Origin of the sequence: Mesorhizobium sp. Cs1321R2N1, from assembly GCF_037179725.1 — a bacterium.
GTDB classification, from domain to species: Bacteria; Pseudomonadota; Alphaproteobacteria; order Rhizobiales; family Rhizobiaceae; genus Mesorhizobium; species Mesorhizobium salmacidum.
In genome coordinates, this window is sequence record NZ_JAPYKP010000002.1 from 57,672 (window position 1) to 115,342 (window position 57,671).

The window sequence follows — 57,671 nt, forward strand, 5'->3', positions numbered from 1 at the left end:
AGTGAGTTCGTTCGGACGAGAGAAAGCTACCCGCTGGGGCCTGGGATGACTTGCGCCGCCTTGCCGTGAGTGGTGTGCCTTTGCGGTATTAGTCGAAGACGATCCCCGAAAACTGCCCGACAAGTTCGAGCCGGCGGGTAAGCAGTGCGTCACGTTTGATGGTTTGGCCCATCGGATCATCCTCCTCTAGTCTCTTTTCGTTCCCCGGCGTCGGTCCGGAGGGCCGTTCAAAAGCCGAAACCAATCGGGCCAACGCGCCGGCGTTCTCTGTCGTCTCGACGTGGCTCTTGAGCAGGTCCGAGATGTCGACGCCCGTCCTTCGTTCAGTAGGGCAACCTGCGCGACTTAAATTTCGGTCAGATAACGGCTTTGCGTTTCCGGCGATTACCGGACGCGCCAGGTGATGGCGGAGTTGGTGATATAATTCCAAGCCGAGCCGACAGCGGCGGCGGCAAGCGATCGAGCACTGCTACGCGACGCTACTACTGGTTCTGACCAATTACAGCCCACCTTCACACAAACTGTCTTTCCTGCGCGCCTTGGCGGAAGAACAGGACCGGCGCCTTTCCGAAGTATGGCCAGGCGACCAGCAGCGCTAACGCGCGTGGTTCAACACACTGAATCAGGCCTATGTCAAAGCGCGGTACTCCAAGCATTACGCGATCGGTGAGGAGGCCCTTGCTTAGCTCGGCGAGCGCACCTTCGAATTGCACAAGCTCGTTGAAGAATCTGCCGCGCTCGTCTGGCGCGGCTGAAGGAAGCCGCTTGCGGCTGACGTCCCTGGCAATATTCCAACGATCGCTAAGCGGCCCGTGTGTTTATGGATCTGCCATGCACAATGGACCTGATCTCAGGGTCATTGACCTCCTGTTCAGGCCAGAACCGCGCTTCACGACGAGGAAATCCTGACTCGCGACGTCAATGCACTGGCTGGCAAATGCCGCCGGGTCGTGAGTGAAGCTCAGCTTGCTCGTCAACATGATGCTCAGCCGAGCATCGACAACCAGGACCGCTGTGCGGCCATGGGATGTTCCTTCGCCTGCACCGAACAGACCACCGCCGGCGCGCTCGCTGCGATCGCACTCGCCGCCAGCGTTTATCAGCGTGAAGACGCTTCCATTCCCCTGGTCGCTCTCATATTCGTGGCTGCGTTCGGCACGTTGGCGATCTCGTTTTGGCCCTACATGATTCCGTTCTCGATCACGATCGAACAGGCGGCTGCCCCTCATTCGAGCGTTGCTTTTATGTTCTGGGAGAGGGCTCTTCGTGTTCCCGCTCATGCTGCTCTACACGGTGATCGGCCTAACCATGTTCAGGGGCAAGTCGGCAGCCACATCCAAAACGATGCGTGGCCCTCGGTAGAAAGCCCGAAGCGTGACACAGACGATTTTATCAGCATTGTTGCCTGTTGCATTTGTCGTCGCCGGATCCGGCCTAATCATTCAGGGCAAGATTGGGCAAGGCGCCGCAACACCGACAAAGCGCGCAAGCATCACTTAGGCAATAGTGACTCTTGAGAACCCCGCCAAGACACCACGCCACTGTGTGGGGCCGGCATTGGCACGCTCTTCGATTCCCTATCTAGGCGGTCGCGCCGTGCTGACCCGATAGAAAGTCGGAGTCCAAGCCTAAGGCCGGGCGCCGAGGAGCATGCATGGATATTGAAGCATTTTTCGCCGCGAAGCTCGATAGCCTTCACAACGAGGGACGTTATCGGGTCTTTGCTGATCTGGAGCGCAGAAAGGGCGACTTTCCGCGGGCGATCCGGTATGCAAATGGCACTCGAAGCGAAGTGACGGTCTGGTGCTCGAACGACTATCTGGGCATGGGCCAGCATTCGCCGGTGATCGCCGCCATGCACGAAGCGCTCGACCGTTGCGGCGCGGGCGCGGGCGGCACGCGCAACATTTCCGGCACCAACCACTATCACGTGCTGCTCGAGCATGAGCTTGCCGATCTGCACGGCAAGCAGGCAGCGCTGTTGTTCACCTCGGGCTATGTCTCGAACTGGGCCACGCTCGGCACGCTGGGCGCTCACCTTCCGGGTGCCGTTATCTTTTCCGACCAGAAGAACCATGCCTCGATAATTGAGGGTATCCGCCATTCGAAGGTGGAGAAGCGGATCTGGAGGCATAACGACCCGAAGGACCTCGACCGGCTATTGTCGGAATATGGCCGCGAGGCACCGAAGATCGTCGCCTTCGAGAGCGTCTACTCCATGGATGGCGACATTGCGCCGATCAAGGAGATATGCGACGTCGCCGACAAGCATGGCGCCCTGACCTATCTCGACGAGGTGCACGCGGTCGGCATGTATGGGCCGCGCGGTGGCGGTTTAGCCGAACGTGAGGGGCTGATGGACCGCATTACCATCATAGAGGGGACGCTCGGCAAGGCTTTCGGCGTGGTCGGCGGCTATATCGCAGGCTCGGCCGCGCTCTGCGACTTCATCCGCAGCTTTGCTTCTGGACTCATCTTCACGACCTCGCTGCCGCCGCATGTCGCGGCGGGAGCGCTTGCGGCCGTACGTCATCTCAAGGCGAGCAATGCGGAGCGTGAGCTGCATCGCGACCGGGTCGCCAGCGTGCGCGGTCGTCTGGAGAGAATCGGGATCCCGTATCTGCCGAACCTCAGCCACATCGTGCCGGTGATGGTGGGCGACCCCGTGAAATGCAAATGGATCAGCGATACCATGCTGGATAGCTATCGCATTTACGTCCAGCCGATCAATTACCCCACGGTGCCGAGGAAAAGCGAGCGGCTTCGGATCACGCCGTCGCCCCTGCACACCGACGCCGATATTGACCATCTGGTCGGCGCACTCTCCGACCTCTGGTCGCGATGTGCATTGGCGCGGGCCGTCGCCTGACGGCTGCGACTGCAGAATTCAAGGACGTCACGGTGCAACGGCTCTAGTGTGGAGCCTCAAGCGTTTACAGGCGTGGCGAGGGAGCCGTGACTCCGTATGCCAGGACTCCTCAATGGTAGCCCCTAATGGCGCATTTTGCCATCCTGCAATCGTCCGGTTCGGTATCGGCCTTGCGACCAGGAACTGCGTTGGCCGGCGTGTCAAGAACCGAGAATCATACGTAAGCGTCAAATTCGACAAACCGAGACCTTATTGTCGTCCACTTGGGTACAATTGAGCGGCTGACGAGCAGGGAGGTAAGTTTTGGATATCTGCAAGAGTCCGAAGGTCTCCCGAAATGATCTTAGAATATCCTGTGCTCTCTCCACGCGGCCTGCTTTCCGTCGGCCTTAAGCAAACGTGGCCAGGAAGCTTCCAACTTCGACGTAAGAATTGCGAGTTCAGGATAACTCTCTCTCATGCCGCATTTCCTGGTGTGATTATGCTCCGGGTAAGCGATGATGAGTTGCTGCGCGAGCCAGAGGCGATCGTCAGGGGTTTGGTGCGAAAGGCCTGGAGACTTTTTTGGATTTTGGATGACCGCGCTATACCGCAGCAGGGTGGCAGCTACATCAATGATGGCCCTATTGGTGCTAGACGGGGCAGCAGCACCAAAGAATGCAAGCGGTGAAAGGTAACCGCCATTGTGTTGGCCGATTTGTAACGCGATGCGACTGGGCTTTGCTATATGAGGCTGGGGAGGGCTAAATCGGATGCGGTTCGAAAATAAGGATGTTCTCGTAACCGGCGGGAATTCAGGTATAGGGCGCGCTATCGTTCACCGGTTCTTGCGAGAGGGAGCCAGAGTGGCCTTCGTTGGACGCGATCCGAATAAGGGCCGGACAGTCGAGGCGGAAGCAACAGCAATGAACGGGCAAGCACGCTTCTTTCGATGCAATCTCGAAAGCGAGGACGAGGTAGCCGATTTGATCGAACAAATCGCGAATTGGGGTCGCTTGAGGATCGTCGTCAACAATGCCGGCCTTGGTCCTCGCCGAAGTGGCGCCGTGACTGCAGATCGCCCCGGCCTTCGATGGGACAAGCTGAGGGGCCCCAATCTAGATTCTGCCTACTTCGTCTCTTCCTATGCATTACCGCTACTTCGCGATTCTGGCGGTGGCGCCATCGTCAATATCTCGTCGACCGCTACTTTGCACGGCAATTGGGGTCTTTATTGTGTGGCAAAGGCTGCTGTGGAAGCGCTCACCAAGTCCCTGGCTGTCGAGGGTGCACCTCATGGCATCAGGGCGAACTGTGTAAGCCCTGGCTGGGTTTCCACCGAGACCGATGCGAAAAGGCCAGCCTCCGGTAGCGCAGGCGATTGGAAAGTTCCTCCGAGCGCTTTCAATCGGATGGGATTGCCCGCCGAAATAGCGGCCGTCGTAGCATTTCTCGCGAGCGATGACGCCTCGTTCGTCACAGGCCAAACGCTCATCGCCGACGGTGGGTTGACCATCCTGGATTATCCTTCGCTGCCACTCCTTGAGGACGGCGGTGCAACGTTGTTCTCCGGCACGCTCGAAGACTGATTGCTGGCTTGATCTATCCACCATCGAGATGTCGTGTCAGAACAAGAACGTTGTCGTCGCCGGATCCGATCCGGTGCGACCATCCGGTGAATCGATCCCTTTGAAGGTCTCCAAGTCTTCCGCGTCCAGCTCGAAATCGAAGACGTCTAGGTTGGAGGCGATGCGTTCCTTGTGAACCGACTTCGGAATGACTATCAGCCCTTCCTGCAGGTGCCATCTAATGATCGTCTGCGCCACGGATTTCCCGTGCTTGCTGGCGATGCTTTCGATGGTTGGGTCCTTCAACAGGCGACCGCTGCCAAGGGGGCTCCAGCTTTCGATACGGATATTGTGCTTGATGTGAAATTCACGCTTGTCCCGCTGCTGGAAGCGTGGGTGGAGCTCGATCTGGTTGACCGCGGGAGTGACGCCGGTCTCGCCGATGATCCGTTCCAAATGCTCCTGATTGAAATTGGAGACGCCGATTGATTTGATCCGACCGGCGTCCCTGAGTTCGATCAGCGTCTTCCATGCCTCAACATATTTGTTCTGGCTCGGTATCGGCCAGTGGATCAGGAACAGGTCGAGCTGTTCGATATCGAGCTTGCTCATCGTCTCGTCGAAAGCGCGTAACGCGTTATCGCGCTGATGAGCACCATTGCGCAGCTTAGATGTTACGAATAACTCGTTCCTCGGGACGCCAGCGCCGCGGATAGCCTGCCCGACGCCTTCCTCGTTCCCGTACCCTTCGGCAGTGTCGATCGATCTGTAGCCCGCCTCTATCCCCCAACTCACAACCTGGGCGGTAATGGACGGATCCACCTGCCATACGCCAAGGCCGAGTTGGGCAATAGCGGAGCCATCGTTGAATCTGATCTGTTCAGGCATATTCAGATCCTATCTGCTTTTGAGTTGACGTGCTGGCTCCTCGCAATCAAGCGCAGAACAAGGTGACGAGCCGAAAAGGCGGTCCAGAAACCAAGCCTGCCTGTCCTCGATGCAGCTATTTGGGTCGCTACGGTGAGTTGCGGACAAGAATTTTCACTGGGTCTTTTTCCATGTTAAATCTACGCCACCTGGGATTTAGCGCCATCCTAGGAAAGGTGTTAGCAAATAGTCTGCTCAGATGCCTGTCGTATACTTTGGTATGCGTGGCAGGCCGTCGTCGACCCTGTGGCTCGGTGAATTTCAGCTACCCGCAGTGAGAGGTGGCGAGGCGGAGGCTTCCAACTGCAGTGATCGGATATTGTCGGATTCGGCTAGGATCTCGCGCCCCTTCGCCCGAGAACCAGAGGACGGGGCCCCACCGAATTTGAAGGGTCAGGCGCCGACCAGACGTCGGGCTCATGGACCTTCCGGGATCCGGCAATCGCTGGCGCGATCTAACCGCCGCTGTTTCCACTATTGCTTTTACCCAATGCGACGAGGGCATCGACCATTTGCCTCTTGCGCTGCAGTACCTTCTTCATGTCCACCGAGACGGACCGGTGATCACGCCGAAGTCCGTGGCTTGAGCAACAATCCGGGCAACACCCGCCACTGCCTATGACAAGGGCATCGAAACGCTCCGTTCGCCATTTAGATCCTCTGTAGATGATGAGGGATACCCAGCTTGCTCTCGCATTCCGTGCGGGCGGCCTGGGCGATAGCCCTATGCTCGGATGTCAGGATGCCAGCTCTTTCGCCGCCTATTGTAAGAAACGATGGAACGGACGGCAGGCTAGCCTGAAGCGGGCTAGCCTTGATCACGGCCACGTTTGATCGGGAAGATTGACGACGATTGGAGTCGAGGTGCTCCTGACGACCACCCAGCGAAAGGCTTCGAAATCTGAGGGATTGATTTCCATGTGCGGCAAAAACGCGGGCACATGGATAAAGTCGCCCGCTTTCGCGTGCCCAGCATATTCGCCTTTTGCGCCCCAGCGGACTTCGCATACGCCCGACAAGACATAGGCGATCGTCTGCTGCTCTCCGTGATGGTGGATGCCCGTACGGGCTCCCGGCTTGACCTCGAACAACCCGCCCCACAACGTCGATTGGATGCCCCGCTGCGGTGCGACTGCTGCCAAGCGCACGGAACCTGAGGTCTGTTCCGTGCCTGGGTCGAAGTCAGGCGGGCTGACGATGCGAATTGGTGGGTATTCGGTCACCGCTACAAAAAAATTCCTACTCGGTCGAAAATAGATGCGCTCTCGCTCATGGGACTGCAACGGGATGCACCTGCAAAGCCTCAATCTGGAGATAGTCTCGATCTTCGACAGAATCTGAGCTTGTCGGGTATTGCTTCATTCGTGCCGCTATTGCCGCGAAGTGCTGCGGCGCCTTGCGTTCGCGGGGACGCGCCTTCTCTGGCCGTGCATCCATTGAGCACGGCTTTGGGGCAAGAAAGAACGAAGAACAGCAACTCTCGCCAAGCAACGCCTTACTCGCTGAATTACAGCAAGACCATCGGCAGGAGAGCACCGTGAACTAAGCGGCCGAAGTGCGAGCGCGGCCCCCAAACGTTCGTGACAAAAAAGGAGCCCAACATGTCCACCACCAAATTCACCAACGCCACCGGCGCGCCGGTCTCCGACAACACAAACATCATGACCGCCGGTCCGCGCGGCCCCGTCCTGCTGCAGGACATTTGGCTGATCGAAAAGTTGGCGCATTTCGATCGGGAAGTGATCCCGGAACGGCGCATGCATGCCAAGGGTTGGGGCGCATACGGAACCCTCACCGTAACGCACGACGTCACCCGCTACACCAAGGCCAAGATCTTCTCGGAGATCGGCAAGGTGACGCCAATGTTCGCGCGCTTCTCGACTGTCGCCGGCGAGCGCGGCGCGGCCGATGCGGAACGCGACATCCGCGGCACCGCGCTGAAGTTCTACACCGAAGAGGGCAACTGGGACATCGTGGGCAACAACACCCCCGTGTTCTTCTTCCGTGATCCGTTGCGGTTCGCGGACCTGAACCACGCCATCAAGCGCGACCCGCGTACTGGCCTGCGCAGCGCGGACAACAATTGGGATTTTTGGACACTGCTCCCCGAGGCGCTTCACCAGGTTACCGTCGTCATGTCCGATCGCGGCATCCCGAAGAGCTTCCGCAACATGCACTTGTTCGGCAGTCATACCTTCTCGATGATCAATGCCGCCAACGAACGTGTTTGGGTCAAGTTCCACTTCCGCACGCAACAGGGCATTGCCAACCTTACCGACGCCGAAGCGGCTGCACTCGTGGCGACCGACCGGGAGAGCAACGGACGCGACCTCCTTGATGCGATCGAGGGGCGCGACTTCCCGCGCTGGACACTCTTCATCCAGGTCATGACCGAGGCTCAGGCTAAGACCCACAAACATAATCCCTTCGACCTGACCAAGGTGTGGCCGAAGGCCGACTACCCGCTGATCGAGGTCGGCGTGATTGAGCTCAACCGCTATCCTGAGAATTATTTCGCCGAAGTGGAACAGGCTGGGTTCTCCCCTGCCAACATCGTTCCCGGTATCGGTTTCTCGCCCGATAAAATGCTCCAGGCTCGGCTATTCTCCTATGGCGACGCGCAACGCTACCGGCTTGGGGTCAATTTCAACCTTATACCGGTCAACGCTCCGAAGTGCCCGTTTCAAAGCTACCATCGCGACGGCAAGATGCGGACGGACGGCAATCTCGGCGGAACGGTCACTTTCAATCCAAACAGCGCCGGCCTGTGGGACAACCAGCCCGATTTCGCCGAGCCGGCGCTGCCGCTCGACGGGGAAGCGGCGCATTACGACCATCGCGTGGATGACGATCATTGGGAGCAGCCTGGCAACCTATTCCGCAAGATGACTAGGGCGCAGCGGCAAGTGCTGTTCGATAACACCGCCCGCGCGATGGGTGATGCACGGCCGCACGTCAAGCAGCGCCATGTGGAGAACTGCACGCGGGCCGATCCGGCATACGGGGCGGGCGTGGCGCGGGCGCTGCAGATGTCCTCACGGGTCGCAGCCGAATAGAGACCTGCTTCGCCGACCGTCAGAGGTTCTGCGTTTGTCGGTCGGCGAGCCTGCCAGCATTTTGCGCTCGGGCCAAACCTTATCGCTCGAGTTGGCGCCCAACCCATCTCAGGAGATCAGCGATGTCCAAACCAATTGCCCCCAAGCTCCTTGCGGAATTCATCGGCACCTTCGCCTTCGTGTTCATCGGCGCCGGCGCGGCTGCGGTGATCGGCGACGGAACCGGCCTGAACGGTATCGCCGCGATTGCCTTCGCCCATGGCCTGACCATCATGGTCTTTGCCTTTGCTTACGGCAGCATTTCGGGAGGTCACATGAACCCGGCGGTCACCGTCGGCGTGCTCGCAGCCGGCGCCATCCGCGTCGGCGACGCGCTCGCCTACATCGTGAGTCAGCTCGTCGGCGGCATTGCCGGCGCGCTGGTATTGCGGGCCGTGCTCGGCGGCACGGCTACAGGCCTCGGCATGCCGCAACTGGCGCAAGGTCTCGTGCTAGGCGCGACAACGGTCACGATCACGCCCGCAGCCGGCTTCGTGATCGAGGCTGCGCTCGCTTTCTTCCTGGTCACTGTCGTGCTCAGCACCGCTGTGGCCGGCCGTGCCGGCAACCTCGCGCCGCTGGCGATCGGAATGACTGTCACGCTCAATATCATCATGGCCGCAGCCTTGACGGGCGCCCCGTTCAATCCGGCGCGGGCTCTTGGCCCTATGGTAGCGACCGGAAATTTCGCCGATGCGTGGCTGTATACGATAGCACCAGTCATCGGTGCTGTGATCGCCGCTTTCGTGCATTTGGGACTGAGGCGGCTCGCCCACGAGGATCGAATAGGCACGCAGGCGCCAGCCGCGCCAGCTGCGCCAGCTGAATGAGTGTCGCAAAACTCCGAAGCGCCGGCTCGACGTCCACAGCAGTCGGATGACGCCCGCCGACGCCTAGGAGACGATGACATTCAGAAAAGTATTACATGAACAATACGCGATATTCTTCGGCAGGGCTGATCATCCGACAGCGGGAGCCCAAAAATCTGGAAACTCCTTTCGATCGGATCGACTCCTATCTCACTCCGACGGCGCTGTTCTACATACGCAGTCATTTTCCGAGGCCGACGCTCGACCGAGCATCATATCAACTGCGTATCGATGGTGCCGTCAGGCACCCGTTTGCCTTAAGTTACGAACAACTGCGAAACATGCCGTCCGAAACGCGGGTCGCCACCCTGGAGTGCGCTGGCAACAGCCGGGTTTTTCTCATCCCGCAGGTGCAGGGAGCACAGTGGGAGCTCGGCGCCGCCGGCAATGCGGAATGGACCGGTGTACCTTTGCGGGCGTTGCTGGAGCGCGCCGGCCTGGCAGACGATGCGTGCGAGATCGTGCTCGAAGGAGCGGACCGAGGAGCACCCAAAGAAGAGCCCCGGCCACCCGACCCGATCTCGTACGTCTGGAGCTTGCCCCGAGCCAAGGCCATTCAGCCGGAAGTCCTGATCGCGTATCAGATGAACGGACAGGATCTCCCGCTGGATCATGGATTTCCGGTCCGCGCAATCGTGCCTGGTCACTATGGAATGGCCTCCGTCAAATGGTTGACGCGCATCGAAGCCGTGCGGGATCCGTTTCACGGTTACTGGCAGACAACGGATTACGCTTACTGGGCTTTGACGAATGGAAAGCCCGTGCGGCGGGCGTTGGGAGAGATGAAGCTCAAGTCCGAAATCGCGCGACCTCGTATCTACGAAACCTTGGTCCCGAACCGGATTTACACAGTTTCCGGCGCCGCATGGGCAGGCGAGAGCGACGTGACCGAGATTCAAGTAAGCACCGATGGCGGCCTTGGCTGGGCTGAGGCAGAATTCCTGGATCCAGTGCGACGACATGCTTGGCGACGTTGGAAATTCGATTGGCTGACGCCGAAAGGGCCGGGCCAGTACACGTTGCTGGCTCGTGCCAAGGACGCGAGTGGTGCGTTCCAACCTTACGACCACGATCAGGCCTATGGCGGCTACGCAATCAATCACTGTCTTTCGATTGAGGTATTCATAGATGGTTCTGGGTAAGCGATGGGGTGCCGGGGCGGCTGAGTGGTCACACTTTCGGGCGCAAGTGCACTTCCTTAGCCGCCCAAGCCGATCATGGATCCTCCGGGGCATTCATAAAGATCGGCACGGTAGATGCAACGTATGCGTCAGATAGCCGAAACGTATTATATTTAAATTGGCCCTCTGCCTCCATATCAATTTGGCTTTCAAAATCATGAGAGCTCTAAAGATAAGGAGTTTGCTATGAGACGGTCGAAAACAATACTTATGATGGTGGCACTGGGTGCAGTGCTGGCTGCGGGCTCGGCGACGGAATCAATGGCGCGCGGAGGCGGGGGTGGCGGCGGCCATGGCGGCGGCGGCGGGGGTCATGGCGGCGGCTTCGGCGGCGGCCGTGGCATCGGGGGCGGTTTCGGCGGCCATGGCATCGGAAGCGGTTTCGGCGGCCATGGCATCGGAAGCGGTTTCGGCGGCCACGGCATAGAGAGCGGTTTCGGCGGCCATGGCATCGCCGGCAGCCTCGGTAGCCACAGCGCCGCCCATGGCTTCAGCAGCCATCATTCACTCGGAGTGACCCACCACGTTGGATCGGTGGGGCATCCCCATTATCGTCACGGATACTACGGTTCGGACTACTTCTGCGGTTACCCGTACCCGTACGGCTACGAAGATCCATACAATCCGTACGCATACGACCCATACTGCCCGTGATCCACTACACCCTTTCGACTCCGGCCTCCACAGTATGAGTGGAGGTCGGATTTGAACGATGAAAGATTTGGCTTGCTCGTGCCGCACAGTGAATCACCGCTACTGTCAAGCGCGTCACCAGAACCGGCATAGTAGCTCAACGGCCCATACCTATAACTGCAATGTATAAGCATGCTGACCGTAAGTGCTATGTTGATTCTTATATCCTGCACCTACTTAATTATAGAGTTAAATAACATAGCTAAACCGTAGGAGTATATGGTGATGAGACCGACAAAAATACTGGCGAAGATTGCTTTGGCCGCACTGCTGGCGACCGGGTCGGCGACGATCTCGATCGCGCGCGGCGGCGGTGGTGATGGTCATGCCATAGACTTCAGCGGTGGTGGCATTGCCCACCGTCACCGACACCACAAGATCTTTTTTAGCGATCCAGGATATCACTACCAGCCTTGGTGGAACTACGATACCGATGCTGCTTACTGCTCGTTCGATGCCGTGAACTCGAGCTACTATGGATCCAATGGAATGTGGCGCTCTTGCCCGTGATCCAAAGTCGCCAATTAGAGCCCTTCTGGTTCGGATTGAAGCAAAGTCGTGCCGATGAAGCGACATCCCGGCGGAAGGCGACGCCCGCCCGATGTCGTTCATCGGCAGGCCTGCTGACAAAGCGAGCATCCGAGACGAGCGGCTTCAGAACAAGCATCGACAGAGTCATGTCAGGTTCTTTGTCCTTGGAGTTCTTTGAGCGCTGATCGGCGGCTCGGGCAGCGGGCTCGGGTATGTCAATTCCCATCCGCCACCAAGCCCTTTGTACAACTGGACGAGATCGATCGAGATGTTGGTCGTGCTCTGCGCATAATTCTGTTCGGCTTGCAGCAGCGTGCGCTCCGTGTCGAGCACAGTGGTGAAGTCGGCGACGCCATCATTGTAGCGGACGCGGGCTAGCGACAAGGCTTCTCGCGAGCGCTTGACCTGCGCTGCCAGCCGGTCACGGCGTTGCTGTTCGGTCCGGTGGGCGACCAGGGCATTGACGACATCGTGCCAGGCTTGCAGAACGGTCTTGTGATAGGCGATCGCCGCCTCTACCTGTTGCGCCTTGCGAAGCTCCAATGTCGCCTTCAGCCGGCCACCCTCGAAGATCGGCATCGAAATGCTGGGTCCGACATTGGTCAGGATCGCACTGGTCGTCAGTAAACTCCCAGCCTTGAGGGCGTCGAAGCCCACCGCTCCGTTCAATTGAACCGTTGGGTAGAATTCGGCGACCGCCACTCCGATGTCGGCGGTGGCGGCGTGAAGCTGCGCCTCGGCTGCGCGAATGTCCGGACGGCGGCGCGCCAAGTCGGAGGGAATGCCGATCGGAATCCTGGCGGGCGACGGCGGTACCGGTTTCGTGGTGGCGAGTTCGCCGCGCAAGGCATCGGGCGGCATGTCGAGCAGAAAGCTCAAGGCGTTGATCTCCTGCGCTTCTTGGTGTTCCAGGCTGGGCAGCTCCGCCCGGACAGCTTCGACCTGGGCGGATGCATTGTCGACGTCGAGACTGGCCGTCAGGCCGCTCTGCTGGCGCGTTTGCGTCAACTGCAGAATATCCTGCTGGATAACAAGGTTGTCGGTGGCGATCTTGATCAAGGTCTGCGTGCCGCGCAGTTGGATATAGTCGCGTGCGGTTTCCGCCAGGCTCGAGAGGAGCGCGCCACGCCGCTGCTCCTCGGAAGACTGCACTTGCGCATCCGCCGCTTCAACCTGGCGGCGGACGTGCCCCCAAAGATCGAGTTCCCATGACGCATCGAAACCGCTGGTAAACAGGTCCGTCGGCCCTGTGGCAGAAATGGTGCTCGACCCAGCGAGACCGTCGATCAGACTGCCTTTGATACTCGGATCGCTCAGTTTTTCATTTTGGTATCTAGCGCTGCCTTTCAGATCAGGCAGTTGGGCGGAGGCCACAGTACCACGCTGAGAACGGCTTTCAGCGAGATGGACGGTCGCAGTCTTTACGTCGAGGTTGGCCTCAGCGACCCTCTTCTCCAGAGAGGTAAGGGTAGGATCGTGAAAAACCTGCCACCAAGCGGAGTCGACAGGCTGCTGAGCCGCCGCACTGAATCCCGTGGTACTCGCAGGCGCGGCTGCCGTGCGGCTGGTGTACCAGCGTTTGGGCAGGGCCGGGTCCGGCTGGACGAAATCTGGGCCAACACTGCATGCTGCCAGAGCCAACGTGCCGGAAATCGCTGCAACAGTGGGCAATTTGTAGCGCATGATCAAGCCCTGTGGCCGGCGCCAACGCCGCCGCTCGCCATCTTGCCCGACAGGAAGAGGCAGAAGGGAACGGCAAGGAAGGCGAGGCATGAGAAGAACAGAAACACATCGGAATACGCCAGGACGGCAACTTGCGATCGGAAGCTTTGGTACACACCCCCAACCGCCATTTCGTGCGCGATCCCAGCAGGCTGTCCAACCGCCTCCAACGCACGCTCGTACTGAGCGACCAGCGCGTTGTAGGGTTGATGAAAGGGCGAAGCCCATTCCGACAGATAGGACTGCCGGACCTGGCTTTGCTCTGTGACGAGCGACGTCGCGGCAGAAATGCCGATCGAACCGAATACATTGCGAAGCATTGAAAAAAGGGCTGCCCCGTCGCCGCTCAGTTCGCGCGGCAGGGTGGAATAAGTGATCGTACTGATCGGCACGAAAAGGAATGCGAGGCCGGCAGTCTGCAAGCTGCGCATGATGACAAGCGTCGAAAAATCTATGTTCGGCGCCAGGTGGCTCGAAAAGAGCAGCGCCGATCCCATGATGAGAAAGCCAGCGGCGATGACGAAGCGCGCCTGGATGATGATCAAGAGGCGCCCGACGATCGGAATAAGGAGGATGATGACAACGCCACCTGGGGAGAGAATGAGCCCCGCCCAGGTCGCGGTGTAGCCAAGGACCTGTTGCGCGAATTGCGGAATGACGACGGCGCTGGCGTAGAGAATGCATCCCGTCGCCGCGATCAGTGCGCTGCCGCCGGCGAAATTCCTGTCCCTGAACACATCGAGATTGACGATCGGCTTGCGGGCAATGAGTAGCCAGCCAATGGCGCCGGCAATGCCGAGGAAGGCGAGAAGCGCCATGACTATGATGGCCGACGAACCGAACCAATCGTCGTCGGTGCCCCGGTCCATCATGATCTGCAGGCCTCCGAGCCCAACCGTGATGAGGGAAAGGCCAACGTAGTCGAGACCCCGGCGCTTTCGGCTCTTCACCCACGGCGGGTCTTCAACCAGGATCGAATTCACAACCACTGCGAAGATGCCCACGGGTACATTGATGAAGAATATCCAGGGCCAGCTCCACTGATCGGTGATGAAGCCGCCAAGCGTCGGACCGAGGATCGGGGCGACGATTGTAGCGATCGCGGTGACGCCGAATGCAGCCGCGCGTCTGGCCGGAGGAAACGTGTCCAATATGATCGATTGTTGGTTCGGCTGCAGGCCGCCGCCAAAGAAACCCTGCAGCAGCCGGAACACTATCAGCTCGCCCAGACTCGTCGACATTCCGCACAGGAACGAGCAGACCGTGAACATGCCGATGCAGATCAGAAAGTAACGTTTGCGTCCCAATAGATCGCTCAGCCAGCCCGAAATGGTCAGCACGATTCCGTTCGCAACCAAGTAGGAGGTCAGCGCCCAGGTTGCCTCGTCATTGCTCGCAGAAAGACTGCCGGCGATGTGCGGCAATGCGACATTGACGATCGTGGTGTCGAGGATTTCCATGAAGGCGGCAAGCGTTACGCAGACCGCAATCAGCCAGGGATTGTAGCGGGGCTTCCAGTCGGCGCCGGCTTCAGTTGGAGCGCTGCTCATCGAACGGTCACCGTCGGAATCACCGATATCCCGAGCGGCAGCGGAAGTTTGGGATCGAGTCCCCGGTCGATGATGATCTTGACTGGCACGCGCTGAACGATCTTCACGAAATTGCCGGTGGCGTTCTCCGGCGGAAAGGCCGTGAACTTCGAACCGGACCCCATCTGGACACTGTCAACATGACCGTGAAGGTCGAGATCCGGATAGGCATCTATGTCGATCTTCACGCTCTGGCCAGCCCGCAGAGCGTCGAGCTGGTTCTCCTTAAAGTTGGCGGTAACCCACACGTCCGGTGAAACGATCGAGAATAACTGCTGGCCGGGCGTGACGTAGTTGCCCATTTCCACGTTGCGCCGGGTTATCCAGCCGTCCTGCGGTGCGGTGACAACCGTCCAGGACAGGTTGAGCGCCTGCTGATCGAGTTGGGCCTGAGCCTGCTCGACTTGTGCCGTTAGTTGTTTGACTTGCATATCGCTCTGGCCGATATGCTGCTCCACCGGCGAACTCAGCTGAACCTGGGCTTCGGCTTGAGTAACCTGAGCCTCGCCCTGGCGCAGCGCGTCCAACGCCGCATCGACCTGCTGCTGGGTGGTCGCAGCCTTGGGAAGGTCGTGTTGCCGGTCATAGTCGGCTTGCGCTCTATTCAGATTCGCCTTGGCCGTCACCAGTTGGGCCTGGGCCTGCTCCAGCAAAGCCGGGAAATTCTTGCGGGCGATTTCGGCAATCAGCCGTTCGCCGGCAGCTTGCGCCCTGGCGCTGTCGAGTGTGCCCTGGGCCCTGTCCCGTTCGATCGTGTAGGGGCGCGGATCGATGTGAGCCAGCGGATCGCCCTTGTGGACATACTGGTTGTCCGTCACATCCAGCGAAACGACGAGGCCGGTAACCTGCGGCGCGATGGTGACAACCCGCCCATCCGTATAGGCGTCATCCGTGCTCACGATGTTTCGGTTCACATACCAGAAATAGAACCCGCCGATGACGAGAGCCGCCAGGGCGAGCAAGCCGACGATAAAGACCGCCGGCCGTCGCCCTGCGTGCATCGCGTACGGATCCGGTGAACCGCTCCCTTGCCCCGTCTCTTCGACAGCGGGCTCGTGCTCGGCTGGGCTCGCCTCGGCGACAGGATCTCTAGGTCCTGGCGCGGCAGTCAACCTCACGGCGCTGCCCGCAACCGTCTCCCGGCTGTTTAGGAGGGGGATGTGCAGACCACTGCGGGCCACTGCCCGGGCTCCGTTGACTTCGGCTGGGCCCGGGGCGCTGGGCTTGATAGTGTCGGTCTGCGACATGCTTCATCTCTCTTATGCAAACCGTTTGTCATGCAAACCGGCCGGAGGCCGCCGTGCTCGGTCGACGAACCTGTCGGGTCCTCGCCGGCTGCGGAGACCGTTTGCTTTTCAAAACGCGTGACGGGTGGCTCTCGCTATAGCTGGCGGAGTATCCGATGACCGGCTGCCTCTCCATTTGAAGCGAGTGTAGTTAGCCGTGTCGGGTCTCTCCAATCCGACCTACGTATGAGTGGATAAAGTGTCGGTCTGAAAGGCTCATACTTTGGTATGCCCGCCGCACGCGCCCGGGCTTCCCAAGCAACGCGACCACGGCCCTGAATGGGTCGCAAGAGCCTCACAACGGTTACCTGGCAACAACGTGCGCCCACGTCGGGCCTGACCATCCGCAACATGACATCGCGGGGTCTAGCTTCTCGCGCACGTATGGGAGGTCTGACTGCGCCGTCGCCAAGCGAAAAAAATGGGCCGATGACGACGCGTCACCGGCCCAACGAACCCGCGCCACGGCGAGCGCCCCGGGGGGAGCAAGGCGCCCGCCAAGACCGACCGAGAGAGGGAGAGGGGGGTCTGGCGATCAGCTTTGACACGAGATGGTCTGCGGCAGATGAGTTTTCAAACCGATGGCCGAAATCAACATCAGCGCAGCGCCGATCAAGAGACTACTTCATCGCGCTAAATATGCTTGTCCGCTATTGCCAAGTTTATGTTGTAATTGCCTCAATTTTAGGGTGGTGGGACATCCAGAGACTTGCCAGCTGGCCAGGCGCTGATGCGACGACCGGGTGGTTTTAATTCCAGATCAGGCTGCTGAAGTGACCAAAGTCGAGTGATGGTACCGGCCACATAGATGCACCTCCTGCCGATAAATAGTGGCGGAGCTCCAGGCCATTACGGTCGTAAATTCCAGCAAGGCAAACGACGAGGCCGTCCGAATGTCTACCGTCAGTCTGATGCGTCGGCTGGTTACGACGCTGTTGCGTTCGCAACTGGGCTCGACCTAGCGGCCTGAATCGTTACCGATCTGCAGATTGCCGGTCATGACCGGTCTCCAGCTTCAGAACCTGCTTCGGGTCGCGGCTATACGACACCCGTTATCTTCATCATTCCTATCCGGAAAGACAGGCCCGGGAGTAATGGATTAATAGTATCGCATACATGGGGATAACTCTGTAAAGCGAGGGTATTATACCAAATCAACATCACTGACATTATGTTAGATTGGTAACGACATATTCGATGTCGCCTAAAAGGAGAATACAATGACCAAACGAACCGTACTTTTGGCAATTGCCATTGCGACAATGTTGACGACCGGGACTGCTGCGCTGGCAGCTCGTGGCGACAGCGCTTTGGACTGGCCCAACAAGTCCTGCATCGATGGAATCCCCAACGTCAGCCACGGGGGTCATGTTCCCTGCTAATGGGGGAGTTTCAATCGAATCCGGGCCTGAGCCCGGATTCGATTATGCGCTTCTCGACCAATCCGGGTCTGCCGTTCAAGCAGGTGCTGCGCTCGCCCGCAGGTGCATCTCAGAAAAACTTACTGCGGATTGCAAAGGCCACGGTCAGCAGCATGGGCAGGGGGCGAGCTGCGCCGGGTCGAACCGTAGACCAGAGGGCGACCTGTATTGCGCCCTCTTCACCGTCGACGATGGAGCTGGCGCAGCACGGCTGGAATCGCTTCACAGTCCTGTTTCATATGGGTGCATGACCGGACGGGGAATTGCTTCCGCTGACGCGCGAACGAAATTGGAAACTTGGGGGACCGATGTCCCTGCCGATGAACAATCGATCCACCCTCTCTCGTCCGGGCGATCCTCGTGAAGCTTCGAGGTCATGTCGCACATCAGTGATCGGGCGCGCGTGAGGACGCGCATGGGGCCCTTACCTCCCAGGCAGACTATGCCGGCGCCGGGTGTCTACTCTGTCCTGCGGCTCCCAGTGTGGCTAAGGCGCTATGTCGTGACGGTCCGACTGAATCAGAATGGGCGTGATCGCACAGGCGGGTCCTAATCGCACACGAGGAACGCCAATGGTTGATATTTATTCCCGTGAAGGCGCGATCGGCACTGCGGTGCAGAGCGACGGCCTGCCGGCTGTCGAGTCTGCCTGTCTCTTTTGCGATGCCGAGATGAGTGCGGCTGCTCGGCTGGCTCACCCGTCAATGCGATAAATAGAACTCCGGATGCCCGGCGGTTGGCTCTTACCTCACGCAAATTTATTGCCGTCCTCTCGATCGGCGCCAACTGGCTTCTATTTTGTGGCTCTGGACGAGACGATATTCATGCCAGACCAGCCAGACGACCAACAGGTCGAACAGTGTGAGCACGATCAGGCCCGCTGAGTGAGTATAGCTGAAGCGATAGAGCTGGTAGATGATGAACAGCAGAAGGGCGGCGAGCGAGGCCGGATACGCCCATAGCCTGCGCTTCAGCAAAGCGGCCACCAATTTGGACCAGACCGTGGCTGAGAAGGTAGAACGCATAAAAGTGCTGCGTACTGACCGAAAAATGGCTCGCCATCGTCATCAACTGACTTGCATGAAATCGTGCCGATTCTCGCCCAGCTCTCCCAGCGTCAGCCGATTAACCAGCGAAACGATCGTGCTGGTGGCGACAAAGGCGAGGACCAGGCCGCCGATGCATTCGATCAGCGCATGTGCGCCCTTAAGCAGCAGGCTGACCGCGAAAATCTGATGGACACGCTGCTCGTTCATGGGCTTTCCGCCGTTTGGCGTCGGTGCGTCAACGCTGGACCTGAACATGACTGGCATTTCAAGCTTCGAGCTGAAGAGCGCCCGTTTTCCTCTTCCAAGGCTGATTCGCGGAGAGCGTGGCAGGCCAGCGCTGGCCTGCTTAGGCTTCGTGCCCCGTGGTCAGCGAAAGGATGGAATAATCCAGGGATCATCATCGTATCCAAGGCGCGGCTCGGACTTACCTTCCCGGTAATGCGGTGAAGTCGGCACAGTTCCTGTCGAACGGCAGTTCAACCCAGCAACTGCGGCGCACGGTGACGTTATGGCTTTTTTCTCGTGGGCAATTGCGAAGCCGGATCCGGCAAACACAATTGCCGCGCAAACAATCGCTAATCTCATCGTAAATCTCCTGGCAACGCATCTGTTAAAGCTGGCCCGACTGCGCTTGCAGCAGCAGCGGGGGGAAGTCGGGCCCTTGCGGAGTTGCGACCTCCCGGTTTGCCAAAGATGTTATGTGGCTAGCAGTGAGGCAATTTATCTCTTCCGGTGTGACAGCTAACTCTTCCGTTTGAGCATTCCGCCTGCCCGCGGTGCATCGAAACTCGGCGGCAGTTATTGGGTGAGGCTAAGAGGGTCTGAGGGGGCGCGAAACAACTCGTCTCGATCCCAGCTGAAGGACTGCACGTCTGCGCCTGCCCGATCCTCGTCATTTCTTACCGCTTATGGCGGCGGATCGGGGTGGCGAAGGCACGTCACGGTAGCCAAGCCAAGTCGAGACCCAGCACACATGATCATCGTGCAAAGCGCAACGAGCAAGCCGGACCTGAACGGCTGGGCGCCGGAAGCTTAGATCGAGGATGTCATGCGCGCTGAGGCGAAGACCGCGGGGCCGCGACGGTCCGAGTTTCGCGCGTCGGATTATCACCCGATCCGTAGCGAGTTGATCCTGAGGAGCTACTCCTGATAGCGCAACTTGCCCAGGGGCCTTCGGCCGAACTAGACAGTGTGCGGTCCGTGCCGCCCTGGCTCCTGAAGGGCCCGGCAGCTCTTACCTCACCGCCGTGAGCCCAATCGGATCCTTGATCACCCGCTTGCCCATGGACGAGTATGGCTTGGAAGCATCCTGAAATGGTCTTTGAAGCTTTTCGAAAAAATGTGAAGACGAGACATAACCGCATGCAATGGCCACTTCAATGACTGGCATGTCTGTCATTTCTAGAAGCTGTCGTGCTCGTTGCAACCTGATGGTTGAATAGTATTGCATCGGCGTCGTCTTCATGTGCTTTGCGAATAGGCGCTCCACTTGGCGACGTGACAGCGTGAGGCATTTCGCTATGTGATCAAGCGGCAACGGCTCTGCTACGTTCTTCTCCATTAATTTAATGGCCCGAACCAGCTTCTCGACAGTACCATGGCGGAGCCCGGGGGGTACCGACTGGCAATGGGAACCAGTTCGAAATCTGTCGGCTGTCAACTGGCCACATATTCGGCTGGCCAAGTCGCCCCCGAGCCGGACATCTACCATTTCGGCGGCGAGATCGAATGCCGCGAAATCACCAGCGCACGTCGTTACCGATCCTTCATGGACGAATAGACAATCTTCGGCAACTAAGTCTGGGAATGTTTCTGCGAAGGCGGCGAGCCTCGAGGCGTGAATCGTGCAGCGCATTCCGCCACGCAGAATTCCAGCATCAGCCAACAACCAAGTTGCCGTTCCGATCGCACAAATGGGCAACTTGTAGCGATTTCTCCTTCTCAGAAGAGAGGAGATTTCTGACGATCTAAGGCTCTCGATGCGCTCGCCCCCGATCAAAACAAGGACGGATAGGCCATCATCGTCTTTGCAGGTGTTGATATCGACGTCGACGGAAATTGGAATCCCAGTCGAGCTCACTACTGGACTTCTGCTGTCGGCTCCAACAAGCTGCCAGGTGAATAGTTCCTGGCCGGCGTTTTGGTTGGCATGGTGGAAAGCCGACACAAACGATGAAAGGCTAAGAAGAGAAAATCCCGGTAAGAGAAGAATGCCTAGCACGTCAGCGCCGACATCTGGTGAAGGATCTTTTAACGAGCACCATTTAGAGTTCGAGACGGAACCCGCTAGATTCAACTCCCCCATACGGCTCGTGTGCATGCTCATTTAACTGATCTCAAAAGTCATCGTCGGGAGTGAAACCTGATGAAAGCGAGCCTGTCGAACTTGGTTAGTGTACCGGGTGAATGCCCATTGCAGTTTCAACGCTCTCCTGCACGACCTGCAGAGAGGAACATTCGCGGTCCCGGCCGGAATTCGTGTCCCCTTCAATGGTTCTTCCTGACATCTCATCAAACAAATGTACGATATAGATCGATAATAGGAAACAATTGTACCGAAGTCAACCTCGGCGTAATGGAGAAGGGAGAGCCCGCCGTCCCTGATAAATGCCCTATGTGCTCGCATTGGTCGTCCAACTGCGCGTCGTCGTTTGTGCGACGGATTCTCAGCATTGTCTTTGCCGCCGGATGCGAGTTCCCGGACGCGCGTGTTTGCGAACGGGCGGGGGCTGAATCGACGGCAACGATTTGCGTAGACGAGGCCCTCGTCGTATCTCGTCAGCGCAGACCAGGAGTACCACTCGCCGGCTGAGTGCCATACGTTGCAACCGGGTTGCCGAGGCTATCCCAGTCTGGCTGCACGCCAAGACCGGGGTCATCAGAGGCGTAAAGTTTTCCGTTGTTGGTGGCAGGAGCTGGGACTCCTGTGCTCTCGTTGTTGTAGTTGTGCAAGTCGGTCGTGTTGACGAGAAATTCCGCGGGCGTCGAGGCTGCAAAATGGGAAACCACCGCCGTCGTGATCTCGCCGCCCCAGCTGTCTTCGGCGACAATCGGAATCCTGTTGTCGATGAGGAGATCTCGCATTCGCCGCGCCTTTGACAGTCCGCCTTGCTTGGCAACCTTGAGGCACACGATTTCGGCTGCGCGGTCCGCTATTACTCGCTGGACCATATCCATACCCGTGATGCATTCGTCCAGCTTGATAGGTAGATCAACTTTTCGCCTTACCTGGAGACATTCCTCATACGTTTGACAAGGCTGCTCCATAATATAGTCGAGATCTCGGGTGGCTCGGCCGACCTGGAGGGCTTCGTCGACACGCCACCCCTGGTTGGCATCTGCGAAGGCTTTTTCGCCGGGCAGCAGGTTGGGCACGGTCGATCGGATGCGCTCGATGTCTTCGACCCAGTTTGCCCCTACTTTGATTTGAAACTGTCGATATCCGTTGTGCCTCAGGATATCCATCTCAGCGACCATTTCTGACGGGGACTTCTGAGGCGCCACCTTGTAAAGGGGCGCGCCGTCGGTATGTTTTCCGCCAAGGAGCATCCATACCGGTTGCCCGACGGCCTTTCCAAGAATATCCCAGCACGCTGCATCAAAAGGCGCTTTTGCATAGCCGTGACCACGGATGGTGTTGTCCAGGATGCGTTCGATAACCGAAACCTGTCTTGGGTCTTGACCTAACAGCGCGGGCGCGAGCAAACGAGCGGCCGCTTCCGTCCCTTCACCGTGCGCCTCCATATAATTTTCGCCACAAGGGCAAAATTCGCCGGCGCCAATAATCCCTGCGTCAGTCCCGATTACCACGACGGTGGATCGGGCGATCGAGATCGCATTGCCGCGACCCCAGCGGTAAGTGCCCCCGATATAGCTGAGATCTTTTCGATAAATTGCGACTGACGTGATTTTCATCTTGGTTCACCCGATCTGATTTGGATGGTAATTCTAATTCCTCCGCGGCCTCTGCAAGTTCAGGCTGCGGGAATAGCGAATTGCTTCGGTTTTCATATGCGCGGTGTCCACCGGAGCGCCTAGTCAATAAGGGCCACGGACTGGCCAAGTGCTTCGGGATCCGGGCTAACGCCGATGCCTGCACCTTCAGGCGGCGCGATGCGCCCGTTGCGGCGCTGGGGTGCGCTGGTGTCGAGACGAGGAGCGACGTATCCCGACAGATCGCATGTGTTTAAAAGACGGTTCGATGGCGTCGACGCCGCCAGATGCAATAGAGCACCAGTGGTAATGTCTGATCCCCAAACGTCCTCAATGCACATTTTAGGACCGAGGTGCAGGCACAAGTCGCGAAGCCGGCGAAGTGGGCTAAGGCCGCCGGACTTGGAGAGCTTCAGCGCCACTGCGTCCATGCAGCCAAGATGGTAAGCATGAAGCAGCGACGCGGTGTCGTGGGCATTCTCGTCGATTTTCATCAACAGTCCCGTCGCGGCCCGAACCGCGGCACATTCTTCCAGCGTGGCGCATGGCTGCTCCAGCATGATATCGAATGGCGCTACGGCCTTCCCCACCCGCGTCGCGTCCAGCCGGGACGCTCCACAGTTCCAGTCTCCGTAAACCAAGGGCCCTGCTCCAACAGCCTCCCGAACGAGACGTAGTCGAGCAACGTCGGTCTCCCAGTCATCGTCACTTCCAAGTTTGACCTGAAACTGCGCTATTCCTTCGCCCTTCGCCTCTCGTGCAATTCGGGCCATCTCATGCGGCTCGACGCATGTGATTGAATGATATAGCGGCATATCGGCCGCTTGGCGCCCGCCTAGGAGTGCATAGAGAGGCAGCTGGGCTACCTTACCAGTGATGTCCCACAGGGCCAGGTCAAGAGCGGATTTCGCGTAGGGGTGCCCCTGCAGCCAAGCGTCTACACGGCTCATAAGCGCCTCAGGACCGACAGGATCAGCCCCGATGACAATCGGCGCGACATATTCGAGGGCGGGGCGAACACCCTCGGAATAGGCCGGAAGGTAATACGGAATGGGACAAACCTCGCCCCAACCCGCGATACCTTGATCAGTATCGACACGCAAAACCACTGACGTGACAGTTTCGCAGCTCTTTCCGCCAGACATGTGGTACGGCGTGTGGCTCGCCAGTGGTACCTCCCACAGTGTCATTCGCGTGATCTTCATTCTTCACCTCGCTAGGGCACGCCGCTGCCAGCAGGACAGCGCGGTGGCAAGGACGAACCCGCCGCGATTGGTTGAGGGGGGAAAGTCGCGCCCATCGTGAGGCGCGACTTATGCGCAACTTGCGCTGCGATGGCTTACGGAACGCAAGAACCTTGGGTCTCTCCGGCCAACTACGCCAACAGCGTCAGACCATTAAGCCCCAAACCAAGCTCGCTCGGCCAAGCGGGAGCCACCCATCGTGCGGACAAGGTCCGGTGCAACGCCCTCAACCTTGGTGCTATATCCGTCCAGCGATGCAGGAAAGGCGAAGATACAGTTGCCGCCTTGTTCGCTGCAGATGGCTTGCATCTCATGGTACATTTCAGCCCGCTTTTGGGCATCGCCTTCGATCCGTGCGCTTTGCAGCAATTGACCGAAGCGATCGTCACACCAGCGTGACTCGTTCCAGGGTGCCTTGCATTGGAACGCGAGAGAAAACATCATTCCAGGTGTCGGTCGTACGCCCCAATAGGTCATGAAATAAGGGCGCTTCATCCATATGTTCGACCAATAACCATCATCAGGCTCGCGCTTCACCGATAGGTTGATCCCGGCCGCCTTTGCCTGTTCACGCATCAGGACGGCGGAGTCGACCGCACCGGAGAACGCCGCATCGGCTGCCGAGAGCTCGATGTCAAGCTGGGTTAGACCCGCCTGCTTCAAATGCCACTTGGCTTTGTCGGGATCATAATGGTGCTGCTTCAGTTCCTTGTTGAAGAAGGGGTCATTGCTTGCAATGGGCTGATCATTGCCCGCTTCGGCAAAGCCCGAAAAGACGCTTGCCACCAAGGCATCGCGATCCACGGCGTATTTGATCGCCTGGCGAATGTTGTTGTCTGAGTAAGGCTTGTTCGTAACGTCCATACCGGATGCGACATACGCTCCGCCTACCGTTTCCACGATTTTAAGATTAGCGTTTCTTTTGACGAGCTGGACGATCTTGGGCTCGATGCGATCAGCAGCGTCGATTGCCCCGGTCGTCAGCGCGTTAGCGCGAGCTGCGGCATCGTTGATGAAGGTAAACTCAACCGCGTCGAACCATGCCCTGTCGGCCTTCCAATAATTAGGATTTCGATGCGCCGAAAGTGATACTCCAGGCTGGAACTTATCGAGGATGTAAGGCCCAGTCCCGATGAAAGTAGTCCAGTCCTTGAAGCCTTCGGGTATAATCTGCAAATGGAAGTCAGCAAGGATGACAGGGATGTCTCGGTCACCCTGCGAATGCTCGATTATAACGGCGTGATCGCCGTCGGCTCGAATGTCCGATATTCCTTCCAATAGACCTTTGGCTGCCGATTTGGAATCGGCGGCTGTATGCCGCTTTAGGGAATAGACCACGTCGGCCGCGGTCAGTTTTTTGCCGTTGGTAAATGCGACGTCCGTGCGAAGTTTGAACGTCCATTTTTTGGCATCTTTGCTCGCGTCCCAACTTTCTGCGAGTTCTGGAATAGGGCTCTTGTCCGGTGTCAACTCGACGAGGTTGTTTCCGAATAGCCAGCCGGTTGCGTAGTGAGAGTCGGAGAGATAGGTCATGGGATCCAAGCTATCGCCCGTTCCCCCTTGCGAGTATCCGACACGGAGCGTTCCACCGCGCTTCGGTGCCGCCGCCGCGGCGCGGGCGTTGCGCACGCTCGGAATACCTGTGGTGGCCGCCATCAGGCCCGCACCTGCAATCAGCAGGCTGCGACGCGTGAGATCCCAAGATTTCGAAGAACCATCGTTCATAGGTACTCTCCCATTATGCCCCGGACGTTGCCAGGCCGCTTTCTGAGGCTCCCGAAAGCTGCCCTCCTGATGTGGCCGCCATGCCGGATTTCTTAGCTTGATCCGGCTGTGGACTTTCCTGATTGATGAGGGTACGATTGTTTTATTGGACTGTCTATACAAAAACGATTGTATCACGACATCGGTCAGAGAGGCTCCTGATGGGCACCATTTCCACGTTGATCATCAAGCGCTTAGCGCTCGGATTCTTCGTCCTTTGGATTGTGTCCCTGATCATCTTTCTGGGCGTTTCCCTCCTTCCTGGTGACGTCGCCAGCGAGATGCTGGGCCAGTCGGCGCTGCCTGAGACGGTCGCCGCATTCAGGCGTGAATTGGGGCTCGATTTGCCTCTCCACATCCGATATTTGCGGTGGTTAAGTGGCCTTCTGACTGGCGATCTTGGGCATTCGCTTGCGAATGGGCGTCCTATCTCGGAGTTGATATCCGAACGTCTGGGCAACACTCTGTTTCTCGCCGGTGTTGCTGCCTGCTTTGCTGTGCCCGTTTCGGTTTTCCTGGGGCTGCTCACGGCGCTCTACAGGGGGAGCCTGTTTGATCGCATCGCGAATGTCGTGACGTTGACCTGGATCTCGTTCCCCGAGTTCTTCGTCGCCTATATCCTGATCATGTTTCTGTCGGTTCACCTTGGCTGGTTCCCAAGCCTGTCGGCCGTTCGGGAGGGCGATAGCCTGATACACGCCGTTTACCTAGTGGTGCTCCCGGCTGTTACCCTCACGCTTGTGGTTGCCGCGCACATGCTGCGGATGACGAGAGCGGCTGTCATCAGTGTGCTGGGCAGCCCCTACATCGAAATGGCTAAGCTCAAGGGAGTTGCTCAGCGACGGATCATATTCTGGCACGCGTTGCCGAACGCGCTCGCCCCCATCATCAATGTCGTTGTCATCGATATGGCCTATCTGATCGTGGGGGTTGTCGTTGTCGAGGTGGTCTTCGTCTATCCCGGTCTCGGCCAGCTTATGATCGATTCCGTCCAGCGGCGTGACGTGCCTGTCGTTCAAGCTTGCAGCCTGATCTTCGCGGCTACGTATGTGCTTTTGAACATGATCGCTGACGTGCTGTCGATCGCCACCAATCCGAGGCTTTTGTATCGAAAATGACCGACAAGGTAACACGCCGTTTTTCGCCCGGCCTTCAACGCGCGCATTCGCATAGGCCAACCCCCCTTGCAGTCAGCGCCGCGCTTTTTAAGCAGATTGCGGACGCCTCCTGGAGCGCACGACTGGGTCTCGCGATTGTCGTATTCTATATCTTCATTGCCTTATTCGCTCCGGTGCTAGCTCCGTATGGCGAGAGCCAGGTGGTCGGCGCCCAGTTTGACTCCTGGAGCACACACAATCCGCTCGGAACCGACGGCCTTGGCCGTGATATGCTGTCGCGCCTGATCTACGGCGCTCGCAATACGGTTGGGATCGCCTTCGTTACGACGGTCCTCGCGTTCCTGCTAGGTGGCAGCGTTGGCATTTTCGCGGCCGCTGTCGGCGGATGGATTGACCAGGCGCTAGCGCGGGTGGTCGATGTCCTGATGGCCATCCCTCAACTGATCTTCGCGTTGCTTCTGCTCACTCTTTTCGGCACGTCGGTGCTTTCCTTGATCGCCATCATTGCCGTTCTTGACGCTACGCGGGTTTTTCGACTGGCAAGGGCGGCCGCGATGAACGTTGTGGTCATGGATTTCGTCGAGATCGCAAACTTACGCGGGGAGGGGTATGGTTGGATCCTCCGCCGCGAAATCCTGCCAAATATCCTGCCGCCACTCTTAGCTGAATTCGGGCTTCGCTTTTGCTTCGTCTTCCTGCTGATCAGTTCTCTGTCGTTTTTAGGGATCGGTCTGCAACCCCCAACCGCCGACTGGGGTTCGATGGTCAGGGACAACGCAATCCTTATCACCTACGGCGATGTAACGCCGCTGTTGCCGGCTGCCGCGATCGCCATTCTGACCGTAGGCGTCAATTTTCTCGTAGACTGGTTTTTGCACAAGGCGAACGGAATTCACGATGGGCAATGAGGGTGGTCTGGGAGCCGGAGGTGAAGTCCTTCTCGATATAAAGGGTCTACGCATCGAAGGGCGAGGTAACGCGGGCCGCATTGAGATCGTGAAGGGAATAGATCTCGCCCTGAAGCGTGGAGAAATACTTGGCCTTATAGGGGAGTCCGGGGCGGGGAAATCGACGATCGGCCTAGCTGCGCTCGGATACGCCCGGGGTGGGTGCAAAATCATCTCGGGACAGATAAAGTTTAACGGGAAGGATCTGGGCAGACTGACCGAGGAAGAACTAAGACGGCTACGTGGCGATCGCATCGCATATGTAGCGCAGTCGGCTGCCGCAGCCTTCAACCCCGCACATCGCATCATCGACCAGCATGTCGAAGTAGCAGCCCAGCACGGCGTTCGGGACCTTAACGCTGTTCGTGCGGAAGCCAAGGTTTTGTACTCGAAGCTCCGGCTGCCTGAGAACATTGGCGCGCGCTTTCCGCATCAGGTTTCTGGAGGGCAGCTTCAGCGAGCAATGGTGGCGATGGCATTGGCTTGCAAGCCGGACCTGATCGTTTTCGACGAGCCGACAACGGCCTTGGACGTGACGACGCAAATCGAAGTCCTTGCTGCCATCAAGGACGTGGTTCGCGATTTTCACACCGCAGCGATTTACATAACGCATGATCTTGCCGTGGTGTCGCAACTGGCCGACAGGATCATGGTGCTACGCTACGGCGAGTTGGTCGAAGAGGGCGAAACCACTCAAATTCTGACGCGCCCTACGATGGAATATACCCGACAGCTGCTTGCCAGAGGTTTTCCAAACCCGACAAGGCCAGCAGTTCTCATGAAATCCTGAACGTCAGCAACATCAGCGCCTCCTATGGCTCGGTCGAGGTTCTCGATGATGTCAGCGTGTCGGTCGGCGAGGGCACGACAGTCGCCATCGTGGGAGAGTCGGGTTCGGGGAAATCCACTCTGGCGCGGGTGGTTACAGGATTGCTGCCTTGTAGCCGCGGGACCATGTCGTTCAATGGACAGCGCCTCGACCCCACGCTTCGCCGCCGCGACAACGAAATACGCCGGCGCATCCAGCTAATCCACCAAACCCCAGACACGTCCTTAAATCCGCGTCAGCGAGTAAGCGAAATCATTGGGCGTCCGCTGAGCTTCTATGGAGGACTGGATAGCCGCGGCTGCCTCATCCGCGCAGCCGAGCTCCTTGAGCAAATCGAACTCGATGAAACCTATCTCGATCGCTTTCCCGGTGAGCTTTCTGGTGGACAAAAACAGCGCGTTTGCATCGCCAGGGCGTTAGCGGCAGAGCCGCACCTCATCATCTGCGACGAGGTGACCTCTGCGCTCGACCAATCCGTAGCCAAGGGCATCCTGAAGCTGCTGACGCGGTTACAGAAGGAGCTGCGGGTGTCCTATCTGTTTATCACTCACGACCTTGCAACCGTCGAGGCGATCGCGGACGAGGTTGTGGTTATGCGGCAAGGTCGGGTGGTCGAGCAGGGCCCCAAGGAGCAAATTTTTAGACCGCCGCATCATCCTTATGTGGAATTGTTGCTCACCTCGGTCCCTCAGATGAACCTCGGCTGGCTTGATTCCATTCGACAGGCGCGCAAGCTTCCTGTCGAGACGCCAGCTTTGGGAAACGAGGCGGTGTAGGGGCGATTTAACGACCCGCCAAATGGTTCAGTGCAGTTCGACTTGTGGCCAGCTTCCGTGCGTCACATCACATCGTGACAACGATGTTGCCGACATGCCGCTTTTCCATGAAAGCCAGTTGGGCCTTGGCGAGACCTTCCAGAGCGTATTCCGCAGCAAGAAGAGGCTTCAGCAAGCCCCGCTCGATGAGATCTACCAATCGCCTCGCCGTCCCTGGCGGCACTATTGTGGCGCCGGTCAGTTGCAGGTCCTTATAAATCAGTTTGCGCAGGTCAAAATCGACAACAGGTCCTGAGATCGCACCCGATGACGAATAGCGCCCCCCTTGACGTAGTGCAGCAATGAGGTGTGAAAACGTTCTGCCTCCAACGACGTCGAGCGCGACGTCCACATTGCCCTCGGCCGCATCCTGAATCGCTTCCGCCAACTCCGGGGTCTCGCGATCGACCACGATGTCGGCCCCAAGATCCTTCAATGCCTCCCTTTTGCTTGGCGAAGCGATCGCGATGATGCGGGCTCCACGCAGCCGACATAGCTGTATGGCTGCCGAACCCACGCCCCCGGAAGCGCCGGCAATCACGACTGTTTCACCGGGCTTCAACCCGGTACGCGAGACCAAATTCTCGGCAGTTGTATAGGCGCAAGGGAATGTCGCGATTTCAGCGTCGGACAAGTCGCAATCTATGCGCAGCGCATTCTCCGCCCGCACCGTCGTATATTCGGCAAAGCCCCCGTTGCATTCAGATCCGAAATAGACGGCACCCGACAGGTTCATCCAATCACTGGTGTCGAGAAGCCAGGGATCGACCATAACCCTTTCGCCGATGCGAGCGGTGCTTACGCCGTCACCAACGCCGACGATTTTGCCCGCCACGTCGGCGCCTTGTATGAGCGGAAAGCGAACCGCCGAACTTCCCCAAGTGCCGGTCTCGGCTTGGGCTTCGGTAAACCCGGCGCTGCCCGTCAAGGGCGTAATGCCGCCGGTGACCTGTTTGGAATACCAGGCCGTGCGAGTGTTGATGTCGGTGTTGTTGAGCCCGCATGCTCCCACCTCAATCAAGACTTCACCGGCGCTCGGCGCGGGAACCGGCCAATCCTCGCGAACTTCAAGTTTGTCCAGACCGCCGTGACCCGTCAGGATCACAGCACGCATCGATGCCTTTACGCTCACAAGCTGCTCCTCATGCCTACGCGAAGACGGACACGGGATCGCCGAGATTTTCGGCGTCCGGCGTCACCCCGAGGCCGGGTTCGGAAGGAGGGGTTGCAAAACCTTCAATATTTCTGGCCCCCTGTCCGGGAACCGGGTCGACAGCGAGGTGATGATGGCAGAGCCAACTCGCCAATCGGTTTGCTTTCGGCGTGGAGGAAGCCAGATGGATGGCAGCGGTGTCCGCCAGCGCGGACCCGCCGAGGTCCTCCAAATGCATTTGCCATCCCACGGAAACGCCAAAGTCTCTGATTTGCTTTGCTTTCGTCAAGCCGCCAACCCTATTGGGTTTCACCTTCACGCCTTCGCACGCTCCGAGCTTCCAGGCATCGAGATGGTCTTGGAACGTATGGAGGCACTCGTCCAGCATGATGGGCTGCTTCACTCTTTGGGCCACCTGCGCACATTGCGAGAGCGTCTCGCATGGTTGCTCCACCCAGCCGCGCAACGAGACGTTGTTCAGGACCTGCACCGCCACGGATGGCAGCCAAGCGCGATTGACATCGTAAGTAACGGTTTCATCGGGTCGCAAAGCCGCTTCGATCGCTTCGATCCGCGAGATGTCGACGACGGGATCACTCCCGCCGACCTTGGCGGAATGGGTTCTATAGCCTTCCGCGTAAGCCTCGCGAATGAGCGCGATCATTTCCTCATTCGACCCAGTCGAAATCGACGAATTCACGGCGACGGGGTCCGCCTTGTCAGCTCCCATCAGACGCCAAAGCGGCAAGCCACTGGCTTTGCCCAGAATGTCCCAGCACGCCATGTCCACGGCCGATTTGACATAGAGATGTCCCGGAAGCGCGACGTCCATGGTTTGATTGATGGAATTGAGCGCGCAGGGATCTTGTCCCAACAAGGAGGGGGCGAGCGTCGCGATGCCGGCCCGGATGCCTGGGCCGTGCGCGGGCAGATACGTATTTCCCCAGGGACAACCTTCGCCCCAGCCGAACAATCCTTCATCCGTCTCGATCTTGACGAAGGTGCTGTCGAGGCGCTCAAATTTGAGCCGCCCCCCGGAAAGCCAGTAGGGTTTGGTCAGCGGAAGGTCGACCTGAAACAGTGAAATGCGAACGATTTTCATAGGATCCCACGTTCCTCAAATACCTTCTTGGCAGCGCGAAAACATTCCAGTGCTTGGGGCACGCCGCAGTAGATCCCGACAGCATGGATTGCGGCTCGGATTTCTTCCTTGGAAGCGCCATTGTTCAGGGCTCCGCGACAATGGACTTCCCATTCGTGCATTTTGCCGAGGGCACCCAACATTGCTAGATTCATCAGGGACCGCGTCTTCGGATCCAGGGCATCGTCTCCCCAGCCAAATCCCCAACACCACGCAGTCATCGCCTCCTGAAAGGGCCGTGTGAAATCGTCGGCCGCGGCGAGGTTCTTCTCGACATATTCGGTCCCCAAGGTGGCCTTTCGCCTTGCGAGGCCGACATCGAACAAATCCTGTTTCAAGCGAGAACCTCCTACGAGTTCAATGCGATTGCGATGTTCTTGGTTTGAAGATAATTCCAGAGCGCCTCACGTCCCTTTTCGCGGCCGTAGCCAGACTTTCCGTACCCGCCGAACGGGGTTTCGACGCCGCCGGCATACCATTCGTTGACGAAGATCTGGCCCGCGCGCAGACGCGCAGCGGCTTTCATCGCTCGGTCGATATCCCTGGTGAAAATGCCCGCGACCAGACCGTAGTCGGTTCCGTTGGCGATGCTCAAGGCATCCTGCTCGGTTCTGAACTTCAGGATCGACAGCACCGGCCCAAAGACCTCTTCTCGCGCAATCGACATGTCTGGCGTGAGGCGGTCGAATACAGTTGGCTCGAGGAAATAGCCGGCTCGGTTGAGCTTGCGTCCGCCCGTGACAGCACGGGCACCTTGCCGCTCGGCTTCGCGGCACATAGCCTCGGCGCGATCACGCTGTCGCTCCGAGATCATCGCCCCCATATTGGCACCGAAATCCGTTCTCTCCTCGCCGGGTCCCGTCGAAATCGAGCGCGCCATATCCGCCACGCGCTCCACGACCTCATCGTGGATATCTTCGTGGACGATCAGGCGCGACATCGCCGAGCAAACCTGACCCGCGTTGAAGAAAATCCCCCAGCGCACCGAGGACACCAAACCATCCAAATCGGCATCGGGCCAGGCAATCGCGGCCGATTTTCCTCCCAGCTCCAGCACGCATGGCACGACGTTCTTGGCAGCTGCGCAAGCGATGCTCACGCCGGTTGGCACGGAGCCTGTAAAGACAATCTGATTGACATCGGAATGGGCGACAAGCGCGGCGCCTGCGTCGTGGCCAAGCCCACAGATCACATTGACCGCGCCCTTGGGCAATCCGGCATGTTCTGCGGCCTCTGCAATAAAGGCAGTTGTCAGGGGATCGAGTTCGGGCGTCTTCACCACGCACGCATTGCCGGCGGTCAAGGCGGCCGACAGCGAGCGGGCGGTCATCTCAAGCGGGTAGTTCCACGGGATGACATGCGCCGATACGCCATAAGGCTCATAGGTCGTGAAATCATAATACCGCTCGCCGAGCGGTATCGAGCGGCCCTCGATCGTCTCGGCCTGATTTCCATAATACTCAAAATATCGTGCAGCACCTTCAACTTCGAGCCGCGCCTCCCAAAGTGGCTTGCCGGATTCGCGGCAGAGCACATAGGCGATCCGCTCGATGTTGGCGAGCAGATAGTCACCCATTGCCCTGACCATTCGGCCCCGGCTTACCGGGCGCATGGCTGTGAGAGCACGGGAGTGGTGGCAGGCCCGAGCCGCTTCGACCGCCCGGTTGACGTCGCCTTGATCGGCAAGCGCTTGCTCGGCTAGCGCGACGCCCGTTGCTGGGTCGTCGACGGCGAGCCTGCCAGCGCCGCCGTCTACCCAGGCACCGTTGATGTAGTTCTGCCAATAGCTTTTGATCTCAGGCATCGACGGCATCACGCATCCATTGTTGCAGGACGCGTACCGAATGCTCGGAGTTCACGCCACATTTGGGATCAATCACCAGTGGTCCCGGATGATAGCCGCGGTTTCGCAGTCCTCGCTGGACCGCTTCGACAATATGGATGTCTTCTTCGACCGTTGTCGCGCGGTCCTGAACGGCAAGCTTTGCGACCATCTCGGAATCTGAACCGTCGACGGTATACCAGCCTCGCCAGACAACCACTTCATCGACACTCTTGACTCGCCAATGGTAGGTGTTGAGGACATTTCCCGGATAGACCTGAAATGAAAAGGTCGGCCATAGAAACCACGACGAGTATTCTCCAGCTCGCCGATTGGCATGAAGATCAATCGGGTAGCTCATTTTCTCGAGGTTCTGGCATTCGGTCGTGTGGCGTAAGCAATAGCCTTGCGGCTGGATATCGTATGTCTCAGGTTTTATAACGCCGGTCGCGAAGGTTTTGTGATTTAGCGTGCAATGATAACACTCGGAGTAATTTTCAATTGAAACTTTCCAGTTGCATTTCTCTGGAATCTCAACCCATTCAACAGGCTTGAGCTTTTCAATATGCGGCACGAACTCGCGAAGCTGTTCGCGCACTCGCGGGAACCAGTCGTCCATCGGTTTGGCGTCGGGATCGAGATTGACGAAGATGAATCCGCAAAAAAGCTCTGTTCGGACGGAACTGAGGCAAATCGCACTCCGGTCAAACCCGGGCACGGCATTGACATTTGGTGCGCCGCGCAGGTTCCCAGTAAGTTCATACGTCCAGGCGTGATAGGGACAAACCAGGAGCTTGGCGTTCCCGCTGCCTTTCACCAGCTCATGTGCGCGATGCTGGCACACATTGTAAAACGCGCGGATCTCTCCTTCTTTGTCGCGAACACAAAACAAGCTCTGGCCAGCGATCTCGAAGGTGAAAAAGTCGCCAGGTTTTTCGACAAGCGACGAATGCCCGGCGAACTGCCATGTCCTGGCAAGGAGCCCTTCCTCTTCCCTGGCGAATATCGCCGGATCGGTGTAGTAGCGCGCTTCCAAGGAACGCAGGGGAGCAGGAGGCGGCACGCTTGGCGCGTTCATTTTGTGTCTTCCTTCCAATAAATGCCGAATTCGTGGCGGCGTTGATGGAACCGCTCGATGTTGCTGATCACGTCAGGCTTTGCCTCGGCGACGACAAACGCCATTATCGTTTCGAACAACGCGGTGAGCGCCACCGTTGAGGGGAAGAACTGCGGCGTCTCGGTAGGCACCACGAAACGTCGATCGGCTCTGACAAGAATTGGCGAGGCTGGGCTATCGGAGATGCCGATCACCTCGATGCCCTGGGCACGCGCAAGCTCAACGCCTTCCACAACCTCACGCCTGTAGGGCTTGAATGTCATCGCGATCAGAAGATCACCCTTTTCCATGCGAGCCAGGTCGTCGACAGGAAGTGAGCCGTTCCTGGGAATTGCGACGATGCTGCTGCCAGCCATGCTTGCGAGATAGGCAAAATTGCTGGCGATTGCGTTGGCAAAGCCAACGCCAAGAACGTAGGTGACGCGAGCCTTGACGATCGCGTCGGCTACCTCTTTCAGTGCCGTGGCGCTCGTTTCAGAAAACAATCCCTCAATGTTTTCGATCGATGCCGACGCCATCTCAGCATAGAGGCTGGACAACTTTCCACCTTTTGACAGCGACTGCAGCCAACGTGCGCGATCAGGGAAATCTTCGCGCCCGCGGATGACCTGTTCGCGAAAGGGCTTACGGAAGTCTTCGTAGCCGTCGAAGCCCAATGCACGTGCCATTCGCACAAGCGTATTGGGCTTTACCTCTGCGCCCTGCGCCATCGTCCTGATCGAGGTGATGCTGACCAGGTTTGCATTCTCAAGAACGTGCGCAGCCGCCTTCTGCAGCTCCGGCGTGAACGTCGCAAGCCGGCTCGTCAGTTCATTTAAGACCTGGGGGGCTGAGTTCATCGATGGTACATTCATTTGCTTCCTCATTGACAGGAGTACAATCGTTCGATAGCCCTGTCAAAGGCTGTTTGTCGGAGACGAAAAAATGACTGTATCCCACGCTCGAGTGGTCATCATAGGGGGCGGCATCATGGGCTGCGGCCTCGCCTATCATCTGGCGCATGAAGGCTGGACCGATATCGTACTGCTCGAAAAATCCGAACTGACCTCCGGGTCGACGTGGCACGCGGCTGGCCAGATTACCCATTCGACCTCCAGTTTTTCGCTAGGGAAATGTGTCGGCTACAACATCGATCTCTATTCCAAAGTGCTCGAGAAGGAGACCGGCCAGTCCGTGACGTGGCACGGGTGCGGGTCGTTCAGGCTGGCCTACACTGATGATGAACTGGATTGGCTTCGCCAGACCTTGAGCGTGGGCAAAGCCCTCGGCTTCCCCATGGAGCTGGCCGGGCCGGAACAGATAAGAAAGCTTCATCCCTTCTATAACCTCGAGGGCGTCAAGGCGGCGCTCTACACGCCCGACGACGGCCACGTTGATCCGGCTGGCGCTACGACCGCACTCGCGCAGGGCGCGCGGCAGCGTGGCGCCAAGATCATCCGACAGTGCCGAGTAACGGACATAAAGCCAGGCCTGAACGGTGAGTGGCGTGTGTTCACCGAACAGGGCGAGATCATCTGCGAGCACGTTGTGAACGCCGGCGGAACCTATGCGCGACAGGTCGGCGAATGGGTCGGCCTAGACGTACCGACTACCTCGATGACACACCATTATCTGATTACCGACACCGTTCCAGAATTCCTCACGCTGGAAAAGGAACTGCCCGTCGTGCGAGATGACCGCCTGGTCTCCGGATACATCCGTATGGAGCAGAAGTCCGGCCTGATCGGCATTTACGAGAAGGCCAATCCGAACGCGGTCTGGACCGATGGCTGTCCGTGGGAAGCCGAGCATGAGCTCTTCGAGCCGGACTACGATCGCATCATGCCGTGGCTCGAGAACGCCATGGGACGCATGCCGGTCCTATCCCAGCTCGGCATCAAGCGGGCCGTCCACGGGGCTATCTCGCACCCGCCGGACGGCAACCCACTGATTGGCCCTGCACCCGGGCTCAAGAACTTCTGGCTGAATTGCGGCTGCCAGATCGGCATTGGCTGGGGGCCGGGTCTGACCCGGGAGCTGGCGCGGTGGATGGTGCATGGCGCTGCCGACATCAACATGCGCGACTACGATCCGCGTCGCTTCGGCAAGTTCGCGAACCAGGATTATCAGGTGACCAAGGCGAAAGAGGATTACCTGCTTCGCCACGAAATACCGTTCCCGCACCTAAACAGACACGCAGGTCGCCCGGTCAAGCCGAGCGCCCTTTATGACCGCCTCAAGGCCAAGGGCGCGGTGTTTGAGGAAGTGTATGGCTGGGAGCGGCCACGCTGGTTCGCAAAAGCCGGTCTCGAGCAGCGTGATTATTATTCCTTTCGTCGGCCGGCCTGGTTCTCGGCTGTGCAGCAAGAGGTTAGAGCCGTTCGTGAGCGCGCCGGCATCATGGACATCTCGGCCTTCTCGAAGGTGCAGGTTTCCGGGCCTGGGGCAGCGGCTTTCATCGATCGGCTTATTCCGAATCGGCTTCCGTCGAAGCCGGGGCGCATTGCGCTGACGCACTTGCTGCATGACAGCGGGCGCATCGAGCTGGAAACGACGGTGGTCCGTTTCACTGACGATCGTTTCTATTTCACCTGCGCGGCCTTCTTCGAACAACGCCTGCTAGACTATCTGACCTTCGCCAAAACGCCCGACGATGCCGTGAGCATCACCAACCTTTCGGATTCCTGGGGTGCTTTGGCCCTCAACGGTCCGCGCTCGCGCGAAATCCTGGAGCCAAACACCGATTCCTCTCTGACGAACGCTGCGTTTCCGTGGCTGACGGCCCAGGAGATTGTCGTGGCCGGCGAGAACGTCTGGGCGTTCCGGATGTCCTATGCGGGCGAGCTCGGCTGGGAGTTCCACGCTCCACGGGAAAGCCTGCTGGCAATTTATGATGCCTTGCATGAGGCCGGCGATCCCCTTGGCTTGGTCGACTACGGTTCGTTCGCGATGAATGTCATGCGTCTTGAAAAGATGTTTAAGGGCGCCGGCGAACTGACCAACGAAGTCACGCTGCCGGAAGCAGACGTCATGCGTTTCGTCAAGCTGGACAAGCCGGACTTCAAGGGTAAGAAGGCGACCCAGGCTGCATCGGAAAAGCCTCCCAAATGGATTTGTGCCTACCTCCAGATCGACGCCGATGCTGTTGCCGATGGGAACGGAGGGGAAGCGATTCTAAAAGATGACCGTCAAGTTGGCTCGGTCACGTCGATTGCCTACTCGCCTTCGGCAGGCAAGATCCTCGCCTTTGCATATGTGGCTCCGGAGGTTGCCGGCCCGGGCACGAAACTGGAAGTCACGATTATGGGTGAGCTCCGGAAGGCGGAGGTTTTAGCGGAGCCGGCATTCGATCCGGACAACATTCGCCCACGAACCGACGTGGAAAGCACCGGCGCAAGCAAGAAGGTTGCGGCAAATGCTTGACACCTCCGCCGAGAAGTTAAGGCCCGCCCAGAAGGATTGGGCCGACCGGGCACAGGCCGTATTGCCTGGCGGCGGATTTGGAAATTTCGATCCGTCGATCGTCATACGCGAGGGTCACGGGGCTCACGTGTGGGACGAGAACGGCAAAGAGTATGTCGACTATCTCATTGGCTCGGGACCAATGATACTGGGTCATGACAATCCAGAAGTCGTGGATGCGATCCGCGAGCAGGCCGGAAGAGGGCTCACCTTCTTCGCAAGCAACAAGCACGGGATCGAACTTGCCGAGACAATCTGCGAGGCTGTTGCCTGCGCGGAAAAGCTTCGTTTCGTCTCAACCGGCGGCGAAGCGGATATGTATGCAATGCGTCTTGCTCGGGCGCACACGGGGCGCGACAAAATCCTGAAATTCGAAGGCGGATATCACGGCATGTCTTCGGAGGCGCTTATCAGCGTGTTTCCAGACAGGCTCGAAAATTATCCCAATGGCATTCCAGATTCCGCTGGCATCCCCGAGCAAGTGCGTGACGGCGTTTTCGTTGCTCCGTTCAACGACGCCGAGTTTGTGCGACAGTTCCTTGCCGAGCATGGCTCGAAAATCGCCGGCATCATTGTTGAGCCGCTCCAGCGATTGATCCCGCCGGCGCCTGGGTTCCTTGAGATGCTGCGTGAGGAAAGCTCCAAATGGGGCATCGTCCTGATATTCGACGAAGTCGTGACGGGGTTTAGATTAGCCTACGGGGGGGCCCAGGAGCGCTACGGAGTGGTGCCGGACCTGTGCGCGTTGGGGAAGATCATTGGAGGAGGTTTGCCGCTCGCAGCCATTGCCGGCAAGTCCGACATTATGGCGCATTTCGACAAAGGTGCCGTCGGTAAGGACGGCTTCACGCTCCAAATCGGCACGCTGAGCGGTAACCCGCTCGCCGCAGTCGCCGGCCTAAAGACACTCGAGATCCTGAGGCGCCCGGAGAGCTACACGCGCCTGCGTGGGAATGGCGAAGCCGTGATGGGGATGCTCAGGGACGCATTGAGCGAAACCGGCATTGCTTATCAAATTGTTGGCGATCCAGTCCTTTTTGACGTCGTGTTCACCGGGCACACAGTCCGATCCTATCAAGACGTGACCAAAGGCGATGCTGCTCTGGCGGGAAAGTTCAATGCGACCCTGCGTGAGCGCGGCATCTTCAAATCAACGGGTAAGATCTATTCTTCGCTGGCCCTCACCGACGCGGACCTTTCGTGGACGAAGGAAGCGATCACCCACGCTGCCAAGCAACTGCTCGCCAACTGAACTCAAACGCCTCCAAGGAAACCGATGCAGGACGATGTCGTCATAGTGGGCGGCGGCCAGGCCGCGTTGTCGTGCGCCGTGCGTCTTCGCGAGGCGGGGTATTCAGGTCCCGTTACAATTGTGGGCGACGAGCCTTGGCTGCCATACCAGCGGCCGCCACTGTCCAAGGCCTATTTGCTTGGTCAGACCACGGCCGATCGGCTGCAATTTCGCCCGAGGGAATTCTACGAGAAGGTGGGCATCGACCTGCAAGTTGGACAGCGTGTCATCAAGATTAATCCCGCCGAGCGTCTCGTCACGCTGGAGAACGGCAAGAACATCCCTTTTGGCAAACTTGTTTTGGCTACCGGTTCGCGGGCCCGCGCTTTACCAGAGACCATGACACGGGGCCTAGACGGCGTCTTCACGCTGAGAGGCGTCACAGATGCCGATCATCTTTGCGAAGCTCTGGTCGCGGCGAAGCACATCTTGGTCATTGGCGGTGGTTATGTTGGCCTGGAGGTTGCATCGATCGCTGCCAGAATGGGGAAAAAAGTCACCGTCATCGAAATGGCGGGCCGCGTTCTCAACCGTGTTGCGGGCGTTCCGACCGCCCTTGCGGTCAGCGAACTGCACCGCCGAAATGGTGTGAATCTCGTCACCAACGCGACATTGCAGGGCTTCTTGAATGATGGTGGCCGAGTGGCAGGTGTCTCGTTAACCAACGGCACCAAGGTCGAGGCAGACATGGTGCTCGTTGCTATCGGAGGGGTCGCGAACGCGGAGGTTGCGGCCGATGCTGGCCTCGTCGCTGCGAATGGCATCATGGTCGATGGTTTTTGCCAGACGTCTGCGCCGGACATCTATGCAGCCGGGGACTGCGCGGTCTTTCCCTTCTATGGTCGCTCGATCCGACTGGAATCCGTGCAGAATGCCGTCGAGCAAGGCGTTGCCGTCGCAAACTCCATTTTGGGCAAGCCGGTCAGCTACGACCCGGTCCCTTGGTTCTGGAGCGATCAGTACGACACCAAACTGCAGACTGCAGGGCTTCCGCTCGAGTATGACGAAATCGTCTCGCTCGGCAGCGGGGAGGGGAGCGGTTCTGCCTTTTGGTATTTCCGCGACGGTTTTGCGGTGGCCGTCGACACGATGAATGACGCAAAGACCCACATGGCCGCCAGGCGAATTTTTGGAGCGCGTGTAAAACTACAGCGCGAGCTGCTCCTGGAACCAGAGTTTGACCTTCTGCAGTACGCCAGAGTCGCGGGAGCCGCGTCATCTTGATGCGAGATGGACTGGCTGTGTCATCACATCTGGAAGGCAACTGTGAGCGGAGGCGCGGCCGCGCAGAGAGACAGCAGAAGGGGACCCAAATGCGTAAGTTTCTACAGCAGCTGCGTAGCCTGATTCTAAACTCAATGGATGATTTCTCGGAGGATCATGCTCTCATGACGGTATCGGGTTGTGGAATGATTTGCTTTGATGTCAGCGATGGCCGAACGGTACTGGCACCCATACCAATGCAGTCGAACTGCTACCGGACCCCTAGCTTGGTGTGGCGGTCTGTCGTTCGCTTTTCAGAAGGCTGAACCTGCGAGAGCGTCAACTGCCTTGAGCGGGACAAGATGACAGGATCGCTTTGATGGATTCAGTATTTGTCATTGTCTTGGGTCCATCGCAAACCAACCGCTCTCCGCGCGGCAGGACGTCGCGATTGGCTGTGCGCGAAAGCTGCCGAGGAGTTATAACTTCTTCTAGGCACCTGTAATGCCCTGATCTTGCCATTCACCATAGGCATGTGCGCCAAAGAGAATCTTCGCGACGTGTATACGAAAAGAGAGGCTCGGCCCAAATGAGCAGGGTGGTGCGCGCGGACGCGGCTTCCGTTTCGTCGGCGACCTTCGCGCCGCTTGAGAACCCCATTTTTCGGACGATCTGGCTTGCCGCACAGGTGTCCAGCCTGGGCTGGCTGATGCAGACCGTTGCGACCAGTTGGCTGATGGCGACCATCTCGACCTCAGACGTGATGGTTGCCCTGGTTCAGACTTCCACGACGCTTCCTATTTTCATTCTGTCGATCTTCGCCGGGGCCATCGCCGACAATTTCAGCCGTCGCAAGGTGATGGCCCTCGGCTGGTGCCTTATAGCGTTGTCGTCGACGATGCTCACGGCTCTTGTGGGGCTTGGCTTTTACAATCCGTGGATAATCCTTGCATTTAGCTGTTTGGCTGGATGTGGCGCCGCCTTTACTGATCCGGCCTGGCACGCCTCGGTCGGCGACATTCTGCGCAAGCGCGAAGTTCCGGCTGCGGTCACGCTGATCTCGGTCGGCTACAATGCCGTGCGAAGCATCGGGCCGGCGCTCGGCGGCATCATTGTTGCCTCGTTTGGACCACTGACGGCGTTCGCCGTGGCGACGCTGACCTACTTGGCGATCCTGTGGGCCATAGGGAGCCGTGAATGGAGTGGTAGCCCTTCGCCTCTTCCTCGTGAGTCGCTGACCACCGCCATTCATGACGGAGCGCGCTTTACTGCGCTTTCGTCGGAGATCAAGGCCGCAATCGCGCGCGGAACGCTTTTTGGCCTGACAAGCATCTCGATCCTGGCACTGCTGCCGCTGGTCGCCCGCGATCAGTTGGGGGGAGGCCCGATCGCTTATGGCATTCTTATGGCCGGCTTTGGGGCGGGCGCCTTGTGCGCCGGCATCTCTAACAACGTGCTTCGACGGTCGCTGTCACAGGAGCGGCTGACAACACTGGCGTGCGTCTCCTGCGCGGCGTGCTGCCTGGCGCTTGCATTCACGCCCTCGCTGGCGGTAGCGGCACTCGCCTTGACGTTCGGTGGCGCGGGCTGGGTTGTCACCTGGACGGGGCTGGACGTCAGCGTGCAATTGTCGAGTCCACGCTGGGTCGTCGGTCGCACGCTGTCGATCTACTCTGCCCTCTCGTCGGGCGGCATCGCGGCCGGCAGCTGGCTGTGGGGCATGGTAGCCGAGACCTATTCGCTCACCTTGGCGCTGGAAAGCTCCGCTGGCGCTCTCCTGCTGGTTGCTGCCACCGGTCTCCTGCTGCCAATCCGGCAATGGAAAGAAACCGACCAGGATCCATTTGGCTTTGAAACGCCGCAGCTCGCCCTAGACCTGAAGTCAAGAAGCGGCCCGATCCTCGTTAAGATCGAGTACTCGATACCGGAGGCGAATGTCGAAGCCTTCCTGGACCTGATGCGGGAACGCCGCCGGGTGCAAAGCGGCGTGGGCGCCCGGCACTGGAATCTCCAGCGCGATCTGCAGGAGCCGTTGCTTTGGACAGAGACATTCCGCACCCCGACCTGGATGGATTACCTTCGCCTCAACCATCGCCTCACCGCGGCGGACAAAGAACTGGATCAGAATCTGCTCGAACTGCATGTGGGAGAGGGGCCACCTCGCACCAGGCTTTCGATTGAGCGTCCAACCGGAGCAAATCGAAGGCGTCATGATTCAACTGGCTTCTTTTTGCGGCGTTGATCGCGTCGCAGTTTAGCTACACACGGGGCGGGATGATGACCCAAGCTGAGCTCCTTTTGATAGGCAGGTCCGAACATTGCGCTAGAAATGGGCAGTTCCGGACAGTTTTGTATTGATCTCAACGCACTGGCCGGTCCAATAGCCGAATTGCAGCGGAGTGGCGACGACGACGCGAACGGTGGTCGTGCTGTTTCGACGTATCCAATGTCTGCCTCGTTTAGACCGACGCCCACTGGTCGCCGTTCTCGACGCCTCACCGACTTCAGTGCCGCAAATTGCCTTAACGCCCGACCATACCGTTTACGTCGTCGCCTTACCGACTTCGGTCAGAAAAGCTCTCTGAATTTGCGCCCATTGTTACGACCATGCTGATAGTCTAGCTGATCAAAGCAGGATCAAATGGGCAATTTGTCAGGTTTTCAAATCCACTTTCTGTTATGAGGACCTGCTCCTCCAGCTTGACGCCTTCCCGTCCACCAACGGCGCCAATATAGGCCTCCACACAGAGGGTCATCCCTGGTTGAAGTGAGTAGTCAAATGCACCGGGTATGAAGTCCTCGGGATATAAAATCGCGGGATACTCATCACACAATCCGATGCCATGCATCATCACGCCATATCGCTGGTCGACGAACTCCGGAGGGAGTTTATGGCTACGTTCCATGAGCTCAGTGAACGAGACGCCAGGCTTCAGCATGGCCATATTCGTCATTACGTGCTCATAAGCGATAGCGTGCAACTTTCGCTGTTCCTCGGTGGGCCGGCCGTCCCCACAGTACCAGGTGCGAGAGAAATCCGCACACATCCCATAGGGACCGACCATGTCCGTATCGAACGCAACGAGATCCCCTGAAACAATTCGCCGGGGCCCCGCCTCATGCATCCATGGATTCGTACGCGGGCCCGACGTCAAAATGCGTGTTTCGATCCACTCGCCTCCACGGGCGATGTTCTCGGCATGAAGAACTGACCACAACTCAGTCTCAGCGATGCCTGGCCGCAAGCGCTCACGCATCTTGGCTACAGCTATTTCGCAGGTGGCGAGGGAACACCGCATCGCATTGATTTCGTCGACCCCCTTGATGGCACGGGCGTGTTCCATCATTTGCATGCCGTTGCAAACCTCGATGCCCAATTTATCGAGCGCGCGCAGTCCGGGAATTTCAATCTTGTCGATCGCGAGCCGCCTGTTACTGCCCCCGGCACGTCGCAGGAGCTCGTCGATCTGCGCCGCGAACCCTTCGGCAATTGCTTGCTCCTCATCTCCTGCCACAAAGTAATAAAATCCTGCCCCGCCATCCCGAATTTCGTTGATTAGGGGAAGGTGTGTCGAAAGGTGGCTGCATCGATGGAAATCCCAAAGAACAACATGCCCGTCTGCCGCAATGAACACTGCTCGCGATGGGTTGTGCATGGTCCAGATATGCATGTTCGAAGAATCCGACGCATACCTTATATTCAAGGGGTCAAAGCAAAGTACGCCTGCATAGTCCCTTTGCCGGAGTTGTTGCACGATACGGTCAAGCCGCGTTCCGCGCATGCGTTCGAGGTTCGGGGTTGTCAGGCCAAGAGCGGCCCACTCGGCGAACGCTACATCCGTAGGTCCAATCTCAGCTCGATCGTTGTCATCAACGCTTCCATCGGGCTTCAACCCTGTCCCGCCACGCGTCGGATCGATCTTGTGGTTAGCGATTGAGAACGAGGACATTCAGGCTTTCCAGGAGAGTGATGAGAGGGAGGATCTAGGCCCAGATTGATAGGATCCGACAGGCGGAAAAAATAGCGGCAGACATAAAGCCTATTCATCCGGTGCTAGGGTTTCCGTCAAATTCTTGGTGGCTCGTTCAGCTCCGGCAGCCACTAGGATTCAAGCCAAATGCATTCCGGAAACATTTTGAGAAATGTGAGGCAGATGCGAAGCCACAGGCGATTGCGATCTCGACAACCTGCAACTCCGTTTGTTCGATTAGCCTCTTCGCGCGTGCTAATCTTAGATGAAGATAGTATCGCATCGGCGATGAGGAGACCGATCGATGGAAAAGCCGCTCGATCTGACGTTGTGACAGGCCGACGCATTTCGCGATGTCGCGCAATGGCAGAGGATCCTCGATATGCTCTTCCATGATCCGGATAACCTCGGCGATCGGCTTGAGAATACCTGTGCCATTCGCATGGTTCGTCCCGTGGCTCGTCCATTGTCTGTCAGAAGCTGAGCGCCAATGTCCGGCAGTCGTGTGCCGGCATACAGCCAAAGCGGTCTCTCTCCCGAGACGTTCTGCGATCAGTTCCATCACAAGATCGAAGGACGCGAATTCCCCAGCGCAGGTTACCAGGCGCGTATCTCGCACAAACAGTGTGTCGTTCACATCGATGCGAACAAACGCCTCGGAAAGCGCGGCTCGCTTGTCCCAGTGAATTGTGCATGTGGTATCGTCGAGCAATCCCGTCTCCGCGAGAAGCCAGGTTGCGGTGCCCAGAGCTACGATCGGAATTCCCTGCCTATTGCAAAGGCGAAGTGTTTTGCTGAGGGATGCTGATGTCTGGTTCTCGACGTGATCTCCGGCGCAGACAATCACCATGCTTGGCCCGTCGAGCGCCTGAATGCATTTGCCCAGGCTGGCGAAATCGGCGCCAACCGACAGGTTGAAGCCACTTGCGCACTCCACCGGCCGGCCATCAGCACTAGCGACCGTCCATGCGAAGGACGGTCGGCCAGAGACTGAATTGGCTAGCCGCAGAGGATCCACGAAGGATGAAAGGCTAAGCTGTGAAAAACCGGGCAATATCAGGATGACTAGTCGAAATATGCTTTCCCCAGTGTCGATAACGGGTCGGCGATGAGGCCTCACAATCCGCGAACGCTCTCCAGCTGAAAACGGGGCATTCATGAGCAAATCTCTCTCGTTCGCGAGTGATTAACCGCGGACGTTGTGCTTGCGCTTCATAAAGTCCTTTGCCGTCTCGACAGCCACCGCGGCGTCGCGGCAATAGGCGTCGGCGCCGACGGCCTTGCCGAATTCCTCGTTGAGCGGCGCACCGCCGACCAGCACGACATAATCGTCCCGGATGCCCTTTTCCTTCATCGTGTCGATGACGACCTTCATATAGGGCATGGTCGTAGTGAGCAGCGCCGACATGCCGATAATGTCGGGCTGGTGCTCCTCGATCGCAGCCATGTATTTTTCGACCGCATTGTTGATGCCGAGGTCGATGACGTCGAAGCCAGCACCCTCCATCATCATGCCGACGAGGTTCTTGCCTATGTCATGGATGTCGCCCTTGACGGTGCCGATGACCATCTTGCCCTGCTTGGGCGCGCCGGTGGCGGCGAGCAGCGGGCGCAGGATGAACATGCCGGCCTTCATAGCATTGGCCGACAACAGCACTTCGGGCACGAACAGGATGCCGTCGCGAAAATCCTCGCCGACGATACGCATGCCTTCGACCAGCGCCTCGGTCAGCACCGTGTAAGGCACCCAGCCGCGCTCGAGAAGGATATGCGTTCCTTGCTCGATCTCTTCCTTCAACCCGTCATAGAGGTCGTCGTGCATCTGCTGCACCAACTCGTCATCGGAAAGCTCGGAAAGAACGATCTCGTCGTCGGACATAGTGAATTGCCTCGCAATGTGTGAATTACAAAAAATCGGTACCCTTCCGCGTTGAAGAAAGGGTACCGATCAGGCTTCCGGCTCAGCCTTGGGAGTTCGTCAGGCTGCCAGCCAGACTTTTTGCAGATCCATCTGGAAAGTCTGGTGGATCGCGTAATTCTGGACCTTCTTGCCCATATGGCCGTAGAGGCTTTGCCAGAACGGTTGGATGATGACACCGGAATCCTGCATGATGGTTTCGAGTTCCTTCATGAGTTCTCTCCGCTTGGCGGGATCACTTACCGAGAAGGCCTTCTTCAGTTTTGCGTCGAAGTCGGGATTGGAATAGGCCGTCTCGTTCCATGCCTCGCCGGTCCGGTAAGCCAGCGCAAGCACCTGAACGCCGAGCGGCCGCATGTACCAGACCGTCAGCGAATAAGGGTACTTCGACCAGTCGTTCCAGAAGGTCGAGCCCGGCAGGACGGTGCGCTTCACCTTGAAACCGGCCTCACGCAATTGAGCCGCGATCGCGTCACCGGTATTCTTCTGCCAGTCCTCGTCGATCGAGATCAGCTCATGCTCGAAGTCGGCATGTCCGGCCTCAGCCATCAGTTTCTTCGCGCCCTCGAGGTCACGGGTCTTCTTGGGCAGCGCATAATACTCCGGATGGATTGGGCTGACGTGATGATTTTCGCCGACTGTGCCACGTCCGGCGTATCCGAGCTGCAGGACAGCATTGTTGTCGACCGCCATTTGCAAGGCATTTCTGACCTTCTTGTCGTCGTATGGCTTGTTGGCGGTGTTCGTCCGGCATACCAGTGTCGTTGCGGTGGCGACCTCCGACTTGACGACATTCATCTTGTTCAAAATGTCAACGAAATCCGCCGGCGTTTCGAGATTGACATCGATTTCCCCGGAATCGAATGCGGAAACCGTGGCCTGGAAGTCGGTGCCGTAGTCTATGAACTGAACACCATCAAGCAGGGCTTCGCCTCCCCACCATTTGCCGTTTCCACGGCGCTTGACTTCAGCCTTGCTGCCGACCGAGTACGAAACCAGCTCGAACGCCCCCGTTCCGATCGGCTTTGCCACTGGGTCGGCACCCGTCGAATCGAAGCTGTGATGCACGACCAGGCCGGGGTAGTCGGTGAAGTTGGCTATGATCGCGATGTCCGGTTCGCTGAGCTTTAGCTTGACCGTATGATCGTCGACCTTGACGATCGCACCGTCTCGAGCCTTACCAGATTTGGTGTCGATCAGACCACCGACGCGAGCCGCCATCGAGTTTCCGGAAACGCCCTTGTCGCACCAGCGCGTAAGGTTGAAAATCACATCGTCCGCGTTGAACGCGTCGCCATTATTCCAGGTTACACCCTTACGCACATGGAAAACGTATTCCGTTGCGTCCTCGTTGACCTCCCAGCTCTCAAGCAGAACTGGTTCGAATGTGAATTCATGCGTGTAACGGACCAGAGGCTCCAGCCAGCAACGCGAGATGTTGGCCAGTTCGACCCAGTCATAGGTGCGCGGATCTTTCTGCGCCTTGACAGGCATCGACACGCGCAGCGTGCCGCCCTTGGTAGGCTCCGCGGCGTAAGCAGCCTTGGGTAGCGTCACGCCGATCAGGCCATAAGCCATCGCGGCAGAGGCGCCGAAGGTGCTTGCAAGCGCCAGGAATTCGCGCCGATCCATCCTGCCGGCCTTCACCTCGTTCGCCATCGTCGCGACCGAAGCGGGGACACTATCCCCGTTGCTTCTGAAAAATCCCATTTCCTGCTCCCTTTGTTATGTTCCCAATTGATTTTCGGAGGCTAGGCGATGCTTGGAGAAATTTCCTCCTGGCGCTTCGCCACAAAGGCGTCGAGCTCCTCGCGCACGGCCGGGTCCATGGAGGGTTGTTCGTAACTGGCGATGATCGTCTTCGCCTTTTCCCGACAACGTTGCGCCATGTCCTGCGACCCCTTCACTTTCCACTGTTCGTAGCTGAGGTAGTCCAGGATCTCGGGTGCGATAAAGGCGTCCTTGAAGCGTTTGAGGGTGAAGGCGTCGCCGAGATAGTGCCCACCCGGACCGATGCGCCGAACCGCTTCAAGAGCATCATCAAAATGATCGAAATTTATCCCCCGAGCGTATTTCTCCATCAGAAGGTTCTGTTCAGCATCGGCGACGAACTTGGCCATACAGCAGACGAGGCCGGCTTCATCCCAGCCGCCCGCATGCATCATCAAGTTTGCGTTGGCGCTGGCGCCCGACATGTAAGCAACCGCCGATTCGTAGCCGGACTGAGCATCGAAGGTCTTGGCGGACGATTGAGAAGCGGTGGTCCGCCACGGTATCCCGTATCGTCTGGCAAGTTGGCCGATAACCGCGTTGATGAGCGTAACCTCCGGCATCCCGGACATCGGCGCGCCGCTGCGCATCGACACCGAGACCGAGTATTGGCCGTAGATCATATTCGCCCCAGGCCTGACCAACTGGGTGTAAGCAAGGGCGGCGAGCGCCTCTGCATTCAGTTGGGCAATCGTCGCTGGGATGTCGGCCGGAGTGTTGGCGGCCCCGAGCACGAACGGGGAGAGCAGCACCACCTGGTTTGCCTCGACGAATGCGCGAAGTCCTTCGAGCATAGTGGCGTCCCAGACAAGTGGCGAGTTTCCCGACACGTGTCCCATCATCACCGCATTCTGGTCCATAAACGCTTTGCCGTGGACGATCTGCCCCATGGCAATGGAGTCTTCGGCACGCTGCTGCCCGGTCGTGAGACCGAAGAACGGCATGTTGGTCTCAACGAGACTCGAGTGATTGATGTGCAAGTGCCGCCACGGCACCGCAATATCGGTTGGCTCACAGGTGAAGCCGCCCGCGATATGAAATCCGGGCAGCATTTGCGTTAGCCGGTTCATATTTCGCAGATCCCCGATCGTCGAGGCGCGGCGTACGCCCTGCAGGTCGCGGACATTCGGCGCACCCTGCATCGCCCCGAATGTCATCGTATCGAGCGCGATCTCGAAACGCTGCGATTGGTCGCGTGACGTCATTTCGAAACTTGAAGGAGCCTTCGAGATAAGATCCATGACCATCTCGCCTTCAAGGCGAACGCGGTGATCGCGGACATCGGCGCCAGCCTCTTTCCACTGCCTGATGGCGGTCTCGTCCCGGAATTCGATTCCGATTTCGCGCAGGATTGCCAGAGACGCTTGGTGGATGCGCTCTAACTGCACAGCGGTCACCGCTTCAACGGGACGGATCCCGTACCTGATGGTCGAAACCCGGGGCCGCCTCTCTGCTTCACGGGTGGCCACGACCGATGCACGTCCACCTCGGCGTCGGCTTAGGGGAGCATCAGTGTCCATTGTTCGGCCTTCCCAAATGCGGGCAACGCTCCGCGCCACAAACCGGCCATCGTCGCTGCATCCAAGGCGCGAGATGACACGCTCGTGATGATATTGCGACGGGAGAGTTCTGAGAATGAGCAAAAGTTTTCGCTGGTCTTCAATCCAGTTTATACCTGAGCATCTTTAAGGCGCTCACCGTCAGCGCCGATCGTTCGCTTGACGGCCCCGTCGTGCAAGCTAGGCGTTGTTAGGACCGGATTTCACTCGTCTGCTCAAGAAACCAGTCCACCAGAAGCTTGCTCCTCTTGTTTCTGGCAGGATCCTCGCTGGTCAGCAGGAAGAAAGCTCGATCTGTCTTGACCTCGACCGGGACCGGTCGGATGAGAAGCCGATTTTTCAATAGGTGTTGTGCCGTGAGGGACCATCCCAACGAGATGCCTTCGCCAGCAAGAGCTGCCTGGAGGGTCAGTTGGTAGTCATTGAAGACGATGTCTGTTTTGATTTCAGTGGGATCGCCCCCCGCCAGCTCAACCCACTCTGGCCAACCCATCCTCTTGCGGAAAGCATCGGACGAGTGGATCAGCTGATGTTGGAGGAGATCATCGACCGACTGAGGGGAGGGATGGGACAAAAGATAGGCAGGTGAGCAGACTGGAAAGACGATTTCATCACAAACAAACCAGCTGTTTGCCCTGCTGAAATCCCGCGGCCGCACCCAAACCGTCACGTCAACTTCATGATCGGGTTCGGCGTCCCGGTCCGTGGCGACAACTTTGATCTTAACGTCTGGGTGCTCCTGTTGAAAGTGATACAGCTGCGGCGCAAGCCAATGGGCCGCCAAGGAAGTGGACGCCGCGAACGTGACATACTTCGTCCCGCGATCGGAGATGACCTCGAGCCTCTGCTCTAGCCGGCGGAAACTCGTTCGCACTTCGTCATAGAGCTGGCGTCCGGCTTCGGTCAGCTGAACTCCACGATTGTCGCGGGCGAACAGGAGGATCCCACAATGCTTTTCGAACATCTTGATGGAATGTGAGACGCTTGGCTGCGTCACGTTCAATTCCCGGGCTGCGCTCTTGAAACTGAGCGTACGAGCGGCCGCTTCGAAGACGAAGAGCGAATGCGTCGAGGGAACCAGACTGCGAAGCGTGGACATGAAGCAGCTCTATATCAGCCGCGATCTTTTCCGTCTACCAGCCTCCTCTCTGATGGTCTATTCGAGCACTGAGACAACACGAGCGTGACCGTCACAGGTCACCATCACAGAGCGAGTTGGCAGTGAGTTCGAGCGACCAGAATTTGGGAAAGCGGATACCCGTCGAGCCGCCGCATCCGGAGCCTACTCGGTCAGGCTGGTATATAGCTTCCGGACCAGAATTGCCCCTGGTTCCGCAGGCAGGTGATCGAGCCTGTGATTGCTTGGTGATTGGCGGCGGCTGGATGGGGCTGCACGCAGCGCGTCGATATGCAGAACTCAATCCAGATAGCTCCGTGGTTCTGGTGGACGCCGGTCGCATCGGAGATAATGCATCCGGCCGATGCATGGGCTTCGTGATCGATCTGGCTCATAACCCCCGCAAACAGGACTTTGTCGAAGACATCAGGGGCAACAAGGAGGAGTTGTTCGTCAACCTTGACGGGATCGCCTACATCCGCAGCGCGGTTGAAGAACAAGGGGTCGATTGTGACTGGGATCCGCAGGGCAAATATCATAGTGCTGCCACCCCGCACGGTGCTGAAGATTTGAAGCGCTTTTCCGAGGCGCTGGACAAGCTAGGACAGAATTACAGCTGGGTTGAGCGCGAGGAGATCCGTTCCCTTACCGGGAGCAACCATTATATTCGGGCTTTGCATCATCCTGGCACTATCCTGTTACAACCCGCAAAGTACCTCAAGGATGCCGTCAGGCGCCTGCCTTCGAATGTGGTGGTTCATGAAAATACGCCGATAACCTCGGTTCAATTCGGCGCTCCCAAGCATGTCTGCGAGACCCCCACGGGGACGCTGCGTCCGTCCAAGGTCATAATCTGTGCCTCTGGTTATCTGACAAGATTTGGCTTTTTCGAAAATCGTGCAATCCCGCTCTATACGTTCGCGAGCATGACGCGGCAGCTGACAGAAAATGAGCTATCACGCGCCGGCAGCAAAGCGGCTTATGGGCTCATTCCGGCAAACAGCTTTGGCACGACGGTCCGACGTACGGTCGATAACCGTCTATTTCTCCGCAACGTCTACGCCTATGCCAGAGACTTCAAGACCACCCGACAGGACGTGATGAAGGCACGACGGGAGCAACAGATCGCATTCGATCGTAGATGGCCTGAACTATCACCGATTGGCTTCGAAGCCAGCTGGGGCGGTCTCCTGACCCTTGCTCAAAACGGTGGGATGGTTTTTGGCGAACTTGACCGGAATGTTTACGGGGCTGCTTTCTGCAACGGCACCGGTGTTGCGCGAGGGGCCGCCTTCGGCAAAGCTATCGCGGAAATGGCCTCGCTGCGAACGTCGCCCGTTATCGATATTTTGAAGACGCGGGCCAGCCCGAGCAAGCCCTACCCAAAGCCGGTGACCGCTATGGGAGTTCGTATTGTAACCGCATTCCGCTTCAGACAAGCCGGTGCTGAAGTCTAACGCTGGAGGGAGTAGTCATGGCGGATCTGAAGGGTATCAACCTCGCGATGCAAACGCCATTCGATGGAAATGGCGTGATCGACTTCGCTGTATTTGAGAAGCTTATCGATCAGTACGTTGAAGCTGGTGTTCATGGCTTGGTTCTTGGTGCTGGAACCGGCCAGCATCCGTACCTGACGGAAGTCGAATGCAATCGCCTGTACGAGGTGGGCGCAAAACGGATCGCGGGGCGATGCAACGTCATCTGCCAGACGTCTGCCCTCAACATGGATGAAGTGATACGGCGCTCGCAGCACGCCGAGTCAGTTGGCGCACAGGCTTTGATGATTTTGCCTCCTTACTTCGAGGGCCCGAGCGATGATGATGGCATCTTCGAATTTTACAGGGCGGTCGATGCAGTCGTAGGCACGGACATCGTCGGATACAACATACCCCAGGCCACGGGCATTTCCGTGTCACCGCAGTTGCTTGAGCGACTTTTTCAGCTGAAAAACTTTAACTACATCAAGGATAGCGCCGGCGATTTTACCGTCCATCAGGAGTTTCTCCAAAAAAGCGGGACTGTTCTAAACGGTGCCGACCCCACGACGGTATATGCTCTCATGGCTGGAGCTCGCGGCGTGATTTGGGGTGCCGCAAACTACATGCCGACCGAAGCTGTTGAACTTTATGATCTCGTCATTGGCGGCAAGTACGAGCAAGCCTTGGCTTTGTGGCAGCGCATGCTGCCGTCGATTCTCTTTATATGGCGCGCGCCCTACACGCCTTCCGTTCTTCGCGCCGCTCAATTGCGTGGCTATGGAACGGGTAACGTACGTCGTCCGCTAAGGAAGCTCTCGGCAGACCAGGATGCTCTTCTGCGGAAATCCCTTGAGGGCTTGGGCAGCTAAGAGGTCAACCAGCATTGCGTCAGTGAGGCCCGCGTGAAAATTGTCCATATAGGCGCCAGCGGCGTGATTGGCAGGGCCGTTGCCGCGGAACTTGGCACCCGGCACGAGGTAATCGCGGTTAATCGAGGCTCCGGCGACTATCAGGTCGATATTGCAGACCCTTCGTCAATCGCGCGGCTGTTTAACCAAACCGGTCACTTCGACGCCCTGATTTGCACAGCTGGTGCGGTCCACTTTGCGACCCTTCAAGAGTTCTCGGTCGAGCAATATTCGATCGGGTTGAAAAGCAAGCTTATGGGACAGGTCAATCTCGTCAGGTCCGGACGGAAGTACCTTCGTGACGGTGGTTCGTTCACCCTGACGTCCGGTCCTACCAATGAAGATCCAATTCCGCTTGGTACATCTTCTGCCATGGTCAACGGAGCCCTTGAAGGGTTCGTTCGCAGTGCTGCGATCGAGCTCCAGAGCGACCGCAGGATCAACTTGGTAAGTCCCACGATGCTGCAGGAATCAACGGCTCTTTACGGGCCGTTCTTTGTGGGCACCAAACCGGTGGCAACGCCAGAGGTGGTGCTTGCATACGTGAAAAGTGTCGAGGGGCGGCAGACCGGATGCGTCTACCGTGTCGGATGGTCGCGGGAGCGATGACGGTGACGAATCGAATCCAAGGGGATCGCAGAGGTTCTGAGGCAGGCCGATGAAAAGGTTTCAAGATAAGGTCGCCCTGGTGACGGGCGGGCGAAGCGGTATCGGCTTCGCAATAGCGCATCGCCTTCGAGAAGAGGGGGCTCGCGTTTTTACCGCGCAACGCGGTGAGGATCGGGAATTCGAAGCCATCAGCGTTGATTTCGCGGTTCCGGAAAGGGCGGGCCACCTCATAGACACAGTGGTGGAGAGGGCCGGGCGGCTCGACGTTCTGGTCAACAATGCGGGGGTCATGCAAGAGGCACTGGTCGAAGAGATGAGGATGGCCGATTGGGAGCGAACCATCGCTGTCAATCTGACCACGCCATTTGCGCTTATCAAATCAGCGATGCCCCATCTGCGGGCGACAGCCGGCACGATTGTGAATGTTGGATCCATCGAGGGACTGGGGTCCAACCCGAAACACGCGGCCTATTGCGCGTCAAAGGCGGGTCTGCACGGCCTGACCCGCGCAGTAGCGATTGACCACAGCCGCGAAGGGGTGCGCTGCAACGCGGTCGCGCCCGGTTGGATCGACACCGCCTTGAACGTGGAGTTCATTGAAAATCTGCCGGATCCCAAGTCATTCCGGGAACGAGTAGGCACCATCCATCCCGTAGGGCGAACAGGGGAGCCGGAGGAAGTGGCGAGCTTGGTTGCCTGGCTGGCCTCCGCCGAAGCGTCCTTTGTCACGGGCCAAGTCTGGACGATAGACGGGGGCCGAATGGCGAAGCTTAGCCTTCCTTGAGCCGACGGCGGCCTTCCCGGCCCAGTAGTTTGGAAGGCGTGGAGGCCGTCTTTTGGAAACCAAGCTTTAAGCAGAAGTCCAAACCTTACAAGACCAAAGGAGCTAACAACATGTCATTGAACACTGCTCTTGACGAGCGTCGCAGAGCCGCGGTTTCCGCGGGCGCCTCTATGTCATTTCCAATTTACGTGGACCGGGCTCAAAACGCGGAACTCTGGGACGTAGAGGGACGGCGATACATTGATTTTGTAGGTGGAATGGGCGCGCTTGCGGTCGGGCACTCAAACCCGGACGTAACTGCCGCGATAGAGGCCCAGCTGAAAAGGTTCAGCCATACTTTCTTTGGAACAGCTCCTTATGAGAGCTATGTCGAGCTTGCGGAGCGTCTCAACAAGCGCTGCAAGGTTGGCGGACCGGCCAAGACCTTGCTCCTCACGACAGGGGCTGAGGCGGTGGAAAATGCGGTCAAGATTTCGCGCGCTTACACAAAGCGCCGCGGAATCATTGTGTTTGGCGGCGCATTTCACGGCCGCACGCTCCTGACCATGGCGATGACAGGTAAGGTCAACCCTTACAAACAGTCTTTCGGCCCGTTCCCGGGGAGCATATATCGCGCACCGTACCCGGATCTGTATCGAGGCGTTAGCGTCGAGCACTGCCTTTCGGCCCTCGAAACGCTGTTTGAAACCGAAATAGAGCCCAGCGCGGTGGCAGCAATTGTCATCGAGCCGCTTATCGGCGAAGGCGGCTACATTCCGTCACCTGTCGAATTCATGGTCGGTATCCGGCGCCTCTGCGACCGCCATGGCATTGTCCTTGTAGCCGACGAAGTTCAGTGCGGCATGGGGCGAAGCGGCCGTCTGTTTGCAATCGAACACACCGGCGTTGAACCCGACCTGATCCTGACGGCCAAGAGTTTGGCGGCAGGAATTCCGCTTGCCGCAGTGGTCGGCAAAGCAGAGATCATGGATAGCGTCGGCGTCGGCGGCTTGGGCGGGACCTATGCGGGGAACCCGCTGGCATGTGCGGCAGCATTGGCGGTCCTGGACGTGATCGACAGGGACAACCTGCTCAATCGTGCCCAGGAGGTTGGGGACCGTCTTAAGGCTGGCTTGCAGCGAATTCAAAAAAAGAGAAATCGCTCGCCGATCGGCGATATCCGTGGGCTCGGGGCAATGATTGGTGTCGAACTGGTCGAGGATGAAGAGACCCGCAAGCCTGCGCGTTCCCTCACGGCCAAGGTGATCGAGGAGGCCGCTGACCGCGGGTTGCTGCTGGCTTCGGCCGGTAGGCACTTCAACGTGATCCGCTTCCTTGTCCCATTGACGATATCGGACGCAGTCATCGACGAATCCCTGCAGATCATCGAGGATGCTATCAATGCCGCGGTGGATGGCGAGGTCGTAAGCTCTCCCTTGGCTCAGGCTGTGTGAGCAAGACCCATGCACGCAGAAACCCCGTCAGAGCAACTCGAATTGGCAGCTGAGTTCCGTCGCGCACCGTTCGGGCATCACAGCCCGAACCTGCAGAAGCTTCTCCGAACCTTCAGGAGCCTTCCGGTCGCTGGGAAACATGCCTTGCTCACCATTCAGCCGAACCGGAGTTGGATGCTGGCAACTCTGACGGGGATTCCAGGCAGTGCCCTAAAAAGGCATGAGGAGGTGATCTTTGAAAACCTGGCCGACGCGGAGTGGTACGTGTTCCGCAAACGTTGGCGACAGCATTTTGGAACGGATTTACCTGACGGAGATCGCTCGTGAGGACGCTCGCTGGTTACGCCAACGTCTTGAGTGCTAAGCCCGGTGACACCATCGAATTCAAGATCAGTTCGATAGGAGAAGCAGATCGGTTTTCTGCCAGGCTGGTGAGACTGATCACCACCGAGGACCACCCCAGCACGGCAGGCCTTATCGAGCGCCCGGTCGACGCGCCGTTCAACAAGGAGTGGCCCGCTCGCAGGCAGCCTATTTACACAGGCTCTTACGGCCTGGTGACGCACGACACGGCATTTTCTGAACTTGCCGATTTCACCTTCCACGCTTGGCTATGGCCCACGCTTCTGGGTTCAAAAGCCCAGACGGTCGCCGGTACATGGGACGAAGAGCGCCGCCATGGCTTTGCGATCCAGATCGATGAAGCGGGCCGGCTGGCGTTTCTGATAGGCGACGGGAAAGGGGCCGTGTCGGCAGTAAACCTCGAAAAACCGTTGCGCGAGCGAAGGTGGGTATTCATCGCGGTTAGCTACAATGCCAAGGAACAAACAGTCGCGCTTCACCAGAGTCCGTTGTGCGACATCGGCGATCTCGACCGCCCCGAAAGTCGTTCATTCAACATTTCTGCAGGCCGAGGAGATATCCCGCAGACATCGTTCCTCATCGGCGGCCATAGGACGTCCTCGCAAAATGGGGTGCTGATTGCCGGCGGGCACTACAACGGGAAGATCGAATCTCCGAAACTCTACGCCTGCTCTTTGAGCGTCGAGGAGACTTCTTCGCTCCGTGACGGCCCCGGAAGCAGTCGGTTGGCCGGACAGGCCGTTGCTGATTGGGATTTCAGCATCGATCAAGGGTCAGACGTCATTCGGGATGTTTCGGGCAAGGGGCTCGACGGCAGGCTCATCAACATGCCGACGCGAGCCATGAAAGGATACAATTGGACCGGGAAGGTTCACGACTGGCGATCCGCGCCGAGCGAATATGGCGCGATCCATTTCCACGATGACGACCTTTACGATGCCGGCTGGGCCACTGACTTTACCTTCACAGTACCGGATGGGCTGGAAAGCGGGGTTTATGCTGCACGCCTCGATGCGCGTAATGCGAGCCCGGCATACGTGATCTTCTTTATTCGCCCGCCCAAGGGGCAAGCAACGACCAAAGTCGTATACCTTGCGTCGACCGCAACTTACACAGCCTATGCCAATCAGAGGCTGATTGCGCGTGACCCGCTCGACGTGATGA

General features: G+C 58.2%; 45 protein-coding genes and 2 pseudogenes (1 of these 47 only partly in view). 23 read left to right on the top strand and 24 right to left on the bottom strand.

Annotated elements, in window-relative coordinates; all coding sequences use genetic code 11:
- Positions 1-452: 452 nt before the first annotated feature.
- The 4 genes and pseudogenes from O7A61_RS00910 to O7A61_RS00925 form a co-directional block, all read left to right on the top strand.
- Positions 453-775, top strand: a pseudogene (locus O7A61_RS00910) (HEPN domain-containing protein); the annotation flags it as partial.
- A 175-nt stretch (positions 776-950) separates the two neighbouring features.
- On the top strand, positions 951-1,517 hold the full coding sequence (locus O7A61_RS00915; RefSeq protein WP_337128005.1) for a hypothetical protein: 567 nt from the start codon (positions 951-953) through the stop codon (positions 1,515-1,517).
- Between the two features lie 137 nt (positions 1,518-1,654).
- Positions 1,655-2,869 (top strand): 5-aminolevulinate synthase, encoded by a 1,215-nt coding sequence (gene hemA, locus O7A61_RS00920; RefSeq protein ID WP_337128006.1) that lies wholly within the window; start codon positions 1,655-1,657, stop codon positions 2,867-2,869.
- 752 nt (positions 2,870-3,621) lie between these two features.
- The gene (locus O7A61_RS00925) at positions 3,622-4,437 is read left to right on the top strand and encodes an SDR family NAD(P)-dependent oxidoreductase (RefSeq protein WP_337128007.1); all 816 of its coding nucleotides are present in this window, start codon (positions 3,622-3,624) and stop codon (positions 4,435-4,437) included.
- Between the two features lie 36 nt (positions 4,438-4,473).
- Here the strand turns inward: O7A61_RS00925 and O7A61_RS00930 are convergent, their stop codons facing one another.
- Together O7A61_RS00930 and O7A61_RS00935 are read right to left on the bottom strand one after the other, a co-directional pair.
- A complete protein-coding gene (locus O7A61_RS00930) occupies positions 4,474-5,304 on the bottom strand; it encodes an aldo/keto reductase (protein ID WP_337128008.1) in 831 nt (276 codons plus the stop codon).
- 857 nt (positions 5,305-6,161) lie between these two features.
- Positions 6,162-6,566 (bottom strand): cupin domain-containing protein, encoded by a 405-nt coding sequence (locus O7A61_RS00935; protein WP_337128009.1) that lies wholly within the window; start codon positions 6,564-6,566, stop codon positions 6,162-6,164.
- 378 nt (positions 6,567-6,944) lie between these two features.
- Between O7A61_RS00935 and O7A61_RS00940 the strand changes: the two genes are divergently transcribed.
- The 3 genes from O7A61_RS00940 to O7A61_RS00950 all read left to right on the top strand — a co-directional run bounded on the left by O7A61_RS00940 (position 6,945) and on the right by O7A61_RS00950 (position 10,449).
- Positions 6,945-8,399, top strand: a complete 1,455-nt coding sequence (locus O7A61_RS00940; RefSeq protein ID WP_337128010.1) for a catalase — start codon at positions 6,945-6,947, stop codon at positions 8,397-8,399.
- A gap of 122 nt (positions 8,400-8,521) precedes the next feature.
- The gene (locus O7A61_RS00945) at positions 8,522-9,268 is read left to right on the top strand and encodes an MIP/aquaporin family protein (protein ID WP_337128011.1); all 747 of its coding nucleotides are present in this window, start codon (positions 8,522-8,524) and stop codon (positions 9,266-9,268) included.
- Positions 9,269-9,363: 95 nt separating this feature from the next.
- Positions 9,364-10,449, top strand: coding sequence for a sulfite oxidase (locus O7A61_RS00950; protein ID WP_337128012.1), 1,086 nt, complete (start codon positions 9,364-9,366; stop codon positions 10,447-10,449).
- Between the two features lie 297 nt (positions 10,450-10,746).
- Here O7A61_RS00950 and O7A61_RS00955 read toward each other — a convergent pair whose 3' ends face one another.
- On the bottom strand, positions 10,747-10,989 hold the full coding sequence (locus O7A61_RS00955) for a hypothetical protein (RefSeq protein WP_337128013.1): 243 nt from the start codon (positions 10,987-10,989) through the stop codon (positions 10,747-10,749).
- A gap of 417 nt (positions 10,990-11,406) precedes the next feature.
- Here O7A61_RS00955 and O7A61_RS00960 point away from each other — a divergent pair, with 417 nt between their 5' ends.
- Positions 11,407-11,691 carry a hypothetical protein gene (locus tag O7A61_RS00960; RefSeq protein ID WP_337128014.1) on the top strand — a complete coding sequence of 95 codons (285 nt, stop codon included), beginning with the start codon at positions 11,407-11,409 and terminating at the stop codon, positions 11,689-11,691.
- Between the two features lie 165 nt (positions 11,692-11,856).
- Here the strand turns inward: O7A61_RS00960 and O7A61_RS00965 are convergent, their stop codons facing one another.
- Genes O7A61_RS00965 through O7A61_RS00975 form a run of 3 tightly spaced genes read right to left on the bottom strand, consistent with a single transcriptional unit; the run spans position 11,857 to position 16,270 of the window.
- Positions 11,857-13,395 (bottom strand): efflux transporter outer membrane subunit, encoded by a 1,539-nt coding sequence (locus tag O7A61_RS00965; RefSeq protein ID WP_337128015.1) that lies wholly within the window; start codon positions 13,393-13,395, stop codon positions 11,857-11,859.
- Positions 13,396-13,397: 2 nt separating this feature from the next.
- Positions 13,398-14,984, bottom strand: coding sequence for a DHA2 family efflux MFS transporter permease subunit (locus O7A61_RS00970; RefSeq protein WP_337128016.1), 1,587 nt, complete (start codon positions 14,982-14,984; stop codon positions 13,398-13,400).
- Positions 14,981-16,270, bottom strand: a complete 1,290-nt coding sequence (locus O7A61_RS00975) for an HlyD family secretion protein (RefSeq protein WP_337128017.1) — start codon at positions 16,268-16,270, stop codon at positions 14,981-14,983. Before O7A61_RS00975 ends, O7A61_RS00970 begins: the two co-directional genes overlap by 4 nt.
- Positions 16,271-17,735: 1,465 nt before the next feature.
- On the opposite strand from O7A61_RS00975, the gene O7A61_RS00980 reads away from it, so the two are divergent.
- Positions 17,736-17,981, top strand: coding sequence for a hypothetical protein (locus O7A61_RS00980; RefSeq protein WP_337128018.1), 246 nt, complete (start codon positions 17,736-17,738; stop codon positions 17,979-17,981).
- 507 nt (positions 17,982-18,488) lie between these two features.
- On the opposite strand, the gene O7A61_RS00985 is transcribed toward O7A61_RS00980, so the two are convergent.
- The 6 genes from O7A61_RS00985 to O7A61_RS01010 form a co-directional block, all read right to left on the bottom strand.
- The gene (locus O7A61_RS00985; RefSeq protein ID WP_337128019.1) at positions 18,489-18,755 is read right to left on the bottom strand and encodes a DUF2127 domain-containing protein; all 267 of its coding nucleotides are present in this window, start codon (positions 18,753-18,755) and stop codon (positions 18,489-18,491) included.
- 42 nt (positions 18,756-18,797) lie between these two features.
- On the bottom strand, positions 18,798-18,986 hold the full coding sequence (locus O7A61_RS00990) for a hypothetical protein (RefSeq protein WP_337128020.1): 189 nt from the start codon (positions 18,984-18,986) through the stop codon (positions 18,798-18,800).
- A 1,027-nt stretch (positions 18,987-20,013) separates the two neighbouring features.
- Complete coding sequence (locus tag O7A61_RS00995; RefSeq protein WP_337128021.1) at positions 20,014-21,105, bottom strand: GlxA family transcriptional regulator; 1,092 nt, start codon at positions 21,103-21,105, stop codon at positions 20,014-20,016.
- Between the two features lie 452 nt (positions 21,106-21,557).
- Positions 21,558-22,694 (bottom strand): mandelate racemase/muconate lactonizing enzyme family protein, encoded by a 1,137-nt coding sequence (locus O7A61_RS01000; RefSeq protein WP_337128022.1) that lies wholly within the window; start codon positions 22,692-22,694, stop codon positions 21,558-21,560.
- 119 nt (positions 22,695-22,813) lie between these two features.
- Positions 22,814-23,917, bottom strand: a complete 1,104-nt coding sequence (locus O7A61_RS01005; RefSeq protein WP_337128023.1) for a mandelate racemase/muconate lactonizing enzyme family protein — start codon at positions 23,915-23,917, stop codon at positions 22,814-22,816.
- 192 nt (positions 23,918-24,109) lie between these two features.
- On the bottom strand, positions 24,110-25,681 hold the full coding sequence (locus tag O7A61_RS01010; protein ID WP_337128024.1) for an ABC transporter substrate-binding protein: 1,572 nt from the start codon (positions 25,679-25,681) through the stop codon (positions 24,110-24,112).
- A gap of 200 nt (positions 25,682-25,881) precedes the next feature.
- On the opposite strand from O7A61_RS01010, the gene O7A61_RS01015 reads away from it, so the two are divergent.
- The 3 genes and pseudogenes from O7A61_RS01015 (at position 25,882) to O7A61_RS32530 (ending at position 29,390) form a co-directional block, all read left to right on the top strand.
- Complete coding sequence (locus O7A61_RS01015; protein ID WP_337128025.1) at positions 25,882-26,838, top strand: ABC transporter permease; 957 nt, start codon at positions 25,882-25,884, stop codon at positions 26,836-26,838.
- Positions 26,835-27,746, top strand: coding sequence for an ABC transporter permease (locus O7A61_RS01020; RefSeq protein ID WP_337128026.1), 912 nt, complete (start codon positions 26,835-26,837; stop codon positions 27,744-27,746). The genes O7A61_RS01015 and O7A61_RS01020 overlap by 4 nt, the downstream gene beginning before the upstream one ends.
- Positions 27,736-29,390, top strand: a pseudogene (locus tag O7A61_RS32530) (ABC transporter ATP-binding protein). The gene O7A61_RS01020 and the pseudogene O7A61_RS32530 overlap by 11 nt, the downstream one beginning before the upstream one ends.
- Before the next feature lie 67 nt (positions 29,391-29,457).
- Here the strand turns inward: O7A61_RS32530 and O7A61_RS01035 are convergent.
- Genes O7A61_RS01035 through O7A61_RS01060 form a run of 6 tightly spaced genes read right to left on the bottom strand, consistent with a single transcriptional unit; the run spans position 29,458 to position 35,516 of the window.
- Complete coding sequence (locus O7A61_RS01035; protein ID WP_337128029.1) at positions 29,458-30,561, bottom strand: alcohol dehydrogenase family protein; 1,104 nt, start codon at positions 30,559-30,561, stop codon at positions 29,458-29,460.
- Positions 30,562-30,577: 16 nt separating this feature from the next.
- Positions 30,578-31,684 carry a mandelate racemase/muconate lactonizing enzyme family protein gene (locus tag O7A61_RS01040; RefSeq protein ID WP_337128030.1) on the bottom strand — a complete coding sequence of 369 codons (1,107 nt, stop codon included), beginning with the start codon at positions 31,682-31,684 and terminating at the stop codon, positions 30,578-30,580.
- The gene (locus O7A61_RS01045; protein WP_337128031.1) at positions 31,681-32,061 is read right to left on the bottom strand and encodes a carboxymuconolactone decarboxylase family protein; all 381 of its coding nucleotides are present in this window, start codon (positions 32,059-32,061) and stop codon (positions 31,681-31,683) included. The genes O7A61_RS01040 and O7A61_RS01045 overlap by 4 nt, the downstream gene beginning before the upstream one ends.
- Positions 32,062-32,072: 11 nt before the next feature.
- Positions 32,073-33,527 carry an aldehyde dehydrogenase family protein gene (locus tag O7A61_RS01050; RefSeq protein ID WP_337128032.1) on the bottom strand — a complete coding sequence of 485 codons (1,455 nt, stop codon included), beginning with the start codon at positions 33,525-33,527 and terminating at the stop codon, positions 32,073-32,075.
- On the bottom strand, positions 33,520-34,623 hold the full coding sequence (locus O7A61_RS01055) for an aromatic ring-hydroxylating oxygenase subunit alpha (protein WP_337128033.1): 1,104 nt from the start codon (positions 34,621-34,623) through the stop codon (positions 33,520-33,522). The genes O7A61_RS01050 and O7A61_RS01055 overlap by 8 nt, the downstream gene beginning before the upstream one ends.
- Positions 34,620-35,516 carry a MurR/RpiR family transcriptional regulator gene (locus O7A61_RS01060; RefSeq protein WP_337128034.1) on the bottom strand — a complete coding sequence of 299 codons (897 nt, stop codon included), beginning with the start codon at positions 35,514-35,516 and terminating at the stop codon, positions 34,620-34,622. The genes O7A61_RS01055 and O7A61_RS01060 overlap by 4 nt, the downstream gene beginning before the upstream one ends.
- Before the next feature lie 70 nt (positions 35,517-35,586).
- Between O7A61_RS01060 and O7A61_RS01065 the strand changes: the two genes are divergently transcribed.
- The 4 genes from O7A61_RS01065 (at position 35,587) to O7A61_RS01080 (ending at position 42,839) form a co-directional block, all read left to right on the top strand.
- Positions 35,587-38,064: an FAD-dependent oxidoreductase gene (locus O7A61_RS01065; protein WP_337128035.1), complete on the top strand. Its 2,478-nt coding sequence runs from the start codon at positions 35,587-35,589 to the stop codon at positions 38,062-38,064.
- Entirely contained in the window at positions 38,057-39,355 is a 1,299-nt protein-coding gene (locus O7A61_RS01070) for an aspartate aminotransferase family protein (RefSeq protein WP_337128036.1), read from the top strand. Before O7A61_RS01065 ends, O7A61_RS01070 begins: the two co-directional genes overlap by 8 nt.
- Before the next feature lie 24 nt (positions 39,356-39,379).
- Positions 39,380-40,618, top strand: coding sequence for an NAD(P)/FAD-dependent oxidoreductase (locus O7A61_RS01075; protein ID WP_337128037.1), 1,239 nt, complete (start codon positions 39,380-39,382; stop codon positions 40,616-40,618).
- A 568-nt stretch (positions 40,619-41,186) separates the two neighbouring features.
- Positions 41,187-42,839: an MFS transporter gene (locus O7A61_RS01080; RefSeq protein WP_337128038.1), complete on the top strand. Its 1,653-nt coding sequence runs from the start codon at positions 41,187-41,189 to the stop codon at positions 42,837-42,839.
- A 376-nt stretch (positions 42,840-43,215) separates the two neighbouring features.
- Here O7A61_RS01080 and dddP read toward each other — a convergent pair whose 3' ends face one another.
- The 6 genes from dddP to O7A61_RS01110 all read right to left on the bottom strand — a co-directional run bounded on the left by dddP (position 43,216) and on the right by O7A61_RS01110 (position 50,914).
- On the bottom strand, positions 43,216-44,547 hold the full coding sequence (gene dddP / locus O7A61_RS01085) for a dimethylsulfonioproprionate lyase DddP (RefSeq protein ID WP_337128039.1): 1,332 nt from the start codon (positions 44,545-44,547) through the stop codon (positions 43,216-43,218).
- Positions 44,548-44,683: 136 nt separating this feature from the next.
- Positions 44,684-45,727 (bottom strand): GlxA family transcriptional regulator, encoded by a 1,044-nt coding sequence (locus O7A61_RS01090; RefSeq protein ID WP_337128040.1) that lies wholly within the window; start codon positions 45,725-45,727, stop codon positions 44,684-44,686.
- 27 nt (positions 45,728-45,754) lie between these two features.
- A complete protein-coding gene (locus tag O7A61_RS01095) occupies positions 45,755-46,447 on the bottom strand; it encodes a corrinoid protein (protein WP_337128041.1) in 693 nt (230 codons plus the stop codon).
- A 99-nt stretch (positions 46,448-46,546) separates the two neighbouring features.
- Entirely contained in the window at positions 46,547-48,196 is a 1,650-nt protein-coding gene (locus O7A61_RS01100; protein WP_337128042.1) for an ABC transporter substrate-binding protein, read from the bottom strand.
- Positions 48,197-48,237: 41 nt separating this feature from the next.
- A complete protein-coding gene (locus tag O7A61_RS01105; protein WP_337128043.1) occupies positions 48,238-49,776 on the bottom strand; it encodes a trimethylamine methyltransferase family protein in 1,539 nt (512 codons plus the stop codon).
- A 229-nt stretch (positions 49,777-50,005) separates the two neighbouring features.
- Positions 50,006-50,914 carry a LysR substrate-binding domain-containing protein gene (locus O7A61_RS01110; protein WP_337128044.1) on the bottom strand — a complete coding sequence of 303 codons (909 nt, stop codon included), beginning with the start codon at positions 50,912-50,914 and terminating at the stop codon, positions 50,006-50,008.
- Between the two features lie 266 nt (positions 50,915-51,180).
- Here O7A61_RS01110 and O7A61_RS01115 point away from each other — a divergent pair, with 266 nt between their 5' ends.
- The 7 genes from O7A61_RS01115 to O7A61_RS01145 form a co-directional block, all read left to right on the top strand.
- On the top strand, positions 51,181-52,389 hold the full coding sequence (locus O7A61_RS01115) for an NAD(P)/FAD-dependent oxidoreductase (protein WP_337128053.1): 1,209 nt from the start codon (positions 51,181-51,183) through the stop codon (positions 52,387-52,389).
- A gap of 17 nt (positions 52,390-52,406) precedes the next feature.
- Entirely contained in the window at positions 52,407-53,279 is an 873-nt protein-coding gene (locus tag O7A61_RS01120; RefSeq protein WP_337128045.1) for a dihydrodipicolinate synthase family protein, read from the top strand.
- A gap of 33 nt (positions 53,280-53,312) precedes the next feature.
- Positions 53,313-53,927 (top strand): short chain dehydrogenase, encoded by a 615-nt coding sequence (locus tag O7A61_RS01125; RefSeq protein WP_337128046.1) that lies wholly within the window; start codon positions 53,313-53,315, stop codon positions 53,925-53,927.
- Positions 53,928-53,976: 49 nt separating this feature from the next.
- Positions 53,977-54,711: an SDR family NAD(P)-dependent oxidoreductase gene (locus O7A61_RS01130; RefSeq protein ID WP_337128047.1), complete on the top strand. Its 735-nt coding sequence runs from the start codon at positions 53,977-53,979 to the stop codon at positions 54,709-54,711.
- 110 nt (positions 54,712-54,821) lie between these two features.
- Positions 54,822-56,144, top strand: coding sequence for a 4-aminobutyrate--2-oxoglutarate transaminase (gene gabT, locus O7A61_RS01135; protein WP_337128048.1), 1,323 nt, complete (start codon positions 54,822-54,824; stop codon positions 56,142-56,144).
- Between the two features lie 9 nt (positions 56,145-56,153).
- Positions 56,154-56,471 carry an ABC transporter permease gene (locus O7A61_RS01140; protein WP_337128049.1) on the top strand — a complete coding sequence of 106 codons (318 nt, stop codon included), beginning with the start codon at positions 56,154-56,156 and terminating at the stop codon, positions 56,469-56,471.
- Positions 56,468-57,671, top strand: the 5' portion of a protein-coding gene (locus O7A61_RS01145; RefSeq protein ID WP_337128050.1) for a N,N-dimethylformamidase beta subunit family domain-containing protein. The gene runs 1,043 nt beyond the window's last position; 1,204 of the gene's 2,247 nt are visible here — the first part of the coding sequence; its start codon is at positions 56,468-56,470; the stop codon falls past the right edge of the window. The genes O7A61_RS01140 and O7A61_RS01145 overlap by 4 nt, the downstream gene beginning before the upstream one ends.

What these genes read in the sequence shown, in the direction of transcription:
- hemA (WP_337128006.1), top strand. Translation starts at nt 1,655, where the DNA reads ATGGATATTGAAGCATTTTTCGCCGCGAAGCTCGATAGCCTTCACAAC.
- O7A61_RS00925 (WP_337128007.1), top strand. Translation starts at nt 3,622, where the DNA reads ATGCGGTTCGAAAATAAGGATGTTCTCGTAACCGGCGGGAATTCAGGT.
- O7A61_RS00930 (WP_337128008.1), bottom strand. Translation starts at nt 5,304, where the DNA reads ATGCCTGAACAGATCAGATTCAACGATGGCTCCGCTATTGCCCAACTC.
- O7A61_RS00940 (WP_337128010.1), top strand. Translation starts at nt 6,945, where the DNA reads ATGTCCACCACCAAATTCACCAACGCCACCGGCGCGCCGGTCTCCGAC.
- O7A61_RS00945 (WP_337128011.1), top strand. Translation starts at nt 8,522, where the DNA reads ATGTCCAAACCAATTGCCCCCAAGCTCCTTGCGGAATTCATCGGCACC.
- O7A61_RS00950 (WP_337128012.1), top strand. Translation starts at nt 9,364, where the DNA reads ATGAACAATACGCGATATTCTTCGGCAGGGCTGATCATCCGACAGCGG.
- O7A61_RS00955 (WP_337128013.1), bottom strand. Translation starts at nt 10,989, where the DNA reads ATGGCTGCTGAAGCCATGGGCGGCGCTGTGGCTACCGAGGCTGCCGGC.
- O7A61_RS00960 (WP_337128014.1), top strand. Translation starts at nt 11,407, where the DNA reads ATGAGACCGACAAAAATACTGGCGAAGATTGCTTTGGCCGCACTGCTG.
- O7A61_RS00965 (WP_337128015.1), bottom strand. Translation starts at nt 13,395, where the DNA reads ATGCGCTACAAATTGCCCACTGTTGCAGCGATTTCCGGCACGTTGGCT.
- O7A61_RS00970 (WP_337128016.1), bottom strand. Translation starts at nt 14,984, where the DNA reads ATGAGCAGCGCTCCAACTGAAGCCGGCGCCGACTGGAAGCCCCGCTAC.
- O7A61_RS00975 (WP_337128017.1), bottom strand. Translation starts at nt 16,270, where the DNA reads ATGTCGCAGACCGACACTATCAAGCCCAGCGCCCCGGGCCCAGCCGAA.
- O7A61_RS00980 (WP_337128018.1), top strand. Translation starts at nt 17,736, where the DNA reads ATGCGCTTCTCGACCAATCCGGGTCTGCCGTTCAAGCAGGTGCTGCGC.
- O7A61_RS00985 (WP_337128019.1), bottom strand. Translation starts at nt 18,755, where the DNA reads ATGCGTTCTACCTTCTCAGCCACGGTCTGGTCCAAATTGGTGGCCGCT.
- O7A61_RS00990 (WP_337128020.1), bottom strand. Translation starts at nt 18,986, where the DNA reads ATGAACGAGCAGCGTGTCCATCAGATTTTCGCGGTCAGCCTGCTGCTT.
- O7A61_RS00995 (WP_337128021.1), bottom strand. Translation starts at nt 21,105, where the DNA reads ATGAGCATGCACACGAGCCGTATGGGGGAGTTGAATCTAGCGGGTTCC.
- O7A61_RS01000 (WP_337128022.1), bottom strand. Translation starts at nt 22,694, where the DNA reads ATGAAAATCACGTCAGTCGCAATTTATCGAAAAGATCTCAGCTATATC.
- O7A61_RS01005 (WP_337128023.1), bottom strand. Translation starts at nt 23,917, where the DNA reads ATGAAGATCACGCGAATGACACTGTGGGAGGTACCACTGGCGAGCCAC.
- O7A61_RS01010 (WP_337128024.1), bottom strand. Translation starts at nt 25,681, where the DNA reads ATGAACGATGGTTCTTCGAAATCTTGGGATCTCACGCGTCGCAGCCTG.
- O7A61_RS01015 (WP_337128025.1), top strand. Translation starts at nt 25,882, where the DNA reads ATGGGCACCATTTCCACGTTGATCATCAAGCGCTTAGCGCTCGGATTC.
- O7A61_RS01020 (WP_337128026.1), top strand. Translation starts at nt 26,835, where the DNA reads ATGACCGACAAGGTAACACGCCGTTTTTCGCCCGGCCTTCAACGCGCG.
- O7A61_RS01040 (WP_337128030.1), bottom strand. Translation starts at nt 31,684, where the DNA reads ATGAAAATCGTTCGCATTTCACTGTTTCAGGTCGACCTTCCGCTGACC.
- O7A61_RS01050 (WP_337128032.1), bottom strand. Translation starts at nt 33,527, where the DNA reads ATGCCTGAGATCAAAAGCTATTGGCAGAACTACATCAACGGTGCCTGG.
- O7A61_RS01055 (WP_337128033.1), bottom strand. Translation starts at nt 34,623, where the DNA reads ATGAACGCGCCAAGCGTGCCGCCTCCTGCTCCCCTGCGTTCCTTGGAA.
- O7A61_RS01060 (WP_337128034.1), bottom strand. Translation starts at nt 35,516, where the DNA reads ATGAATGTACCATCGATGAACTCAGCCCCCCAGGTCTTAAATGAACTG.
- O7A61_RS01065 (WP_337128035.1), top strand. Translation starts at nt 35,587, where the DNA reads ATGACTGTATCCCACGCTCGAGTGGTCATCATAGGGGGCGGCATCATG.
- O7A61_RS01070 (WP_337128036.1), top strand. Translation starts at nt 38,057, where the DNA reads ATGCTTGACACCTCCGCCGAGAAGTTAAGGCCCGCCCAGAAGGATTGG.
- O7A61_RS01075 (WP_337128037.1), top strand. Translation starts at nt 39,380, where the DNA reads ATGCAGGACGATGTCGTCATAGTGGGCGGCGGCCAGGCCGCGTTGTCG.
- O7A61_RS01080 (WP_337128038.1), top strand. Translation starts at nt 41,187, where the DNA reads ATGAGCAGGGTGGTGCGCGCGGACGCGGCTTCCGTTTCGTCGGCGACC.
- dddP (WP_337128039.1), bottom strand. Translation starts at nt 44,547, where the DNA reads ATGTCCTCGTTCTCAATCGCTAACCACAAGATCGATCCGACGCGTGGC.
- O7A61_RS01090 (WP_337128040.1), bottom strand. Translation starts at nt 45,727, where the DNA reads ATGAATGCCCCGTTTTCAGCTGGAGAGCGTTCGCGGATTGTGAGGCCT.
- O7A61_RS01095 (WP_337128041.1), bottom strand. Translation starts at nt 46,447, where the DNA reads ATGTCCGACGACGAGATCGTTCTTTCCGAGCTTTCCGATGACGAGTTG.
- O7A61_RS01100 (WP_337128042.1), bottom strand. Translation starts at nt 48,196, where the DNA reads ATGGGATTTTTCAGAAGCAACGGGGATAGTGTCCCCGCTTCGGTCGCG.
- O7A61_RS01105 (WP_337128043.1), bottom strand. Translation starts at nt 49,776, where the DNA reads ATGGACACTGATGCTCCCCTAAGCCGACGCCGAGGTGGACGTGCATCG.
- O7A61_RS01110 (WP_337128044.1), bottom strand. Translation starts at nt 50,914, where the DNA reads ATGTCCACGCTTCGCAGTCTGGTTCCCTCGACGCATTCGCTCTTCGTC.
- O7A61_RS01120 (WP_337128045.1), top strand. Translation starts at nt 52,407, where the DNA reads ATGGCGGATCTGAAGGGTATCAACCTCGCGATGCAAACGCCATTCGAT.
- O7A61_RS01130 (WP_337128047.1), top strand. Translation starts at nt 53,977, where the DNA reads ATGAAAAGGTTTCAAGATAAGGTCGCCCTGGTGACGGGCGGGCGAAGC.
- gabT (WP_337128048.1), top strand. Translation starts at nt 54,822, where the DNA reads ATGTCATTGAACACTGCTCTTGACGAGCGTCGCAGAGCCGCGGTTTCC.
- O7A61_RS01140 (WP_337128049.1), top strand. Translation starts at nt 56,154, where the DNA reads ATGCACGCAGAAACCCCGTCAGAGCAACTCGAATTGGCAGCTGAGTTC.